36 protein-coding genes and 1 rRNA gene (2 of these 37 cut by a window edge) are annotated in these 41,129 nt (G+C 49.3%); 30 read left to right on the top strand and 7 right to left on the bottom strand.

Going from position 1 to position 41,129, the window contains the following annotated elements; genetic code table 11:
* A 23S ribosomal RNA gene (locus ACKKE8_RS24430) occupies positions 1-274 on the top strand (it extends 2,655 nt beyond the left edge of the window).
* A 99-nt stretch (positions 275-373) separates the two neighbouring features.
* Positions 374-1,159 (top strand): DUF2161 domain-containing phosphodiesterase, encoded by a 786-nt coding sequence (locus ACKKE8_RS24425; protein ID WP_409175297.1) that lies wholly within the window; start codon positions 374-376, stop codon positions 1,157-1,159.
* 30 nt (positions 1,160-1,189) lie between these two features.
* Here ACKKE8_RS24425 and ACKKE8_RS24420 read toward each other — a convergent pair whose 3' ends face one another.
* Genes ACKKE8_RS24420 through ACKKE8_RS24410 form a run of 3 tightly spaced genes read right to left on the bottom strand, consistent with a single transcriptional unit; the run spans position 1,190 to position 2,996 of the window.
* The gene (locus ACKKE8_RS24420; RefSeq protein ID WP_409175296.1) at positions 1,190-2,395 is read right to left on the bottom strand and encodes an NAD(P)/FAD-dependent oxidoreductase; all 1,206 of its coding nucleotides are present in this window, start codon (positions 2,393-2,395) and stop codon (positions 1,190-1,192) included.
* Entirely contained in the window at positions 2,392-2,727 is a 336-nt protein-coding gene (locus ACKKE8_RS24415) for a (2Fe-2S)-binding protein (RefSeq protein WP_409175295.1), read from the bottom strand. Before ACKKE8_RS24415 ends, ACKKE8_RS24420 begins: the two co-directional genes overlap by 4 nt.
* The gene (locus ACKKE8_RS24410; RefSeq protein WP_409175294.1) at positions 2,724-2,996 is read right to left on the bottom strand and encodes a (2Fe-2S)-binding protein; all 273 of its coding nucleotides are present in this window, start codon (positions 2,994-2,996) and stop codon (positions 2,724-2,726) included. Before ACKKE8_RS24410 ends, ACKKE8_RS24415 begins: the two co-directional genes overlap by 4 nt.
* A gap of 148 nt (positions 2,997-3,144) precedes the next feature.
* On the opposite strand from ACKKE8_RS24410, the gene ACKKE8_RS24405 reads away from it, so the two are divergent.
* Together ACKKE8_RS24405 and ACKKE8_RS24400 are read left to right on the top strand one after the other, a co-directional pair.
* Positions 3,145-4,212 (top strand): M24 family metallopeptidase, encoded by a 1,068-nt coding sequence (locus ACKKE8_RS24405; RefSeq protein ID WP_409175293.1) that lies wholly within the window; start codon positions 3,145-3,147, stop codon positions 4,210-4,212.
* Between the two features lie 221 nt (positions 4,213-4,433).
* Complete coding sequence (locus ACKKE8_RS24400) at positions 4,434-6,101, top strand: peptide ABC transporter substrate-binding protein (RefSeq protein ID WP_409175292.1); 1,668 nt, start codon at positions 4,434-4,436, stop codon at positions 6,099-6,101.
* An 840-nt stretch (positions 6,102-6,941) separates the two neighbouring features.
* Here the strand turns inward: ACKKE8_RS24400 and ACKKE8_RS24395 are convergent.
* Positions 6,942-8,702, bottom strand: a complete 1,761-nt coding sequence (locus ACKKE8_RS24395; protein WP_409175291.1) for a sigma-54 interaction domain-containing protein — start codon at positions 8,700-8,702, stop codon at positions 6,942-6,944.
* Positions 8,703-8,836: 134 nt separating this feature from the next.
* Between ACKKE8_RS24395 and ACKKE8_RS24390 the strand changes: the two genes are divergently transcribed.
* The 17 genes from ACKKE8_RS24390 to ACKKE8_RS24310 all read left to right on the top strand — a co-directional run bounded on the left by ACKKE8_RS24390 (position 8,837) and on the right by ACKKE8_RS24310 (position 33,147).
* Positions 8,837-10,030, top strand: a complete 1,194-nt coding sequence (locus tag ACKKE8_RS24390) for an NAD(P)/FAD-dependent oxidoreductase (RefSeq protein WP_409175290.1) — start codon at positions 8,837-8,839, stop codon at positions 10,028-10,030.
* On the top strand, positions 10,027-11,052 hold the full coding sequence (locus ACKKE8_RS24385) for a 4-hydroxyproline epimerase (protein ID WP_409175289.1): 1,026 nt from the start codon (positions 10,027-10,029) through the stop codon (positions 11,050-11,052). Before ACKKE8_RS24390 ends, ACKKE8_RS24385 begins: the two co-directional genes overlap by 4 nt.
* A 32-nt stretch (positions 11,053-11,084) precedes the next feature.
* Entirely contained in the window at positions 11,085-11,969 is an 885-nt protein-coding gene (locus ACKKE8_RS24380) for a dihydrodipicolinate synthase family protein (protein WP_409175288.1), read from the top strand.
* Positions 11,970-11,983: 14 nt separating this feature from the next.
* The gene (locus ACKKE8_RS24375) at positions 11,984-13,423 is read left to right on the top strand and encodes an aldehyde dehydrogenase family protein (protein ID WP_409175287.1); all 1,440 of its coding nucleotides are present in this window, start codon (positions 11,984-11,986) and stop codon (positions 13,421-13,423) included.
* A gap of 43 nt (positions 13,424-13,466) precedes the next feature.
* Positions 13,467-14,471, top strand: a complete 1,005-nt coding sequence (locus tag ACKKE8_RS24370) for a proline racemase family protein (protein ID WP_409175286.1) — start codon at positions 13,467-13,469, stop codon at positions 14,469-14,471.
* 153 nt (positions 14,472-14,624) lie between these two features.
* On the top strand, positions 14,625-14,990 hold the full coding sequence (locus tag ACKKE8_RS24365) for a YisL family protein (protein ID WP_007715853.1): 366 nt from the start codon (positions 14,625-14,627) through the stop codon (positions 14,988-14,990).
* A gap of 159 nt (positions 14,991-15,149) precedes the next feature.
* The gene (locus ACKKE8_RS24360; RefSeq protein ID WP_409175285.1) at positions 15,150-21,704 is read left to right on the top strand and encodes a carboxypeptidase regulatory-like domain-containing protein; all 6,555 of its coding nucleotides are present in this window, start codon (positions 15,150-15,152) and stop codon (positions 21,702-21,704) included.
* A gap of 144 nt (positions 21,705-21,848) precedes the next feature.
* A complete protein-coding gene (locus ACKKE8_RS24355; RefSeq protein ID WP_409175284.1) occupies positions 21,849-22,742 on the top strand; it encodes a MurR/RpiR family transcriptional regulator in 894 nt (297 codons plus the stop codon).
* A gap of 38 nt (positions 22,743-22,780) precedes the next feature.
* The gene (gene nagB / locus ACKKE8_RS24350; RefSeq protein ID WP_409175283.1) at positions 22,781-23,545 is read left to right on the top strand and encodes a glucosamine-6-phosphate deaminase; all 765 of its coding nucleotides are present in this window, start codon (positions 22,781-22,783) and stop codon (positions 23,543-23,545) included.
* A gap of 121 nt (positions 23,546-23,666) precedes the next feature.
* A complete protein-coding gene (gene hemQ, locus ACKKE8_RS24345; protein ID WP_007715842.1) occupies positions 23,667-24,419 on the top strand; it encodes a hydrogen peroxide-dependent heme synthase in 753 nt (250 codons plus the stop codon).
* A gap of 129 nt (positions 24,420-24,548) precedes the next feature.
* Positions 24,549-26,780 (top strand): S-layer homology domain-containing protein, encoded by a 2,232-nt coding sequence (locus tag ACKKE8_RS24340; protein ID WP_409175282.1) that lies wholly within the window; start codon positions 24,549-24,551, stop codon positions 26,778-26,780.
* 122 nt (positions 26,781-26,902) lie between these two features.
* Positions 26,903-27,892, top strand: coding sequence for an aromatic acid exporter family protein (locus ACKKE8_RS24335; protein WP_409179192.1), 990 nt, complete (start codon positions 26,903-26,905; stop codon positions 27,890-27,892).
* A 221-nt stretch (positions 27,893-28,113) separates the two neighbouring features.
* Complete coding sequence (locus ACKKE8_RS24330) at positions 28,114-28,488, top strand: DUF2642 domain-containing protein (protein WP_409175281.1); 375 nt, start codon at positions 28,114-28,116, stop codon at positions 28,486-28,488.
* A gap of 14 nt (positions 28,489-28,502) precedes the next feature.
* Positions 28,503-28,700, top strand: a complete 198-nt coding sequence (locus ACKKE8_RS24325; protein ID WP_409175280.1) for a hypothetical protein — start codon at positions 28,503-28,505, stop codon at positions 28,698-28,700.
* A gap of 29 nt (positions 28,701-28,729) precedes the next feature.
* Positions 28,730-30,205 (top strand): glycosyltransferase, encoded by a 1,476-nt coding sequence (locus ACKKE8_RS24320; protein ID WP_409175279.1) that lies wholly within the window; start codon positions 28,730-28,732, stop codon positions 30,203-30,205.
* Between the two features lie 46 nt (positions 30,206-30,251).
* Positions 30,252-30,959, top strand: a complete 708-nt coding sequence (locus tag ACKKE8_RS24315; RefSeq protein ID WP_409179191.1) for a glycosyltransferase family 2 protein — start codon at positions 30,252-30,254, stop codon at positions 30,957-30,959.
* Positions 30,960-30,963: 4 nt separating this feature from the next.
* Positions 30,964-33,147 carry a glycosyltransferase gene (locus ACKKE8_RS24310; RefSeq protein WP_409175278.1) on the top strand — a complete coding sequence of 728 codons (2,184 nt, stop codon included), beginning with the start codon at positions 30,964-30,966 and terminating at the stop codon, positions 33,145-33,147.
* Positions 33,148-33,227: 80 nt separating this feature from the next.
* On the opposite strand, the gene ACKKE8_RS24305 is transcribed toward ACKKE8_RS24310, so the two are convergent.
* Entirely contained in the window at positions 33,228-33,416 is a 189-nt protein-coding gene (locus tag ACKKE8_RS24305) for an H-type small acid-soluble spore protein (RefSeq protein WP_017252179.1), read from the bottom strand.
* A gap of 145 nt (positions 33,417-33,561) precedes the next feature.
* Here ACKKE8_RS24305 and ACKKE8_RS24300 point away from each other — a divergent pair, with 145 nt between their 5' ends.
* From ACKKE8_RS24300 to ACKKE8_RS24275, 6 genes are all read left to right on the top strand, one after another.
* Positions 33,562-34,038: a MarR family winged helix-turn-helix transcriptional regulator gene (locus ACKKE8_RS24300; RefSeq protein ID WP_409175277.1), complete on the top strand. Its 477-nt coding sequence runs from the start codon at positions 33,562-33,564 to the stop codon at positions 34,036-34,038.
* A 76-nt stretch (positions 34,039-34,114) separates the two neighbouring features.
* Positions 34,115-35,299 (top strand): ArsA family ATPase, encoded by a 1,185-nt coding sequence (locus tag ACKKE8_RS24295; protein ID WP_409175276.1) that lies wholly within the window; start codon positions 34,115-34,117, stop codon positions 35,297-35,299.
* An 11-nt stretch (positions 35,300-35,310) separates the two neighbouring features.
* Positions 35,311-35,490, top strand: a complete 180-nt coding sequence (locus ACKKE8_RS24290; RefSeq protein WP_409175275.1) for a hypothetical protein — start codon at positions 35,311-35,313, stop codon at positions 35,488-35,490.
* 25 nt (positions 35,491-35,515) lie between these two features.
* Complete coding sequence (locus tag ACKKE8_RS24285) at positions 35,516-35,866, top strand: DUF6463 family protein (protein ID WP_409175274.1); 351 nt, start codon at positions 35,516-35,518, stop codon at positions 35,864-35,866.
* Between the two features lie 38 nt (positions 35,867-35,904).
* Complete coding sequence (locus tag ACKKE8_RS24280; RefSeq protein WP_409175273.1) at positions 35,905-36,642, top strand: YwqG family protein; 738 nt, start codon at positions 35,905-35,907, stop codon at positions 36,640-36,642.
* A gap of 21 nt (positions 36,643-36,663) precedes the next feature.
* Positions 36,664-37,215, top strand: a complete 552-nt coding sequence (locus ACKKE8_RS24275; protein WP_409175272.1) for an NADAR family protein — start codon at positions 36,664-36,666, stop codon at positions 37,213-37,215.
* 312 nt (positions 37,216-37,527) lie between these two features.
* Here ACKKE8_RS24275 and ACKKE8_RS24270 read toward each other — a convergent pair whose 3' ends face one another.
* Positions 37,528-38,685, bottom strand: coding sequence for a serine hydrolase domain-containing protein (locus ACKKE8_RS24270; RefSeq protein ID WP_409175271.1), 1,158 nt, complete (start codon positions 38,683-38,685; stop codon positions 37,528-37,530).
* Between the two features lie 210 nt (positions 38,686-38,895).
* On the opposite strand from ACKKE8_RS24270, the gene ACKKE8_RS24265 reads away from it, so the two are divergent.
* Positions 38,896-39,099, top strand: coding sequence for a hypothetical protein (locus ACKKE8_RS24265; RefSeq protein WP_409175270.1), 204 nt, complete (start codon positions 38,896-38,898; stop codon positions 39,097-39,099).
* A 114-nt stretch (positions 39,100-39,213) separates the two neighbouring features.
* Here the strand turns inward: ACKKE8_RS24265 and ACKKE8_RS24260 are convergent, their stop codons facing one another.
* Positions 39,214-39,732, bottom strand: coding sequence for a hypothetical protein (locus ACKKE8_RS24260; RefSeq protein ID WP_409175269.1), 519 nt, complete (start codon positions 39,730-39,732; stop codon positions 39,214-39,216).
* A gap of 213 nt (positions 39,733-39,945) precedes the next feature.
* Between ACKKE8_RS24260 and ACKKE8_RS24255 the strand changes: the two genes are divergently transcribed.
* Positions 39,946-40,668: an amino acid ABC transporter ATP-binding protein gene (locus tag ACKKE8_RS24255; protein ID WP_409175268.1), complete on the top strand. Its 723-nt coding sequence runs from the start codon at positions 39,946-39,948 to the stop codon at positions 40,666-40,668.
* A gap of 209 nt (positions 40,669-40,877) precedes the next feature.
* Positions 40,878-41,129, top strand: the 5' portion of a protein-coding gene (locus ACKKE8_RS24250) for an ABC transporter substrate-binding protein (RefSeq protein ID WP_409175267.1). Its footprint extends 561 nt past the window's final position; only the first 252 of its 813 coding nucleotides appear in the window; it begins with the start codon at positions 40,878-40,880; its stop codon lies beyond the right edge, outside the window.

Genomic DNA, 41,129 nt, shown 5'->3' with positions numbered 1-41,129 from the left:
CGTAGGAAGTTTGAGGAGAGCTGTCCTTAGTACGAGAGGACCGGGATGGACGCACCGCTGGTGCACCAGTTGTCACGCCAGTGGCACAGCTGGGTAGCTATGTGCGGACGGGATAAGCGCTGAAAGCATCTAAGCGTGAAGCCCCCTCCAAGATGAGACTTCCCACAGCGCAAGCTGGTAAGACCCCTCATAGACGATGAGGTTGATAGGTTCGGTGTGGAAGCGCGGTAACGCGTGGAGCTGACGAATACTAATCGGTCGAGGACTTATCCACACACTCTTAGCAATCATGCGTATTCAGTTTTGAAGGAATAACGAAGAGAGGAGTCAATCCACTGGATTGGCTCTTTTTCCTATAAGAGAAGGGGAGCACATGGAATCAAAAGCAGAGAAGAAATATGAAGCTGACATGTACGAACCGATTCGGAATTATTTTGTCGCACAAGGATATGACGTTTTTGGCGAGGTCAAGCATTGCGATTTAACGGCCATCAAAGGCGAGGAACTGATCATTGTTGAGTTTAAGCGCAACTTAAGTGTGGAATTGCTCATACAGGCAACCAAGCGACAACGCTATACCAATTTTGTTTATATGGCAATCCCGAAGCCCAAATACAAATTGTTTTCGAAAAAATGGCAAGATATATGCTACTTGGTTAGACGTCTTGAGCTCGGTCTCATTCTCGTGTCCTTTCCAAAAAGAGGGCCAGCAGTCATGGAAGTGAATATTTCACCAGGACCGTTTGATCGGGTAAAAAGCAAGCAATTCAATCAAAAAAAGCGAAGCCGCATCATTGAAGAGATGCGGGGAAGATACGGCGATTACAATGTTGGCGGCAGCTATCAAACCAAGCTCATGACGGCCTACAAGCAGAGCTGCATTCAAATTGCGACGTTGCTTCAGCAGTATGGGCCGTTATCGCCTAAATTACTCAAGAGCAAAGGGGCGGGGGAGAAAACCTCGTCGATTCTTATCCAAAATCATTATGGGTGGTTTACCCGTGTGCAACGAGGGCTGTATGCGATCACTCCGACAGGAGAGAGAGAAATCGCGGAATATCCTGAACTCATTGCTCACTATCGAGAACAGGGAGAGGAAATACACGATACGCTTACTCTGGACTCAGAAAAACAAAGGCAGCCTGCCGTGAAAGAATAACAGGCTGCCTTTGCCTATTAAAGGAATGAATTAGTTCGCGGTCCATTCTGCTGTCATTTGCCCCACCAGTACACGCCCAGCCACAATGTCTGGATCGAACTGGATCGTTGCGTTTTGGCGGACGATTTTCACCTGTTGAATGGCATCCGATAACGGCTGTTCATTCGTCAGCTTCCCCCGAGCTTTTGCGATAGAAAGTCCAGCGACAGTACCTTGAGCCATTGCCACTTTGGCACTTTCAATTCCCGTGATATTGCCGGCAACATAGAGTCCTGGGACTGGTGTTCCCATGCTTTCATTGTGTAAGGGGACATGCCCGCCCAGGGAGGGAACATAGGCAAAAGGGCACCCGGCAATCGCTGCCAATTCAGCGAGTGGACTTAATCCGCCTGCGATACAGACGTAATCAGCTGGAATGACTTGTTCGGTTCCAGCTATGGGTGAACCATCGGCTGCAACTAGGGCGATACGGACACCCTCGACTTGAGAGGTTCCGACGATCTCCAGAGCTGCTGTTCGCAGTTGAATCGGGATGTCCCACATAGAAAACCCGTTTGAGGGATAAAGGGACACTGCCAGCTTTTGCATCCATGAACTTCCCATCAGTTTGCTCCCCAGCCGAATCATCAGAGAAGGGGCAAGATGGGCGACGCGCAATAAGGATTGCATCACGGCTTGTGGTTGCCCCGCAGTGCCACTGACAGTCGTACTAGGTGGGAGAATCATTCGATCCACCGTAACTCCAGCCAACTGCAATTCCCGGGATATCGCCACTGATAAGATATTGATGCCAATGACTACCCCGCGTTGTCCTACTCGCACGCGCTGCACATTCGTCATGACTTGAGCAGCTCCGATGGACATCACGCCGGGTAACGTCCACCCTGGCACGGGTACGGCTGCTTCAGAAGCCCCCGTTGCGATCAGGAGCAATGGGATTATCATTTCCCCCTGTGTCGTAGAGACGACCCAGCCATTCTGGGATTGCGACAAATGGAAAACGGAGACGCCGCAACAGATCTCTACACCGAGATGTTTCGCTTCCTCCGTGAGCCGGGCTGCCTCATCCAGTCCATTCCACCACACACCGTTCGGCTCTTCGTGAAGCTGTCCGAGCAAACGTCCCCCAGGGCGATAAAACTCATCGACTACACGAACAGCCAATCCCTGTTTGGCACTTGCAATTGCTGCAGATAAACCTGCAGGTCCGGCCCCGATGATGAGAAGGTCGATCATGCACCATGCCCTCCTTTTTTCAAAGGAGTAGGAAGGATTGAACCCGCGTTCACTTGCATGCCTTCCTGCACAAGCGTCATACAAGCACGCACGGTAGGAACACCGTCTACATGGACGCGACATTCATAGCAGTGACCGATATTGCAGTAAATTCCTCGAGGTGTTCCTTTTTCCTCATGCACCCGAAGCGTGCGGACCCCTGCGGCCAATAGGGCTCCCGCAATCGTCTCGCCTTCGTAAGCCGTATAGACAGAGCCGTTATAATAAAAAGGAAGCTGCTTCCTGTTGCCGAGTGAACCGAGGACCGGATGGTGATCAATTCGTTGACTCATGCCCGTTGCCCCCCAAGCATTTGAAATGAGACAGGACGGATGGGCGGTTGGTATCCAAGAGGTACAGTATGAGAAGGCACTTGGCTAGTTACTTGCTGAATGATTTGATCGATCAATATACGGCAGGTTCTCCCACCGCAGCAGCCCATTCCGGCTCTGGTCCGTAGTTTCAGCTCGCGTGCGGTACATTGATAGGTTTGGGCGGTCTCTACTAATTCAGCGAGAGTTACTTCTTCACAACGGCAGATAATCAATGGATGCGATTCCATGATGAAGCCTCCTTTCATTCTTGCTTGATGAAAAATGCAAGTGTCGTGCCATGGGGAAGCGAGTGAGATCGTCCTGGTTGGCACAATACTTGCTTAATATTCGCAAAGAACGAGCCCAATCACGACAAACAAAAGAGGGATGACAGAGATGGAAAAAGTAAAAAGACTGCGTGAGCAATTCGATTCACTTGGGATTGACGGGATTTTGATCACCAATGGACAAAACCGCCGATACCTCACAGGCTTTACAGGTACATACGGAGTTGTTCTTATTTCAAGGGACCAGGCCAAGCTCTTCACAGATTTCCGTTACACAGCCCAAGCGCAAGCACAAGCAACAGGCTTTGAGATCGTATATTTGCCGACAAAAGAATCGGTATACAGTGAAGTAGCGCGCCAGGCGGAAGCGATGGGGATCAACCATCTCGGCTTTGAGGAGGAGAATGTCTCGTTTGCCTTGCATCGCAAATACAGCGAGACCGTCCAAACAGCATTCATTCCGACGTCAGGTGTCATTGAGAGATTGCGGATGATTAAGACAAAGGAAGAACTGGCGATCATCCGAACGGCTGCGCAAATCGCCGATGCGGCATTCTCCCATATTACTTCTTTTCTGCGTCCTGGTATCACAGAGCTTGCGGTGTCTAATGAATTGGAAATGTTCATGCGAAAGGAAGGGGCGTCGGGCTCTGCTTTTGACATCATTGTTGCTTCTGGTTATCGTTCCGCGCTTCCGCATGGCGTAGCGAGTGAAAAGGTTATTGAAGCAGGAGATATGGTTACGATGGACTTTGGTGCATTGTATCAAGGGTATCGCTCTGATATTACCCGTACGGTTGCTGTTGGCACTCCTGATAAACAGCTCAAAGCCATCTACGAGATCGTATTGGAAGCACGCAATCGGGCTGTTGCAGGCATTCGTCCTGGCATTACCGGGAAAGAGGCAGACGCCTTCGCACGGGACTACATCACGGAGCACGGCTATGGCGAGCGATTTGGACATGGGATGGGGCATGGAGTTGGCCTCGATATTCATGAGGAGCCATTTGTGTCCACACGTTGCACCGCTGTTCTCCAAGAAGGCATGATTTTGACCGTGGAGCCGGGGATTTATATCCCAGAGCTAGGTGGGGTTCGTATCGAAGACGATCTGGTTGTCACAGAGAGTGGCAACGAGGTGCTGACACATTCACCGCGCGAATTGATCATTTTGTGAATAAGAGAGACAAAAGTCTTGGCCGAGTAAGTGGGCTGAGGCTTTTTTGTCTAACAGCGGTGTCTAAGATTTGAAACACAACAAGGTATACAGTGTACAAAAATATTTACAACAATCAACGCTAGAACGAAGCCACTGCCGCCTTCATTTTTGGCATATCTCTTGCATTCTGATAATTCTGAAAACCAACACATAACGACTGAACAATGGGGGTTGATCAAATGAAAAAAAGTATGTTCGTGGTAATGAGTAGCGTAGCAGTCATGGGATTAGCGTTGGCAGGATGTGGAGGAGGACAGCCTGCAGCGAAGCCAGCCGAGCAAGCATCACAGAGTGGACAGTCGAGCACACAGCCAGCACCTACCACCACGGCGAAAGAACCAGCAAAAGCACAAGTTCTCCGCTGGAATCTTCACTCCGAACCACCTACGGGTGATCCAGGACTTGCGGAAGATACGACCTCTGCTGCCATCGTCAAAGCAGTTTTTGATGGACTGACACGCATCGGGCCTTCGGGCAAGCCAGAGGAAGCAGTAGCCGAGAAGATTGAAGTATCGAGTGATATGAAAACATACACCTTCAAGCTGAGAGACTCCAAGTGGAGCAACGGAGAGCCGGTAACAGCCCACGATTTCGAATACGCGTGGAAGCGGGCTCTCGATCCGAAGACAGCGTCCAATTACGCCTACCAGCTCTATTACATCAAGAATGCGGAGAAGGCCAACAAAGGGACTAGCAGCTTGGATGATGTCGGCGTAAAAGCATTGGATGACAAGACCCTCCATGTAGAGTTAACGAATCCAACCCCGTTTTTTCTGGAGCTAACCGCCTTCCAAACTTATTTCCCGGTAAATAAAAAGGTAGTCGAGGCAGATGAAAAATGGTCTGGAGAGGCCAAAACACATGTAGGAAATGGTCCATTCAAAATGGAGTCTTGGGAACACAAAAGCAAAATGGTACTCGTGAAAAACGACAACTACTGGGACAAAGATAGTGTCAAGCTGGACAAGATCGAGTTCTCGATGGTGGAGGATGAAAACACAGAGCTGTCCATGTTCGAAAATGGCGAGATTGACTGGGCAGGCAGTCCGTTAAGCTCGCTGCCAACAGATGCGATGCCAGCGCTTAAAGACAGCGGAAAGCTGCAAGTGAAGCCTGTCGGTGCTACCTACTGGTACAAGTTCAATACAGAGAATCCTCCGTTCAATAACGTGAAGATTCGTAAAGCTTTTGCCTACGCGATTAACCGTCAAATCTTGATCGATAACGTACTCCAAGCGAATCAGCAGCCAGCGATGGCAGCAGTTCCTCCGACAATGGGACTCAATACGGGCGGTTATTTCAAAGACAATGATCAAGAAACGGCCAAAAAGCTGTTAGAAGAAGGAATGAAAGAGCTGGGTGTCTCTAAACTGCCGCCGATCAAGCTCAGCTACAACACCTCCGAAGGGCATAAAAAGATTGCAGAAGCGATTCAGGACCAATGGCGCCAAAACCTTGGAGCAGAAGTGAAGCTGGAAAATCAAGAATGGAAGGTGTACCTCGAGACTATGCACGAGGGCAACTACCAGGTCGGGCGTCTTGGCTGGTCGGGTGACTTCAACGATCCGATCAACTTCCTGGAGCTGTTCAAGGAAAAGGACGGAGGAAACAATGATACGCGTTGGGAGAATCCGAAATTCAAAGAGCTGCTGAATCAGTCAGCCACAGAGAGTGATCCGGAAAAGCGTAAGACGATTCTGCGTGAAGCCGAGCAAATCATGATGGATGAAATGCCGATTATGCCGATCTACTTCTATACGCATACATGGGTGAAGAATGACAAGGTAAAAGGAATCTTCCAGGATGGTCTAGGCGCAATCGACTGGAAATGGGCATCAATCGAATAATATTCGAATGGGGGATGGGCTCTGAAAAAATGGGGAAGCGTGATAGTCACGGCGATGTGCCAATCAAGGATCTTATACTGGAGGTGCAGACGCTAGAGAGATACTCGTCGTTGTATTTTTACCAGTAACTGGTAAAAATACAACGGATGGAAAAGACATGCAAAACGCAATCGAAATGGCTGTCAAAAAATAAACGACAGCGGTGGAGTTGTTAGAAAAAAATTGAAGATTGAAGTGGCTGATGATGGCTGTGATCCACAAATGGCGACGCAGGACACATCGTCATGGAAAATAAGGCAGACGTTCTCAGGGCCGGCGATTCGATCGTCAAGGCGTATTTGGGTGCGTAGGCCGCGTGCACTTCTTACGTGCCCAACGACAAAGGAGGAATCAACTATGGAATTGATCCGTATTTTGTCTGAGGTGTTGCCGCCTAAAGAGGGGCGATGTTTTCCTGATTTTTGTTTGAGGTGGCGTGCGGTTTTTAGTTGTAAAAAGAGGCTGTAGTGGAGGGAAGAAGCATATTTCCAGTCTACGCTGGGGCGGGCTCCAGAGGCGCTTGGACTGGAAATCCGCTTCTTCTACGCGGCTTTTGTAAAACATTATTCTAGTCGATTCAAGAAGGAAGGAAAATTGGCTGTTCGCAAGCATTGACTTTAAAAACGAACCACAAGTTCTTCACAGTCGTATTTCGATAACGCAAGAAGATCAGTTAGTACAAAGAATCTCCCTTGAGCTGACCCAAAAAAGAGCTGAAAAGCAGGATGAACATCTACCGCTCGAAAACATGTGGCAGGGCTTCCCCATGCACAACCGTTGAAGGACAACGTTTTTTCTTTTTTACTTACCCAATTTGTTATAGAGCGTGGCCCGCGATATGCCAAGTCTTTTCGCAGCGGCTTGCTTGTTGCCGTTTTCCAGCTCGATGGCTCGCAAAATGACACGGCGCTCATGGGCTTCGATTTCTTCTTGCAGAGAAAAGAGATCGGGAGAGAGCTCAATCGGTACCTGTTTCGTCTGACCTTGCAACGAATACGGCAAATCTTCTTCTTTGATAATACCGTCTGTCGCAAATACCACCAATCGTTCAATGGCATTTCGCAGCTCGCGAATGTTGCCTGGCCAGTCGTATTGGAGCAGGTTTTGCATCACATTTTGCGAGATGGCATGAATGGGACGGTTGTAACGTAAAGAGAATTCATAGAGAAAAAAGTGGGCGAGTTCAATCGTATCTTCAATGCGTTCTCGAAGTGGAGGAATTTTCAGCGTCACGACATTGAGCCGATAGAACAGATCTTGGCGAAACTTTCCTTCCTTTATTAAATCCTCCAAATTTTTATTCGTGGCGGCAACCACGCGGAAGTCCGCTTCAATCTGCTTGGTCCCTCCGACTGAATAATACTTTTTCTCTTGAAGCACGCGAAGCAGCTTCACTTGCATATCGAGCGGCATTTCTCCTACCTCGTCGAGAAACAGCGTTCCTCCACGTGCCAGCTCAATCATTCCTTTTTTCCCTTTTTGATCCGCACCAGAAAAGGCACCTTTTTCGTACCCGAACAGCTCGCTTTCAAACAAAGTAGGCGAAATCGCACCGCAGTTGATGGCGATAAAGGGCGCATTGGAGCCTTCCCGCACATCATGCACGGCTTTGGCGAAAAGCTCCTTGCCGACGCCGCTTTCTCCTGTGATCAAGACGGTTGCTTGTGTAGCACTGAGCTTTTGGATCATGGACTTGATATGGCGAATGGGGAGACTCGTTCCCTTGATCTGTGCAAATGGATCAGGGGTCGGACTGAGCTTTGCCATTTCCTGCTGCAAGTGGTTCACTTTTTTATTGGCGTTCAACAGCTCCTGGTTCAGTCGAACCTGGCTTGTGATATCGGTTTCCGCCGCGACAGCACCGATGATTTTGTCATGCAAATAGATCGGGTTGGTATTGATGAGCACGACGAGATCCTCCCGCGGCTGATGCTGATGACGGTAGAGAGACTGTCCGCTTTGCAGAGATTTGAGTGTTTCGAGCATTTCAAGCGGGAAAAATTCGGTGATCGGGCGACCAATCGTTTCTTTTGCTTTCAAGGAAAAGATTCGTTCAGCGCCTTCTGTCCAAACCATCACACGTGCTTTTTCGTCGATGACGGATATGGAAGCATCCATGGTCTTAATCATCGTCTCGAAATACGCTTCCAAGATCTCGTACGAGGAAAAAATGGCTTGTATGACTGCACCTCGATGAAGGTAGCCGACAGGGACTCCGGGCTGTTTTTCGATCAGGAGATAGTTGTGAGTAGCTAGCAGGTGGATGGCGTCGGCCAATGTTGAATCTAGTGTCGTCACAGCAGCTGGTTCCCAAGGGGCTTGTGTGCAATCGATCGTCAAATTGGCGGTTAAATGGGAGGAATTGGCCACATACCAGCTGGTTTGACGCTGGGTAAATACAGGTATGGTTTCGTCCAACGGAGGAGGGAGAAGCTCTTGGTCGTTGAAAATCCGCATGTTTGTCTGCATCAACTCGGTTAAGGCAGGAAGTTTGTGATTCAACTCGATCATCCCTTTTAAAAGAGGTAGTTCAAGTGTATAAAATTTTGAACATTTTCTCATTTATTATACATTCGCTCTTTCGGTTGTCAAAGAATTTAGACGAAATATTTTGGGAATCTCGTTTGGAACGATTGGCATGGCTTTTGCAAAAAAGAGTAAGCGAGTAGCAGAATACGCATTTGAGGAGAATCAGCATGACAGTACAAACCCATGCGCAGATTGCGGTAATCGGCGGTGGCATCATCGGTGCGGCGATTGCGTATTACGCAGCGAAGGCTGGATTGGATGTCGTTGTCCTGGAAAAAGGCGAGCTGGCATCCGGGACGTCCTCGCGCTGTGACGGGAATATTTTGGCGATCGACAAGGACCCCGGCTTTGACAGTCAGATGTCCCTGAAAAGCCAGATGCTCGTTGACCAGCTTAGCCGGGAGCTGGACCATACGTTTGAATATCGGGCACCGGGGAGCATTCTCGTCTGCGAATCAGAGGCTGAGATGGAAGCCGCTCATGAATGGGTGCGACGGCAAAAGGAAGCTGGACTGCCGTTTCGAATGTTGGACCGAGCGGATATTCGGCAGGAGTCACCTTACTTTGCCGACGACTTGCTGGGAGGCTTGGAGTGCGCCACCGATTCTACCGTCAATCCGTACATGCTGACCTTTGCCCTGTTTGAAGGCGCGAAAAAGCACGGAGCGAGGATCATGCGCCGTACAGAGGTCAAGTCGCTCAGACGTGATCAGGCGACGGGAACGTTTCACATCGGGCTTGGTACAGGCAGCATGACAGCCAAGCAGGTCGTCAACGCCGCGGGGGTGTGGGCGCCAGTCATTGGCAAAATGGTCGGGGTGGACATTCCGATCGTTCCGCGCAAAGGGCATTTGATCGTCGCCTCGAGACAGTTGCCTGTCGGTGTGCGAAAGGTGATGGAGTTCGGCTATCTCATCTCGAAGTTTGGCGGAGTGCGACAAGTAGACGAGGAGACAGAGAAGTATGGAGTCGCGCTCGTATTTGAACCGACAGAAAGCCAGAACTTCTTGATCGGCTCCAGTCGTCAGTTTGTAGGCTTGGATACGCGGATTGATCTGAATGTCGTCAGGTGCATGGCGAGAAGGGCGCTTCGCTTTTATCCGAAGATCACCGATTTCGCTATCATCCGTACGTATTGCGGTTTGCGCCCGTGGACAGAGGATCACTTGCCGATTATTTCTCGCGTAGAAGAAGTTCCCGGTTACTTTATCGCGGCTGGTCATGAAGGAGATGGAATCAGTCTGGCTGCCGTCACTGGCAAGCTGGTGTCCGAGATGCTGGTCGATCAGACAGATACCATCATTCCGACAGAGCCGCTGCGCTTGGACCGGTTTACGAAAAAAGGAGTGTTGCATCCATGAAAGCAACGAGGGTGTTCACCACCATTGACACGCATACCGGGGGAAACCCTACCCGCACGGTAATCAGTGGTCTGCCAAAGCTTACCGGAACCACGATGGGAGAAAAAATGCTCCAGATGAAGGCCGAGTACGACTGGATTCGCACGTTTTTGATGTATGAGCCGCGCGGGCATGATGTGATGTCCGGGGCCTTGATCGTTGATCCATGCCATCCGGAGGCGGATGTAGGAGTGATCTATATCGAGACAGGCGGATACTTGCCGATGTGCGGCCACGATACGATCGGTCTATGTACCGCGCTGGTGGAGACAGGCATGATCCCCGTGACTGAGCCGGTGACAAAGCTTACGCTCGATACGCCAGCAGGATTGGTCGAGGTAGACATACAGGTAGAGGGAGGAAAAGCCAAGGAAGTATCGTTTGTGAACATTCCAGCCTTCCTTTATCAGCAAGATGTGACGGTAGAAGTAGAAGGGATTGGAGCGGTGACCTGCGATATTGCGTACGGTGGAAACTTTTATGCCATCACAGATGCACGCAAGCTCCATCTCGAACTGACGCCAGCCCATGCATCCACCATTGTCGATACGGCCGTCACGATTCGAAAAGCAATTAATCAGGCCATGGAGATCGTTCATCCAGAGAAGCCGTTTATTCGCGGACTGACCCATGTGGAGTTCTATACGGCCCCTGACAATCCGGGAGCGGATGTGAAAAATACCGTCGTCGTACCGCCGGGCGGAATAGACCGATCGCCATGTGGAACGGGCACTTCTGCCAAGCTGGCGACTTTGTTTGCCAAAGGGGAGATCGGGATAGACGAACCGTTTGTGCATGAGAGCATCGTCGGTTCTCTGTTTACAGGAAGAGTGCTGCAGGTGACGGAGGAAGGGGGGCTGCCTGCTGTCATCACCCGAATTGCAGGCTCGGCCTGGCTGATGGGTAAGCATACGATTTTTTACAATCCGGAAGACGAGCTGGCGAATGGCTTTTTGCTCATCCCAGCCGCAACGGATCATTAAAACAAATTCCAACCGTGAGAGGAGAATGAAAAATGGCAAGATTTGAAGGAGTATACGTGGCGATTGTCACGCCGTTTACAAACGATTACGAGGTAGATTACAAGCGTTTGGCGGAATTGTGTGACTGGCTGATTCAGGAGGGCGTAGACGGGCTGGTTCCGTCCGGTTCGCTGGGAGAATACGCGACAATGACAGGAGAAGAGCGGGCAAAAGTCATTCAGACCGTGATCGCTGCCGCAAAAGGTCGAGTTCCGGTGGTCGTAGGCTCTGCTGCTCCGTCCACCCGTCAAGCAGTGGAATGGGTGCAATTCTCCAAGGATGCGGGAGCAGCAGGCGTGATGGCCTTGCCTCCGATTAACTACAAGCCATTGGAAAATGAAGTGTTTGCCCACTACGAGGCACTGAACACTGTCGGGTTGCCGATTATTGCCTATAACAATCCTCACGATTACAAAATCGACCTGACGCCGGACATTTTGGCGAGATTGGCAAAGTTTGAAAATATCGTCGCTGTGAAAGAATTCTCCGGTGACGTGCGCCGCATGCAGGACATTCTCGCCCAGACGGACTTGGAAGTCATGGTCGGTGTAGACGATCTCGTCATGGAGGGCGGCTTGATCGGGGCGACAGGCTGGATCTCAGGTGTACCGAATGCACTGCCAAAAGAAGGCGTGGAGCTGTTCCGTCTGGCACGGGCAGGCAAGCTAGCCGAGGCACAGGCGCTTTATCGTCGATTGTTGCCGTTGTTCCACTACGACGCGAGTCCACAATTGGTGCAGTCGATCAAATACATGATGGAGCTGGCCGACTTCCCAGTAGGACCAACTCGTCCGCCGCGTCTGCCGCTGTCTGAAGAATACTACGCAGGCATTAAAAAGGCGTTTGACTACGCTGTCGGCGCTGCAAGTGGAAGATAAGGGGGACGGGCAGGATGCACAGTAAAAACTGGATTGGCGGCGAATGGATGACGCCGTCAGGGAAGGAACTAACGGTCAAGAACCCATCGTGTATCACAGAAGAAGTCGGCGTTCTGCATCTGTCTGATCGGTCACATGTTTTTGCTGCTGAACAGGCAGCTCGTGCGGCACAGATCGGCTGGGCAAAACAAACGGGTGCGGCTCGTGGCGAAATCCTTTTTCAAATGGCTTCCGCATTAGAGGCAAATGCCGACAGTTTGGCACAGCTGGCAAGCCGGGAAATGGGCAAGCAGCTTGGAGAGATGCGCGGTGAAGTGGCGCGCGGGGTCAGTCTGTTGCGCTATTATGCCGGAGAAGGGATGCGTTCCAACGGCAACCTGATTCCTTCTTCCGATACGAACGTTCTGCAATACAGCCGTCGTGTCCCGCTCGGAGTCGTGGCTGTCATCACACCATGGAACTTCCCCGTTGCGATCCCCATTTGGAAGATCGCCCCTGCACTCATTTGCGGGAACACGGTCATCTGGAAGCCGGCGGAAAATGGTTCGCTCACAGCGACACGACTAGCTGAAATATTTGCGGAAACAAAGCTGCCTGCGGGTGTGCTGAATCTGGTGATTGGCAAGGGCCGAGAGATCGGCCATACACTCACGAATGAAGCCGAAGTCGATGCAGTCAGCTTTACTGGCTCATCGGAAACAGGCAGACAGATTGCCATCGCGTGCGCGGGTCGCAATATTAAATATCAAACCGAGATGGGCGGGAAAAATGCGGCAGTGGTTTTGGCTGATGCTGATCTGGATAAAACGGTTCCGATTTTGCTCAGCGGCGCGTTTCGGTCGGCTGGTCAAAAATGTACGGCTACCAGCAGGATCATTGTAGAAAAAGCGATCTATCAGCCACTGGTCGAGCGATTGCAATCGGCTATGGAGACGTGCCGAGTAGGAGATGCCAGCGATCTGGAAGCGTATTTGGGGCCAGTTGCCTCGACTGCACAGTATGAGACGGTTGGGCAATACATCGGCTTGGCTAATGATGAGGCAACAGTCATTGCCCAAAGCCCTGCTTATGCAAAAGAGGAGCAAGGCTATTACATCCGTCCCCAAATTGTCGAGGGTGTCGCTGCCAATCATCGCCTCGTCCAGGAGGAAGTGTTTGGACCATTGGCTGTGCTTTTGACAGCAGACGGTTTTGACGAGGCGGTGGAGCTGTGCAACCAGTCTGTATATGGACTGAGCGCTTCGTTGTTCACCCGAGATTTGGCGAGCGCCCATCGCTTCTTGGATGTGGCGCAGGCAGGGATGGTTCGGGTCAATCAGGAGACGGCAGGTGTGGAATACCAGGCTCCATTTGGCGGCATGAAGCTGTCCAGCTCACATACACGGGAGCAGGGTCAGGCGGCACTTGATTTCTACAGTACGACGAAAACATGCGCGATCAAATACGCGTGGTGATCCATCGAGCAAATCGCCAATCGCATAAAAAGGTGAGGATGTCATGCACATCAATCAGTTGTTTACGACGATCGAGGCCCATACTGGAGGGGAGCCGCTGCGCATTATAACAGGCGGCATCCCACCGATCGCAGGCGAGACGATTCTGGAGAAGCGACGATACTTTCGGGAGGAGCTGGACCATATCCGGCGAGTACTCATGTATGAACCGCGCGGGCATCATGGTATGTACGGTTGTGTCATGACAGAGCCCGTCAGCCCAGATGCGGCATTTGGAGTGCTGTTCATGCATAACGAGGGCTACAGTACAATGTGCGGGCATGGAATTATTGCGGTAGTAACGGCTGCCATTGAGACTGGACTACTCCGGCTGGAAGATCCAACAGAGCGTATCGTGATTGATAGTCCGGCAGGAAGAATCATTGCACACGCCACTGTGGAAGAATCGCTGGTCCATTCCGTCTCGTTTGAAAATGTCCCCTCCTTTGTTTTGGCACAAGATGTCCCTATTGAGTGGGGAGGACGTGCTTTTTCAGTGGACATTTCTTTTGGCGGAGCATTCTATGCAGTAGTACAGGCGGAAGATCTCGGGGTTCAGGTAGAAATTGAGCAATTGGCCGAGCTGCAAGAGTGGGGCCAGCGAATCAAGGAACAAATCGAGGCGAAAATGGAGGTTGTTCATCCGCTGGAGCCTGAACTCAAAGGAATTTACGGGGTGATTATCTCGGATAAGTCGAGAGTGGAAGGATCAGACCTGCGCAACGTGACGATTTTTGCCGACAAGCAAGTCGATCGCTCCCCATGCGGTACAGGTACTGCGGCTCGCGTCGCCACCTTGCATGCGCGAGGCAAGCTGTCTCTTGGAGAATCGTTTGTCCATGAAGGAATTGTCGGGAGCCAGTTTATCGGCAAGGTGGTAGCAACCACACAGGTGGGGAGTTATCCGGCTGTCATTCCGAGCATAGAAGGCAAGGCGTTCATCACAGGTCTGCATCAATTTGTCGTTGACCCTACGGACCCACTGAAAGACGGATTCTTACTGCGATAGGATCGTTTGTTAGAAAAAAGAGGTTGCCGATCACAGGCAGCCTCTTTTTCATCCCCCAAAAAGCCTGGTCACAATACTGCCACGCATTGGGACATCAACATTTTTTCCCTTCTTCTGGTATAATGGACAAGATTGAATTCAGGAGTAAAGGGGTTGAATTTTTTGCCGTACAAAGCGTTAATTGAAGCGCATGTGGGTAGCTGGGAAGTTGCATTCGTGCTTTTGATCGTTGCCTATATCCTGTATCGCGTGGGTAAAGCAAAAGCAGGCAAGATCGTACATATGCTGCTCAGACTCATGATGGTCATCATTCTTGTATCGGGAGCTTGGATGCTTTTCGTGGGTCACGCAACAGATTTCTATTACTACGTGAAGGGCATCATCGCGGTTATCGCCTTTGGTTTGATGGAAATGTCCCTGGGCAAAGCAAAGCGACAAGAAGGCAGCATCGGCTTCTTTATCGGCTGTATTGTCGTTTTGGTGCTGGTTATTCTGCTTGGCTATCGCGTATTTATGTAAGATAGGCAATACGGGAAGGGAAAGGGTTTCCTCGCAAGAAGTATTTGCGGGTGAAAGCCCTTTTTTTGTTTGGACGGGCACGAATAAGCCAATTAGCAAAGGGAAGGCGGGGGCCATCTCACTCTATGTACATATGTTAGAGGGAAGAGGTGAGGAAAAATGGCCTATCCTTCTGACAGTCAATTCATCCCGTTTATGCTCGGGGGAAGTCCATTCGGAGACGTCCCGAACGATGAAAGTCCCGGCTCTGCCGATTTGGTAGGAAACGCCACGTTTCCCGTTGCCTTTTTAGCGTATGATGGAACGTACCTCTATTTTCGGATGAGAGTCAACGAAGATCCAAGAAATTCGCAGAAAACAGGCTTTCAAAATTTTTCCTGGGGATATTTAATCAATACAACCGGAGTGGCTGGCACATACCAATGGATGTTGGGCGTGCAAGGCTTGCGCAACCGCATTGCCTTGATTCAAAACACCGTTGTTGAATTTAACTCCTGGAACGATCCGGCAGAGGGCACAAACGGCAGTGGAGCGCCTAACTGGCAAGCCCCGATTATCAATTTTGACACGGCTCGTGTGCGGCTGACGAATGACGGTTCTAATTTCAGCGGCAATCCAGATTACTTCATTGATCTCGTCATGCCGGCTGCTACGTTTTTTTCAACAATTGGTGTTACCTCTCTTACCTCCCTTCGTTTCCTTCCGTTTACTTCCGCGAATGAAAATAACTACAACAAGGACTCTCTGCGAGTCAGTGAAGGCTACACTTTTGAAAATTCCCAGAGTAATATCACCACGGTATCTGTGGGAGATGTACGGGCAAAACTCGCGATTGACAAGCAGGTAACAGCAGGACCAGCCGTCGTTACCACAGGACAAGTATCACAATGGACGGGATCAATCAGTGTCACCAATACCGGGAAGAGCCAGGCAACAACAGTCGTTGTCAACGATTTGATCGAGCTGGATCAGGTAACGGCTTTTACGGTAAACGCAACAAGTATCGGCTCTGTCATCTACAATCCTCTCACGAAGGTGCTCAGCTGGACGATCGGCAATTTGGCCGCTGGTTCCACTGCTAGTTTGTCATTTACGGTTAGTGGGGTTTTCGCGGTCTCTCCAGGCGGAACGCGGCGGTTAAACACTGCGACAGTCACTGGCGTAGACAGCTTTTCTGGCGGGACACTTTCTCCTGTTCAGGATCATATTGTCATCACGGTTAACTTGGCTGGAAGTGTTGCTGGCGTGGTACTTGACCAGTCCACGAACTTGCCTGTAGCAGGTGCGCAGGTCGAGCTGTATGATTCGATTCCCGTTCTAATCGGAACAACGACAACAGACACAGATGGTGCCTATTCGTTTACTGGATTGGCTCCTGGTCTGTACTCAGTGTCGGTGACCGCGCCGACTTATGACCTCAAAATCCAATTCGTGAGCGTTTTAGCAGGGCAAACCACAAGATCAGACATTTTGCTTCCTCCGAGCCCAGGCCAGGTGAATGGGACGGTAACAGATACCGGATTGGTACCGATCTCAGGTGCGGTGGTAAAGCTCATTAATACAACAGGCGTGACGGTAAACCAGACAGTGACAGGGGGAGGAGGGACTTATCAGTTCACCAATGTCGTACCGGGGGCATACACCCTTGCAGTCAGTGCGGATACATTCCAGCCAGCAACAGTCGCAATCAATGTCATTCGAGCCCAGACGACTACACAAAATGTAGTGCTCCAGACATCCGTTGCCCAGCTATCTGGTCTGGTGACAGGTCCGGGTGGCATACCGATTGCCGGGGCATTGGTGGAAGTGCTGAATCAGACAGGTATTACGCTGACGGAAACGACAACAGATGGAGCCGGTACGTATCTGCTGACCAAGCTCGCAGAAGGGGTTTATCAAATCCGTGTCAGTGCCGCGGGCTTTTCTACACAATTAGCTGGAATCAGTCTGCAAGCGGGAGATGCCAAGGTACTTGATTTTTCTTTGTCGACTGCATTTGGAACGGTAAGTGGAACCATTTCCGATACGCAAACGGGTGAGGGAATCCCAAATGCGAGCATTAAGGTGGTAACTCGTTCAGGAATTGCTGTAGGAGAGACGTTAACCGACGCGAATGGAGACTACTCCTTATCCTTGATAGGTCCGGAAACCTATGTCCTTACGGCTGCTGCAGATGGGTATGCGGGCCAAACAGTTGGGGTAGAGATTAATGCTGGAGCTACTACACCGGTTGACCTCCAATTGGAAAAACAGGCAGGGGTATTGAATGGGACTGTCACGGACACAGGCATGAATCCGCTTGCTGATGCAACAGTCATTGTTTTAAAGGGAACTATTCCTGTGGCACAGGCCATTACCGACAGCGCTGGCACCTTTTCCTTTCCGCACTTGGCCCCGGATACTTATACCGTAGCAGCATCAGCTTCTGGTTATTCCACCGTTGTGTTGGGGGCGACTGTGCTGCCTCAGGAAATATCGTCCCTTGCCTTTGTTCTGCAAGCTTCTCCGGGAACAATCGCAGGACAGGTGGTTGATAGCGGCAATCAGCCGATTCAGGGTGCCACTGTTGTCATTCGAGAAAATACGGCAGCAGGTGCTGTTGTCGCTACTGTATTAACTGATGGGAACGGACAGTATGTGGTACCTGATCTGCTGCCACAGGCGTACGTCGTCATTGTATCTGCTCCGGATAAAACGACAGTGATCACAGGGGCAACCGTCACCTCATTGACGACAACAACGGTGAATGTACAGCTGGCAGATTTGCCGGGGAGCATTTCAGGTTCAATTTTCGATGCTACGTCGGGTCTGCCGATAACAGGTGCTTCGGTAGAGGTTAGCGTGTTGAACCAAGCAGGGGCAATCGTCGCAGAAGCAAATAGCGATCTGTCTGGCAATTACGAGATCACAGGGCTTGCACCCGGAGTTTATACCATTACTGCACATGCAACCAATTATGAAACGAACAGTGCTTCCGCCACTGTACTTGCTAATACGAATACGCCTGTCAGCTTGGCGTTGTTTGCGAGTCCGGGTGAGATCCAAGGGCAGGTGCTTGCTGCAGGGACGTTACAGCCGATTGCCGGTGCACAAGTAAATGCACTCGATTTCAATGGCTCCGTCGTTCATTCAGTATACAGCGATAGTCAAGGGAGCTTTGTTATCACGGGCTTGGCTGCAGGCCAATATGTCATCGCTGCTTCAGCGGGTGGCTTTCAGTCCAATCATGTCGGGGCCATTGTACTCGCGAATACAACTACTCCTGTGCAGCTTCAGCTCAATCAGGATTTCGGTTTTATTAGCGGCACAGCAGCACCTGTCGTACCGGGAACCACCATTCAATTGTTTGATATCAATAACCTGTTGATCGGTACTGTCGTCGCAGATGGGAATGGGGCCTTTTCATTTTCAGGGGTCGCACCAGGCTCTTATGTCCTTACAGCTACCACTCCCGGCTACGCTGTTCAATCTGTTGGGGCGATCGTACAGCCTGGGCAGACGGCCAACGTTTCCTTTACGCTTACCCCGAGTCCGGCCAGTATTTCTGGAACCGTGCGAGACACGGGGATGCAGCCGATTGCTAATGCCGTTGTCCGTATTCTGGATTTGAATGAGACGACAATAGGCTTTGGCTACACGGATTCAAACGGGTTCTATTCAATTGGCAACCTGCCTGCTGGCTCATTTGTCGTGGTCGCAAGTGCCCCTGAATATGTGACAGGATCGGTTGGTGTTACACTTGGACCCGGTGAAAATAAACCCGGAGTAGACTTTACCCTGGGGTCGAATGCAGGCGGGATTAGTGGACAGGTGACGGACGCGACGAATCCCGCGATATTCATTGCAGGGGCAGTTGTACTGATTCGTTCCATCAGTGACGGAAATGTAGTAGCTACAGCAAGTACCGACCAGACGGGCAGCTATTTGATTCAACATCTGTTGCCGGGTGCTTATACCGTCACGGTAAGCGCGCCTAGCTATGCTGATCAATCAGTAGGGGCCAATGTAGTTAGCGGAGAAACGACGGGAGCCAGTGTGGCGCTCTTGCCTTTGCCTGGGTCCATCGTGGGAAGTGTCATTAACAGCTTGGGTATACCTGTTACGGGAAGCGAAATCAACGTCAAGCTGATGGATAGCAATCAAGCCGTCATACAAAGCTTGCTCGCGAATGAATCGGGTGTATTTTTCTTTGCGGGTGTCGCTCCCGGCCTATACACCGTTATCGCGTCTGCGCCGGGCTATGCCGTAGGAAGTATCGGCGTGATCGTGGCGGCCAATACCGCAACTTCAACGACTGTCACGTTACCTGACTTGCCGGCGGCTATCTCGGGTGTGGTGACGAATCAAATGACGGGATTCGGGATTCCGGGAAGCACCGTGCTCATTACGGATGACCATGGTGTCGTGCTTGCTCAATTATTGACAGACGATCAAGGCAATTTTTTGGCAGAGAAGCTTCCACCGGGTGTCGTAAATGTAACTGTTTCTGCGCCGAATTTTGTATCTGTCTCACAGGCTGTTATTTTGCAAGGGGGGGTTACCACCAGCTTTCAGCAGGAATTGACTCCCAATCCCGGCAGTTTATCCGGTGTTGTGACAGACCTGGAGACAGGCCTTCCGATCAGTGGAGCAACGGTAATCGTCTACGACAATACCCGTGCCGCTGTGGGCTCCGTACTGACAGATGCCGCTGGTAACTTTTCACTTGATAGGCTGGCTCCCGGAGGGTACACCGTCAATGTCAATGCAGCTGGATATGCAAGCGATGTAGCTGGCGCACAGATACAAGCAGGGGCGGCGTCTGTATTAAGCTTTGCGTTAAACCAGTTGCCCGGTGGAATAGCTGGTACAGTGCGAGAGGAAGGTACAGCCTCGCCGATTGCTGGTGCGGTCATTACTGTTCGACAGGGAAGTCCGTCTGGAACGATACTGGCTATTGTCCTGACGAATGCGCAGGGGCAGTATATGGTGAGTGGACTTTCACCGGGGAGCTATACATTGATCGCAAGTGCTACGGGATTCGCTGCTGAGGCTTCAACAGCTATGGTTGGATTGGGAGCGACTACCGGTCTAGATTTTTCTTTGCAGAGTCTGCCTGCAAGTGTTACAGGGGAAGTTAGTGATGTCCTTCTCAGCACGCCATTGCCGAATACGCTCGTCCGCTTGTTGGGCAACAATAACACGATTCTCTTTTCAACGCAGACAGACGCTCAGGGGATCTACTTTATTGATGGATTTGTGGCTGGGAATTACACCATTTTGGCGAGGAACGAAAGCTATCAGAGGGAGAGTGTATCCTTTGATGTAGCTCCTGGGGGAACAGCTACAGTCAATATCCCATTGGACCCGAATCCTGGTGTTTTGCAGGGCACTGTCAGGGATGCGCTTGATGGTACGCCGCTGGTAGGGGCAGAAGTATTGATCTTTTTCCCTGGCACAAACAACTTGTTGTCTCGGACGATCACGGACGGTCTCGGTCAGTTTAAAATCGATGGATTGGCTCCGTTAACCTATACACTCGCGATAAGCGCTCAAAACTACACCACCCAGCCTGTTGGTGCGACGATCTTTTCCGGACAGACTACTACGATTGATGTGGGGCTTCCCCCATTTCCAGCTGCTGTAACAGGTCAGGTACAGGTTGCTGGTGGAGGCGTTGTTCCCAATGCATTGATACAGGTGAAGGATTCACACGGGACATTGTTCGGCAGTGCGATTACTGATGACCTGGGTAACTTCGCTGTTGGCAATCTGCCGCCAGGAACGTATTTGATAAGCGCAAGTGAAGACAGCTACGCAGCGGCAACGCAAAGCATAACCGTGCCTGCTGGGCAGACAATTAGCGGAGTCATTCTCACGATGTCTCCTCTACCAGGGAATATCTCCGGACAGGTGACCAATCAGTTGACGGGACTTCCGATCACAGGGGCGGCTGTTGCGATTCAGCTGTTTTCTAGCGGCTTGTTTGTTGCCAACACTGTTACGGACCAGAGTGGACAATTCCAGGTGAATGGCTTGACGGCTGGAGAGTACAATGTCATCGCAAGCGCAGATGGCTTCGGTACACATTACCGTACAGTTACGGTCGCAGGTGGACAGACGACCGTAACGACAGTCGAGCTATTGCCAATCGTAGGAACAATATCCGGGATTGTTCTCTTGCCGGACGGAACCCAAGCCAGCGGAAACAATATTCAATTGTCGCTATTCAATTCAGCTCAGATTCGCCTGCAAAATATCCTGGCTGAACCGGATGGAACATTCCATTTTGTCAATGTGGCTCCGGGGACGTATACCGTTATCGGGACCATCCCGGGCATTGGTACCGGTCAGGCAGAAGCGGTCGTTTTGCCGAACCAAACAACCTTTATCATCATCCGCCTTTCTCAAACGGGTACGATACAAGGAACGATTCGATCTGGTTTGACTGGGTTGCCAGTTGCTGGAGCGACCGTGTATGTGCAAACGGTGAATCAACCAATTAGAAGAACTGTGGTGGTCCAAACAGACAGCTTCGGCAGGTACAAGGTGACTGATCTTGATCCTGGCACCTACTTGGTTGTTGCCAATGCGATGGGAAGCGGAGAAGCGAGAGGGACAGTGACGCTAGGGGCAGGGGAAATCGTGACGCTCGATCTGGTTCTGCTTCCAGCAGCAATGAGCGGATCTTTGCGGGTCGCAACATGTCCGACCATTTTGTTTACCCCATTTTGACATTTTGGAGAATTCCTCCACTAAAAATAAAAAACATGGCGGATAACTCCTTTTTTGTTATAATAGCTGTAGAAATACAGCTATTTTGTTTTGGGTAAAAACAACTGTGAAAATCTGAATTTTATTCAAGGGGGAGCGAGCCATATGGTGAAACAGCAGGAGGAGCTGTCCCATCCATTGACAGCTACCATCACGAAGACGAATACGCTTTTGCATATTCAGAGTCTCCTTCCCTCCTTTACGAAATCGGAGCAAAAGGTTGCCCATATCGTCTTACAGCAGACAGACAGCGTGATTTATTCATCGGTGATTGATCTTGCCGAAAAGGCGGGAGTGGGTGAGACGACCGTTTTGCGATTTTGCAGGAAAATAGGCTTTCATGGCTATCAGGAATTCAAACTGGCATTGGCGCAGGAATTGGTCAATCCAGTCAAAAACTTGCATGGCGAAGTAGGAGAAGACGATTCGCTGGACATCATTACGCACAAAGTAACCGCAACTAATCAACAAGCGATTGGGGATACCACGGCCCTGTTTCAGATCGAACAGCTGGAGCGCTGTGTTGACCTTTTACAAAAAGCAAACACGATCCATTTTTACGGGGTAGGTACGTCAGCGGTAACAGCCCAGGATGCCAAGTATACGTTCTTGCGGATCGGGCTTCGAGTGGATGCTTTTAATGAATCGCATCTGCAAGCGATGGCTGCAGCGACTCTGGGACCGGGGGATGTCGCGATCGGCTTGTCTGTATCAGGCAGTACGAAAGACACTATCGATTCATTGAAAGTCGCCAAGCAGGCAGGCGCAACTTGCATTTGCCTGACGCACTATCGACGCTCACCGATTACGAATGTAGCAGACATTACGCTTCTGACCGCAGCGCAAGAAGGTCCGTTGCAGGGAGGCTCTCTCGCAGCGAAAATTGCACAGTTGCATGTACTGGATGTCATTAGTACGACCATAACGATGCGCAACAAGGAAAAGGCCCTTTTATATAAAGAGAGAACAGCGAAGGCTGTACTGGAGAGAAAATACTAAAAGCATTCTGAACTTATATTGGATAGGAGTGGTTGGAAATGAAGCTCGTGATCGTGAAAGATTACGCGGAGCTCAGCAGAAAAGCTGCTGAAATGCTCGTAAGCGAAGTAAAAGCAAATCCGAAGACCGTCTTTGGCCTTGCAACCGGAGGTACGCCAGTAGGGATGTACCGTGAGCTGATCAAGCTGTCGCAAGCACAGAACATCGATTTTTCGCAAGCGAGCAGCTTTAATCTGGATGAATACGTCGGACTTTCCTCGACGCACCCGCAAAGCTATCGCTCGTATATGCAAGAAAACTTGTTCAATCACATCAACATTCCTGCGGAGAAAACACATGTGCCAGTTGGGAATACGACAGATCATTTGGCAGAGTGTGCACGCTATGAGGAAGCGATTCGTTTGGCAGGCGGGATCGACATCCAGGTGCTGGGGATCGGCAATAACGGCCATATTGGCTTCAACGAGCCTGGCTCCCCTGCCGAATCATTGACACGCGTGGTTCAGCTCACCGACAGTACGATGGAAGCAAATGCCCGCTATTTTGATAGTGTGGAACAGGTTCCGACTCAGGCCGTTTCCATGGGGATCAAGACGATTCTTGGCGCTAAAAAAGTAGTACTTCTCGCAAGTGGAGAGGCAAAGGCAGAGGCATTGCGATTGATGCTGGAGGGTGAGCCTACTGCAGAAGTACCAGCTTCCTTATTGCAATTGCATCCGGATGTAACAGTTATTGTGGATCAGGGAGCCGCCAGCAAGCTGACAACCTCCGTGCTGGCAGGAACGAAACCAAGTGGCAGCTAATGCACCGCTTGGTTTTCATTTTTCTTGTTCACCAATCTGTTCCGAATACGCACTTGTTCCTTATGCTATACTGGGAATGTTGCAAGAAGGTAACCAGATTTTTCAAAGGAGCTGATTTAGAATGAGCGCAAACGAAGCGTTGCTTACATTAGAAGGTTGGTATACGTATCATAATTTCCGCACCATCAATTGGGAAAAGTGGAAAGCAGCGTCCGCAGCAGAACGCCAAGAAGCGTTGGACGAGCTGAATGCATTGATCCGTACATGGGAAGCGAATGAGGGCGAGAACCAAGGAAGCACGGCTGTCTACTCCATCCTCGGACACAAAGCAGACCTCGTGTTCATGTTCCTGCGTCCAACCATGCAAGAACTCGATGAGATCAAAACAGCGTTCAACAAAACCCGCTTTGCTGCCTATACAGAAGCTCCTTATTCGTATGTATCCGTAGTAGAGCTGAGCAACTATGTACATAACCCAGGTGAAGATCCAAAAGCGAATCCGCACGTGCGTGACCGCCTCTATCCGATCCTCCCAAAATGGGAGCACATCTGCTTCTATCCAATGAACAAAAAGCGTGATCTGCAAGACAACTGGTACATGCTCTCCATGCAGGAGCGCCAAGAAATGATGCGCTCCCACGGCTTGATCGGCCGCTCCTACGCGGGCCGCGTGAAGCAAATCATTGGTGGCTCCGTTGGTTTCGACGATTGGGAGTGGGGCGTTACCCTGTTTGCCAACGATCCGCTGGAATTCAAGCATATCGTTTACGAAATGCGCTTTGACGAAGTGAGTGCGCGCTTCGGTGAATTCGGCAACTTCCTCGTAGGAAACGTATTGAACGTAGAAACACTGGCGAAAAAGCTGGAAGTATAATCAATAAGCTTAAGAGATCCGCTGTGCGAAAAAGTCGCATGGGCGGATCTTTTTTTGGACTACATATCCTTTCTTTAATGGTAAAATAAGGGTGTTTGTATTTGGATACAAGAAAGGAGAGATTGATCCGTGTTGAGACGTACAACATCGTGGGGGCTCTCGCTCGGCGTGTCATCGTCTATTCTGATGACGTCAGTATTCGCAACAGCAGGTGTCGAGGGGCTTGCCCCCATCGTGCGTGCAGACGAAAAAGCGCTTTCGCAGGAAGAGGCAATCAAGCAAGCACAAGAGTGGGTGACAATTCCGGGGGACTACAAGCTGAGAAGTGCCAGAATGACAAATTCAGATGATGATTACAATAATACAGGAAGAACATACTGGAACCTCACTTGGGAAAAAAGTAAGGTCGGACGCATCTATGTGACGATCGACGCTGCTTCGGGTAAACTGTCTAGTTATTCTAACTATTTGGAGGACGATCAACTAGGAACCACAAAAAATAAGCTTACAGAAGACCAGGCAATGGAAGCAGCAAAGCAGTTTCTGGAAGAAGTGACCACCGAAGAAGAGAGGAATCGTTTATCCAAGCCAAATGAATATGTGGACCCGGACGCCTATTATTTCAGAAATCAGGGACAACTTGTAAAATTTACTCGCATGGTCAACGAAATTCCCTTTCTGGGAAATGGCTTTCAAATCATCGTGGACAGGAACGGGGACGTCATGAGCTTTCACCGGGAATGGTATGACGGCAAGTTCCCTGAAACTACGAAAGTGATTGAATTAGCCGAGGCAGAGAAAAAATGGGAAGAGGAAGCAAGCTTATCCCTTTTGTACAAGGATTTGACAGGGATGACGAATAACTATCAGCAGGGACCTGGCACTTACGAACTCGTCTACGAGTTCCAGAATGAGGACCCGCAACTGGTCGAGGCTACGACTGGAGAAGTCATCAATTTATTTGGAAAAGCAGCGAGTGAAAAAACAATCAAACCGTTGGGGAATACGATCTCCAAAGAAACGTCAGAAAAGCGGTTGATAACAAAAGAAGAGGCAGAAAAAATTGCGGAGCAATACGTGAAAAGGCTGCCCGGCAACTATCGTTTTGAAGGCAGCGGCGGCGGGGGATCGAGCTCAGGAAGAGGCGGTATCTCCGTACACCACTGGAGTTTTGATTTCACACCTCAAAATGGAGGACGCAAAAAGACAGATGAGGTGGAAGTGGATATTAACGATCGGGGAGAATTGGTCAGTTATGAAGTGAATCCAAACAGTCGATTTGAAGAAACCCCCAAAAAGATGCTCATCACGTGGGAGCAAGCCGAAGAAAGTGCTACGAAGCTCGTCAAAACTCTTCTGGCCGATCAGTTGGGAGAAATTTATCTGATAGAAGAGGAGCCTGCGAAGGAGACTCTGCAAAGCTATGCGGATAAGGGTGAACATTTCGATATTCAATTCGGCATGTTGATCAATGGTATCCCGGTTGAAGATGAAACCTTCCGTGTCGAGGTCAATCCGGAGACAGGGGTAGCTGAGTCGCTGAACAAAAGGTCACGGTCGGAAACACGCTTGCTGCCCAAGGCAAGAGAAAAGCATATGGAACAGCAAAGCGCGAAAGAAGTAATCAAGGAGCAGCAAAAGCTTCAGCTTGTCTACCTCCAGCCTGTTCCAGAGGGGAGACCAGCGAAGCCGTCCGAACCGCTTCTCGTCTATCGTTACGTTGGAGATAACGGGGTTGTGAAAGCAGACAACGGTGAATGGTACAGCTTTGTTGAGGCACAAAAAAAGCAAGAACCGGGCGACATTGATGAGCATCCTCAGCAGGCCGTGCTTGATTTTGCGGTCCGTAGGGGATGGATGGCGGTCATAGACGGCCAGTTAGGACCTGAAAAAGAGGTTACACGTGGGGAAATGGCCATGATAATGGCACAGATGGTAGATGAGAGTGAATTCCGAAATCTGCGTCCTTCCTTTGACAGCGATGAAGATCGGCTCATTCATGATTTTGTTGACGTACCTTCCTCACATCCAAGCTACGCTGCTATTCAAAAAAGCGTCGAGTACGCACTGATTCCAAAGTCAGGCAAGAATTTTGAGCCAGACCGAATGATTACACGCGCAGAAGTTGCGGATATGGTAGCGAGGTTGTTGGGATACAATGACCTTTTAGACAAGCCTGAACTATTCAAGTCGCCTTACCAGGACTTGCAACCGAAGCATATACCAGCCGTTACTCTTCTCTCTGCTCACGGTCTCCTTAAAGGTAAATCAGCAACGAATTTCGAACCGGATGCAACTGTTACCCGCGCGCAAATCGCTGGGCTTCTCAAAATGATCTACGACCAGCGAGAGTCGGAATAAGACAACCAAAGTCATTCCGGCGAAAAATTTACCAAACCTTGGCTTTGGTTCCCGGACACTTTTTGTTACAGTATAGTGTAGATGAAACAACAATGCATTTTTGACAGCGGAGGGGAACAAGACTGGGCTTTCTCAAGTTTAAAATTGGTTATCGTACGTTAAAAACTGCCATTGGAACGGCTATCTCGATTCTGATCGCCCAGCAGCTAGGCTTGATGTATGCTTCTTCTGCGGGGATCATTACGATCTTGTGTATTCAGGTAACAGTCAAGCAATCGTTTCAGACAGCGTGGAATCGGATTCTGGCCAGTTTATTGGGGCTGGGAATCGGTGTCTGCCTGTTTTCCCTTTTGGGCTATACGCCGATTGCCATTCTCCTTTTCATTTTGCTTTTCTTGCCGCTTGCGGTGCGTTTTGGCATTCAGGAAGGCTTTGTGAACAGCATGGTTGTGCTTATGCATCTGTATTCTTCAAAGAGAATCGACGGGATGCTATTGCTGAATGAGGTCGCTTTGCTCGTCATTGGTGTGGGCGTAGCCCTACTGGTCAATCTGTACATGCCGAGTCTCGATAAAGAGCTAAAAGGGATGCAAGTAAAGGTGGAGAAGCTGTTCAGCAAAATCTTGCGGGAGTTCTGCTACTACTTGCGTCACGGGGAAAGTGATTGGGACGGGAAAGAATTGATTGAAACAACTGGTGTCTTGGAAACGGCGATTCGCTTAGCCTCACGAGATGTTGGCAATCGTTTGGGACGTCGTAACGATTCGTACTACGAGTATTTTGTGATGCGGCAAAAGCAGTTTGAGCTATTGGAACGCATGATGCCGATCGTCTCTTCCTTGGATCATCAGGTAACAGAGAGCCTTCGGATCGCAGATTTTCTCGAGAAAATTAGTGACTCGGTACATCCGGGCAATACCGCCTACCGTTTTATCGACCAACTGCGTGTGATGCAAGAGGAGATCAAGGCAGCAGATTTGCCGCGAACGCGGGAGGAATTTGAGACGCGTGCCTCGCTGTTCTACCTCCTTCGGGAAATTGAGAGCTATTTGTTCATCAAGCATGAGCTAGGCAAGAACAGGGACGAAAAGGCACAGGTGGCAAAGAGTTAGACAAAACAGTACGTAACAATGAAAGAGTTGTAGAATACGAAGGAAGGCTGCGAATACTTTTCGCAGTCTTTTTTTGTTTTTCGGTAAAAACTCCGTGAACTTTTCATTAAAACCAAAAAATTACACAGTTGTCCTAGTACGTTTTTTAGCTTACTTGTATACCGTGTACAAGCGGCGAAAATAAATCAAAAGAATAGGTTTAAGGAGATGAGAGTGACCAGATGAAATTAATTGTGAATGAAAAAGAGTTGAAAGAGTATTTTCGAGGGCTGTGTAGTCTCATTTGGGGAAAAGACCAAAGAGACGAAGAAGTCGAAAATGACAAGGAAGAAGCTGTTCGTTGTTCGCCTCGCAAAGAGCTGTCTGCAGAAGAACTCGCCGCATTTCTGCAAGAGAACCACAGCGATTTGCTACACAATTCATTTCGCAAAGTGCTGCTACGCTATTTGCATGAAACCGTTGAGCTGGGAACAGATGCAGGGAGTGTCACAGGCGTCCTGAATGAAGTTGGCTGGGACTATGCTGAAATCATAGAACCAAGTGGTACACGTGTGCTGATCCGTTTTGCGCAAATAAATTATGTTCATGAGGTGTAAGGAGGAGAAGACAAATGAACTATGTACAGAAATTGAGAACGTTTATAGGCGATAGTGTACAGGTCGTAACCGGGTTGAATGTGATTACTGGTGAGTTGCTCGGCGTGACCAATTCGACACTAACAGTGCTTGCAGCAAGTGAGCCAGGCTATGGCGGTGGCGAAACAGTGGTATTTCAACTCGATCGCATCACGTATGTGCGCGTTCTCTAATGGCAGAGCAGCAAGGGAGAAGGGGCCCAGTGCCCCTCTCCATTCTCATTCCTGCCATGCATGGGACAGCTCATCTGCCAAAGCTGATTGCCGTCTGTAAACAGCTTGCACCTCTGGAGATCATTGTGATTTCGAAAAGGGCCCTGGAGCTTGACTCTGGTATTCGCATCGTTCCTGCAGAGGATGCTGAGATGTTTTCATGGAGGAGAGAGGCTGCGAAGCATGCGAGAGGGAGTGTCCTGCTTTTTCTCGGCGAAGAGCAAATCAATTCGCTGTCTGGATTACAGCGTTTCTTGTTCCCTATTTTATATGGAAAAGCACAGGTCGTTTTGCCACAGTATGATACTCGGAACAGGAAGATGACAAAACCACGGCCCATCCACAGTTTTTCCCTGCTGGTAAATAACCTCTTTGGTCGCTCTGACCTGCGTGAAGCTTCCTTGCTAGACACACCTCACGCGATGACCAGAGAGGCACTTTCCAAAATCGGACTGGAACAGTTGGCACAGCCTGCCCAAGCGCACAAGCGGGCAGTTGTGAGCGGACTGTCCATTACGACACAAGCTATTGGAACGGGAACGGAAGAACGAATGTTTTTACCACAGCTTCACGGTTCGTTGCTCAAAGAGCTCTCTTTGTATGAAAAGCTGGTGATTGCCGAACAGCTTGATCTCGTCTCGCGTCTTCCCTTTCGCGGCGGACTGTCCGATGGAGGCAGGCGAAGAGATATAGCAGAGAATGTGAGCGGTAAAAACAGTGGTATGCCTGTTACGCAGGTAGGGAAATGGCCCTTGCGACGAACAACTCTTTACGGTGGGAAAACGGTATCCGTGATCATTCCAGCCCTTAACGAGGCAGCGACGATCCAGCAAGTGATCCGGGAAGTTCTTCGACTGGAGCCGGTTGAAATTATCGTGGTTGTCAATGGCTCGGTTGATCAAACAGCACAGCTTGCCCGTGAATGCGGCGTGACGACCGTAGAGTTCCCACATGCATTGGGCGTAGATATAGGACGGGCGATTGGTGCAAGTCTGTCGAAAGGCGACATCCTGTTGTTTGTCGATGCGGATATGATTATGACCGTCCATGATCTGTACCCATTTGTTCTCGCTTGCGAGGGCGGCGTGGATGTAGCCCTGAATGATGTTTCTGTATTTTTGAATCAACCTTATGCAGACAATGTCTTTGTGGCTTGCCGCCAAGCGCTCAACTTGGCTTTGAATCGTAAGGATTTGGGGATCGGGTCTATGGTGACCGTCCCCTTTGCCTTACGCAGGGAAGCGGTTGCTTCGCTCGGGTGGCCCATACTGCTTTGCCCGCCAAAAGCACAAGCAGCATACGCACAGGCAGGTGTAAAGATGGAGTTGGTTCATCAGGTGAACAGCTTCACCTCCAACCGAATCCGGCCAGAAAAACACTTCGCCAGCTCTGGAATGCCCCCTGCCGTCGAACAGATTGCGGGTGACCACGTGGAAGCCTTGCAGTTTCTGGCGAAAGGACGGTAGCGAGGATGCGATGTGAAAACAAGAAGACTGGGAGGAGGAAATGAAATTGGCAAGAGAGCGAATAGAAGGTCTGGTAAGTGTTGTCATTACCAATTTCAACAGGGCTGCTTATATACGTGAATGCTTGGACAGCATCCTCCAGCAAACCTATGAGAATTGGGAGATTGTCCTGATCGATGATGCATCGACAGATCATTCCGTAGAAGTGGCCAGAGAATGGCTGGAAGAGAGTAAAGGATTTTTTCCAAGAGAGAATCAGGTGCTGATTCATGAGCTTCCTCGCAATATTGGCTTTTCGGGTGCCATCAACGTCGGGCATTATCTGAGCAGAGGCGAGTTCATCGCGATTCAGGACTCGGATGATTTCTCCCATATCCTGCGTTTTTCACGGCAGGTTGAATACTTGAAAAATCATCCCCAGGTTGATTTGGTCGGTACGAATTACTATGCGTTTTCGTCCGATAATCCGGAAAAAAAGCAGCTCGCTGGATGGATCAAGTACGGCGATGACATTCGCAAAGTATACGGAAACGGGGGACACTGCGTCTGTCACGGAACCTGCATGTTTCGAGGGCGATTGTTTGACCAGATTGGTGGCCCGACACGCCGGATTGAGGGTGCAGAAGACTACGAATTTATCGCCAAAGCTTTGAATGCGAGAGCAGGCGTGAACAATATAGCAGAAGCATTGTATTATTACCGCACCCACGCTGAGCAGCGTTCGGCCCACTATTATCGGAAGAAGGGAGGGTAAAAAGTTGACTAGCAGTAATGATCGGATATTGATGGTGCTGGACAGTTTGAGGACAGGCGGAACGGAGACACATGTTCTTAGCATGGGTAAAGCATTGAGGAAAAAAGGCGTCCAACTGTTTTATGCAGGTGGCAACGGCCCCTTCTATCAAGAATTTGTCGATGCAGGCTTTTTGGTTGAACCAATAGAATCCGCACGTGAACCGCTCTCGGCACGCAGACAGCATCTGATCGAGTGTTACCGTGCATTCATGAAAAAGCATCGTATTACCATCGTTCATGTGCATCAGACCCCTTCAGGCTTTCTTGCCGCTACGGCAGCCAATGAGCTCGGCATTCCTGTGGTATTCACCATGCATGGAACGTACTACCCAAAGGATGAGGCGATAAAAGTAGCCCAGCTCTGCTCTGCCGTTATCAGTGTGAGCAAACCTGTCCAACTATTCTGGCAAAAACGAGGAGTAAAAAGCACCCTCATTTCCAATGGGATTGATGTAGAAGAGTTCAAGTCTGGCTCTGTAAGTAAAGCAGATGTGCCGACATTGCCGCCTGACGCTATGGTGGTTACGTACGTGAGCCGGCTGGCTTGGCAAAAAGCGGCGGTATGCAACATGGTGTTGCGGGCAACCAAAACGTTGCGTAGTGAAATCCCCAACCTGCATATCGTGGTGGTGGGTTCGGGTGCCCAGTCCATTCATGTCCATGAGCTGGCAAAAGCACTGAATAAAGCCGCAGGGCAGCCCTATATTCACATTGTGGGGGAGCAAACGGATGTCCGGCCGTATTACGCAATCAGTGATTTGGTGATCGGAACAGGCAGGGTCGCACTCGAAGCGATGGCGTGCGGAAAGCCTGTACTTGCGATCGGTAATCATGGCTACGTCGGTTTGGTCGAACCTTCGTCTTACGAGTTGGCTTGGGACTGTTACTTCGGTGACCACTCCTCTGTGCAGAAGCCGTCTCCTCCGTTGATCGACAGTGCTCTGCGTCAAGCATGCCGCGACCGGAGTCAATTGAAGGAAATAGGAGGTCAAGGAAGAGCGTGGGTACAAAACCATTTTCATATCACGCAAAAATGTGCCTCCTTGCTTACCGTTTATGGGCAAATAAACAATGGAGGGGAGGCGACAAGTATGAAAAAAATTTTGTACGTTGGCTGGATAGGATTCAACAATTTGGGCGACGAGCTGATGTGGCATGCCTTTTACGATTTGTCATGCAAATATCTCGACCCTACACAATACAAGGTAATACCTTCCCTGCCCGGGGTTGACCTGAAGGATTTAAGCGCATATGACACCGTCGTTTTGGGGGGAGGATCGCTTCTCATCCCAGGGTATGTGGATGTAGCCTATCGTGCTGTTGAACAGAAGAAAAATTTATGGGTCTGGGGAAGCGGATTTGACTCGCAAGATCAAGTCAATCTGGATTCTTCCGGCAGATTGACGAACAAGCTGATAACTGGCCAAGATAAATTGAGCCACATGCTGCAAAAAATCGCCGAGCACGCCACGTTTTTTGGTGTACGCGGACCCATTACACTTCAATACCTCCAGCAAGCGGGAGTGGGAGAAAGGGCAGCGATTAGCGGAGACCCGGGGATGCTGCTTCTCCCTGCATCATTGCCAACAGTGTCAGACAAAAGCAAGCGATTCACGATTGGCATCAACTGGGGTACGTCCTATAACCGGATTTATGGGAAAAACGAGAACGCAGTAGAAGATGCGCTGGTACATGCAGCCAGGACGCTGATCAAGGCAGGCTACGATATCCACTTGCTCACCATGTGGGGACCGGATCGGGAAGCCATAAAAAGACTGTACAAAAAAATCGACGATCCAGCTCATACGATCCTCGACCTAGAACTGCACGATCATACGCGAATGCTGCAGCTGATGAAAGGCTTTCAGGCGACGATCAATTTTAAGCTGCATGCCAATGTGCTAAGTGCCGCTGCCGGTATTCCGTTCGTTTGCTTGGCGTATCGCGTTAAGGGCATCGACTTCGCTTATTCACTGGATCTGCCGGAGCTCCTCGTGCCAACAGACGAGCCACAATTAGGTGAACGAATTGTTTCTTGCACTTGGGAGGCCATCGCGCGTAGGGAGCAGATCGCAGCAAAATTGGCGGCGAGTCAGAAAAAAATGATCGAGAATTTGGAGCAGCCGTTCATCCAAGGCTTGCTGTAAGTCCATTTGTACAATGAAAAAGAAGACAAGGGGACCTGTGGATTTGCTACAGGTCCCCTTATACGTTGGCGTGGCAAAAATCAGTACTCACCGTGCTCTCGCAAGCTTGCTACAGGAACACTCATCTCTTGATCCGGCTGGTTGAGTGGGTAAATCCTCGCCATGTCGTTGTCATCATCGATGTGCTGGATGTATACGGGTATTCCATCGCAGGTAACATTCGCCATAACGGGTGATGCGGCGATTTCTTTCGCGCGTTGTTTATTCATTTTGACTCCTCCTGTCATTCGTAACAGCTTTAATATGTACGTCAGTCCAACAGGGTATACTTTTTGCGCCTGTTGACATTCCCTAAAATATGTAATAAATTGAAGGGGAAATTACTACGAAATCGTACTAAAAGGAGTCACCGGTATGCAGCAACTATACGACCTCTTTCTGAAAACCGGTTTGCGTCCGTTTGCCTTTATGTCCGATACGATGCAGCTGGAAGAAAAACTGACTCGCTCTGATTTGTCGACACTCCTTATTTTGTTGTTCCGCGGAGATTTGACCATGTCAGAGCTGGCGCAAGAGATGGGGGCGCCGCTTAGTTCAATGACCAGCATCGCGAAACGGCTTGAACGCAAAGGATACATCGCGAGGGCGACTTCTGTCGAGGATCAACGGGTAAAGCTCGTCACACTGACACAACCAGGCAAGCAGCTCGCAAAAGAATCAGAACAGATGATGCTGGCGATGCTGGGCAGGCTTCAGGAGGCATTTACGCCGGAAGAAATGGAGCAATTCACCACCCTCTTACTCAAGGCAGCCAAGGTATTTCAGGATGGAGGACCTGTCAAGCCTCGTGAAACAAAGGTTCGTTCCGTCAAGATCAACATTGACGAATAGTCCGTTCGAGCCCGTTTCTTTTTTTATCTAATTACTACGAAATCGTACTAAATGGATCGTGAAGGAGAGATTCGAGATGAGAATCATCATTTACACCGGAAAAGGCGGAGTTGGGAAGACGAGTATTGCAGCGGCAACGGCAGTAAAGCTGGCAAAGCAGGGAAAGAGGACGCTCGTACTCAGCACGGATGCCGCACACAGTTTGGCAGATTCATTGGGGACTGTGATCGGACCAGACCCCGTACCAATCAGTGAAAATTTATGGGGGCAGGAAGTAAACAGCTTGCGGGAAACCGAGCGCAACTGGGGAGCAGTTCAGGGATGGCTGACAACACTGCTCGACAAAGCACAGCTGACTGATATTACAACGGAGGAGATGCTCGTTTTTCCTGGCATGGAGGAAATGTTCAGTTTGCTGAAGATCAAGGAACACGCCATGAGTGGGCAGTTTGACGTCCTGGTAGTAGATTGTGCCCCCACTGGGGAAACACTGAGGCTACTCAGTTATCCGAACGTATTGAATTGGTGGTTGGAGAAAATTTTTCCAACGGAGCGCAAGCTGATCAAACTCGTTCGCCCAGTGGCCAAGATCGTCAACAAAGTAGAGCTTCCTTCTGATGATGTGCTAGACAGTGTCGAGCAGCTCGCTCGGGGGCTGGAGGAAATGCAACGCATTGTTTTGGACCCCGAGATTACATCAGTGAGGATCGTCATAAACCCAGAAAAAATGGTGCTTGCGGAAGCAAAGCGCTCGTTCACGTACTTGAATCTGTTCGGGTTCAATACAGATGCCATCATCGTGAATCGGGTGCTTCCGGATGAAGCGGGAGAAGGATTTTTTGCCCACTGGCGAGAGCTGCAACGGAAGTATGAGAGCGAAATCGTGGAAAACTTTCAGCCGCTCCCGATATTGAAAGCACCGATGATGCCAAAAGAAGTGATTGGCCTTCCCGTTCTAGAAGAATTGGCTGATATCGTTTTTGGAACAGAAGATCCATCCGCCAAGCTTTATCAGGGCAGAACGGAACTGATTCGAGAAGTGGACGGTGAGCTACATTTGGAGCTGATGATTCCTTTTGTGGATAAAGCAGCCTTGGATTTAACGCAAACAGGGGATGAATTGACCGTAAATGCGGGTGCCTACAAGCGAAAAGTCATCTTGCCACGAGTATTAATGGGACGACAGGTTACGGGAGCGAAATATGCGGAAGATCGGTTGATCATTCGTTTTAGCGCAAGGGAAGGGGCTGCCCAGCATTGAGAGGAACTGATTTGAATCGGTTACTAACGATTCTCGGGAACATGGAACAGCATGGGACCGAGCGACATGTGAAAAATGCCTGCAAAGAATGGCTGCTCGCATCGCGGTCAGTAATAGACAGCGTGATTGATGCGTTACAGGATGAACAGGAACGTCCGAGAGCTCACAAAATCAACATTTCCAAGGAATAGGCCAATTTGAGAGGAGAGAAATGACATGGTAAGTGGGATCAAGCGCCAAATGGGTTTCACTCTCATCCTGACAGGACTGCTGCATACGGTTGTCGGTCTCTTTTTATACGCGGAGCCGCTCCAGCAGATCGTCGCAAACAGCTTTTGGAATGCGGTAGGGAAAGAAGAAGTTGCTGCCTTCTGGTTTCTGATGTTTGGCTTTTTGCTGATTTTGCTCGGATATATGGCGGATTGGCTGATGAAAAAGAAGGGAATGGAGCCGCCGGCTGCCTTCGGGTGGACGATTCTTGCGATATGCGCGGTCGGGGCGATTGCTATGCCTGTATCGGGCTTCTGGCTTGTCTTACCACAGGCTGGCATCCTGCTGCGCAAGTGATGTAAGAAATTTGCGGATAGGTAGATGGTTCAGATAAAATGAATGTAACCATTTTCCATATGCCAGAATTTTTGCAACACATCCAAAAATCCGCAAAGTCATCCATCAAGCTCACACTGACGAAAGAAGCGGCTACCGTAACGGATAGCAAGGTGGGCGGAAAGCCTTGGCTGCCGCCAGAAATGCTGTATCCTCAGGATGAAGACAGGAACGACTACTTGTTTATCGCACAAATCAACTGGGTGCAAATGCCGCGACTCGATGGCTACCCTGCTAGTGGATTGACCAGTTTTTTTGTCAAGGAGGATGATACGTTCGGATTGATGGACCAGTCCTTTCAAGTGCTTCATTTTGAAGAGGTCATGGACACACAGGAAATAGACCCCTTTCAACCAGAGGACCCTGGCGTGTACAGTCCGGTTCTAGGTGGGCCATACAAACTGACAGGAAAACTAGAGTCGCAGTACGTCCCTCATCGAGATCCACAGGCGGTGAATTTTCAGCTTCCTACCGACGAGGATAATCAAGTGGCCTATTCGAAATATTGGGACCTCGCCGATGCAAGCGGATCACGGATCGGTGGATATCCTTACTTTACCCAAGCGTATTTGGATCAGGATGGTTGGGAGTTGCTCCTTCAACTGGATATGGAGGGCGACAACTACGATTACTATGTGTCGTGGGGAGATAGCGGAGTGGGCAACTTCTTCATTCGCAGGGAGGATCTGCTTCGTCGGGATTTTTCGAAGGTTTTGTATACATGGGATTGTTTATAAAAGAAAGACGGGGATAACGAAATGGAGCCAATACAAGACTTACAAACCTTAATCAAAGAATCTCAGAGGACCAGAGTGAAATACCTGTTCTTTTGGGGGCATACACAGAAGGAGTCAGGTACTATCGATAAATCTTGCTTTAGCCAATGGTATCCGGCCGCTTTTGTAGAGGATGGCATCACGTACCTGACCGCAGAACATTACATGATGGCGAAAAAGGCTGAACTGTTTGGTGATCTTTCCATACGTGATGAAATACTCAGGAAAAACCATCCCAAACAAGCGAAGGAATTGGGACGAAAGGTTCATTCCTTTGACGAGGCTGTGTGGAATGAGAACAAGACCGTGATCGTTCGCCAGGCAAACCTATTAAAATTCAGCCAGCATGCTGATTTGAAAGCCTACCTCTTGGACACAGGTGACCGCGTTATTGTGGAAGCGAGTCCTTATGATCGGATATGGGGAATCGGGATGGCCCAAGATCATCCGCATGCGGAACAGCCTGAAAAGTGGCGGGGAGAAAATTTACTCGGTTTTGCATTGATGGCAGTCAGGGAGCAGTTACGTTCGTGATCAGGATTATCAAAATCGGCGAAGAGCCTGTCGAGCAGGTTGCCCATCTTTTTTTGGGGGAGCAAATAGTTGTAATTCATCAGATACAGAAATAGACGTACAAATACGCCATTCTTTCCTATGATTCTTCAGAAAGAATAGCGTATTTTTTCATTTTAGGGAGGATTTTGTTTTATTAGCTTACTAGCATTGGTTGCCACCAAAATTCCAAAAACACCCAAATTTATTCTTTAGAGTAAGTTAGGGGTTTTTGGACCGGAAAGGTATTAACTATAAAAACTATGACAAAATTTATCGGGTTTTCCTTTTTGCCTACTTGCTAAATTCTGCAAGTAAAATATTTTTAAAGTTAGCTTTACCCATACTGTTCAAATTGACGGTCAACATATGCTTGCCTCCAAGTGTACCCCCAACAAGAGTAATAAACCCTGGAATGCTACCTGTATGTCCCCATATCGAGACACCGTTTGGAAGCTTAGTTTCATAGATTCCAAGACCATATCCGCTGATTTCAGCACTTCCTGTAGGAACTGTAGTAAGCATTTGTTTTAATTGCTGTTCCTTCAGTAATTTGCCACTGAGTAAGTAAGAGAAGAATTTATTTAAGTCGTCAGCAGTAGAAATCATATCTCCAGCCGAGCTAGCTATACTTGGGTTATAATAAGTAACGTCTTTTAGCTCACTTGCTCCGTCTGGTTGGAAATATCCACGGGCATGCTTGGTGCCTGGAATAACGCTTGAATTGCCAGGTAGGAATGTATTCGACAATTCAAGCGGTTCAATAATCCGATTTTCAATCTCTTCCGCATAGCTGTTTCCGGTTATTTTTTCAATAAGGATACCCAGTAATACGTATCCTGTGTCTGAATAAGACCAGCCCTTTCCTGGGGCAAAGTCTGGAGGCAGAGAAAGCCCAATCTTTACTAATTCTTCAGCGGTATATGATTTTTGGGGATTCATCATATCAGCGTCTTTTGACCTTAAGTATTCAGCGATACCACTTGTATGGTTCAATATCTGCCGGATAGTAATCTGGTTACCATCATATCCGTTTCCTTGAATGACACCAGGCAACCATTTTTCGATGGAGTCGTCTAGATTCAGCCGGTTCTCTCCAGCTAATTGAAGTACAACTGTTGCGGTGAACGTCTTCGTCACGCTGCCAATGCGAAAGCGAAAATCTGTTTCCATTGGTTTCTTAGTGCTCAGATTCGATACCCCAGCGGCGTAACCCCATGTTTTTCCATCCTCGGAAGTTTTAGCGAGTATCCCCGGGATTCCAAGTTGCAATGTATCCCGCATTGCTTGCTTGACGGAATTACGATCTCGTTGAGTGCTTGTTTGTAACGAACTAGATACATTTTGAGTGGGCTCTGCTTTTACAATTGAGGTTGGCGTTGTGTATAACAGGGAACTTCCTGCTATTAAAAGGGCCAGACTTGCAAATGTAATTTGACTACGTCTTTTCATAAGGCATTTCTCTCCTCTATTCATATTGTATAGGTGGTTGCTTGCTGTAAGTTAACTGGTTTGTTTTTCATATATAAGACATATCTGTTCCGCCTTTCACGCCTCGTTATTTTTTTATCATACACAATGAAAACCTCTTTTTTTCTTACGCATTCCTTACAAATTACTTACGTTTAAAATAGCTTCTATAATAGGGTAGAAGGAGCATCTGTGCCGGAAAGTTCAAAGTGGCCGGGGGTGTTGGCAATCACGATCTGTTTAAAGCAAGTTCATATGTACAGCTTCAGGACATGGCCGGAATCGGCGTATGGAATGATCCTGACCTGGGACCAGTCCTTGATCGAGTTAGCCCAAGGGACACAAGTGTTGAACACAGATGGGAAGCTATTTGTCTTTACACGAAAAAGTGGTTGAGCAGACATCGTGCTGCTCAACCACTTTTTTCTTTATTGCACAGAAAACGCAGCTTTGACCTGCTCCAAAGACATAACCATCTGCCCATATAGCTTCCCGTCTGGAGTTGCTGGATCATAGGGATTGGACTGAGGCAAGGAAACGACGTATACCAGCCCATGTGTTTTTGCCAGTACATCTCCCAGTGGCGGTCCCTTCATTTTGGACAGGTGATTCCAATGTGGTACCGTCATGACAAAAATGGTGAGGAGCGAGGATTGCCCTTCCTTTCGCTGATTTGGGAGCGAACATAAAATGCGCTTCGTATTTCGTAGGCACATCCAGCTTGCCCGCCAGTGGCTGTTGGCGAGGGGGACGCTTAGTCGTCGAGGAGAACTCCTCCACGATGTAATTTCCCGTCCAAGAGGGAGGAATGGTAAACGTAAATGTCTCGGTGATCGGGATCGGCACCGTGAACTGATTGTTTATGGTTCGACTTTTGATCTCATCGGTTGTCGGTCTTTTGACTTCCGGCTCAGGGTCAGATGGAGTCGCTTGCTGTGGCGGAGGTGCTGCTTGTGGACCTGGCAGCGAACAGGCGGAGAGCAGAAAAATGATGATGAGTCCTACATAGAAGTACGTTGCTACTTTCATCACGGTCCTGCTTGATGTATAAAACACTCCCGTTTATTCATTCCACGCAAGGTGGAAAACTATCCCATATTCCGATCGTGAATATTTATTCAATAAAACATATTTTTCTTGAATATCAGAAAATATATAATTATAATTTAAATCAGAAATCATTTCCGATATTCGGAAAAACTATTACGCAATTCATCCGGGATATAAATGGGGGATAGCAGGATGATTGAGGTTAAGCAGCTTGTCAAATCTTTTGGCCCGTTAACCGTGTTGAAGGGCGTTACGCTCACGGTGGAAGAAAAGGAAGTTGTCGTCTTGCTTGGAGCCAGTGGTTCAGGCAAAAGTACTTTGCTTCGATGTTTGAATTTTCTGGAATTTTATGACAGCGGAGAAATTCGAATCGGTGGTCAGCAGATTGATCCACACAAGACGAATCTGAATCAGTTCCGCGCCGAGGTCGGCATGGTTTTTCAGCACTTTAATTTGTTTCCGCACAAGACCGTTTTGGAAAACTTGATCGAGGCGCCTGTTCACGTCAAAGGGATGAATGCAGCAGAGGCCAAACAATTAGCGTACGAACTCCTGAAAAAAGTGAATATGCAGGATAAGGCCGATGCCTACCCGGACATGCTCTCCGGTGGACAAAAGCAGCGGGTTGCCATCGCCCGGGCACTTGCCATGAAACCGAAGATCATGCTTTTTGATGAGCCTACCTCTGCACTCGACCCCGAGCTCGTCGGTGAAGTGCTACAGGTCATGAAGCAGCTCGCCAAAGAAGGAATGACGATGATCGTCGTGACGCATGAAATGGGGTTCGCTCGTGAAGTAGCAGATCGGGCGGTGTTCATGCACGATGGACAAATTCTGGAGCAGGGACCGCCGAGTGAATTCTTTGAAAATCCGCAGCATGAACGTACCAAGCAGTTTTTGGGCAGCATCCGTTAAAAAGGTAGTTCAAAAAGTAGACTTTTGATCACGAAGTAGTCCTGAAAGCTGATTCGACATCGAAAGAGGTGTTCACCTTCGAAGTCCGGTGCTCATGTAGGTCCGCTACATTCCGCTCCTCCTTCTTCAGGTTCTCACCACTTTCTCGGTGCTGAAAAGCCGACTTTTTGAACACGAATATTAGAGATGAAAAACAGGGGGAATCACCAATGAAAAAACGTGCAAAATGGTCCGGAATTCTGTTGTCTACTTTTCTAGTGGGCTCGTTGTTGCTCTCGGCTTGTGGTTCACAGGAAAGTGCACCGGCAGCAGGTGGACAAGCTTCTGGAGATGGGGGAAAGAAAGATTTTACGTACGCGATGAGTGGCGTGTACAAGCCGTTTAGCTTCAAGGAAAATGGGCAACTGACGGGCTTCGATGTAGAAATTGGACAAGCGCTGGCAGAAAAAATGGGCATGAAC

The sequence above is a fragment of the Brevibacillus fortis genome (assembly GCF_046196545.1).
Classification (GTDB): Bacteria; Bacillota; Bacilli; order Brevibacillales; family Brevibacillaceae; genus Brevibacillus; species Brevibacillus fortis_A.
This window is presented reverse-complemented; position numbering and strand designations above follow the sequence as displayed.

Coding starts and splice junctions, on each gene's coding strand:
- ACKKE8_RS24275 (WP_409175272.1), top strand. CDS start 36,664: ATGGAGCCAATACAAGACTTACAAACCTTAATCAAAGAATCTCAGAGG.
- ACKKE8_RS24375 (WP_409175287.1), top strand. CDS start 11,984: ATGCACAGTAAAAACTGGATTGGCGGCGAATGGATGACGCCGTCAGGG.
- ACKKE8_RS24330 (WP_409175281.1), top strand. CDS start 28,114: ATGAAATTAATTGTGAATGAAAAAGAGTTGAAAGAGTATTTTCGAGGG.
- ACKKE8_RS24400 (WP_409175292.1), top strand. CDS start 4,434: ATGAAAAAAAGTATGTTCGTGGTAATGAGTAGCGTAGCAGTCATGGGA.
- ACKKE8_RS24270 (WP_409175271.1), bottom strand. CDS start 38,685: ATGAAAAGACGTAGTCAAATTACATTTGCAAGTCTGGCCCTTTTAATA.
- ACKKE8_RS24395 (WP_409175291.1), bottom strand. CDS start 8,702: ATGAGAAAATGTTCAAAATTTTATACACTTGAACTACCTCTTTTAAAA.
- ACKKE8_RS24285 (WP_409175274.1), top strand. CDS start 35,516: ATGGTAAGTGGGATCAAGCGCCAAATGGGTTTCACTCTCATCCTGACA.
- hemQ (WP_007715842.1), top strand. CDS start 23,667: ATGAGCGCAAACGAAGCGTTGCTTACATTAGAAGGTTGGTATACGTAT.
- ACKKE8_RS24370 (WP_409175286.1), top strand. CDS start 13,467: ATGCACATCAATCAGTTGTTTACGACGATCGAGGCCCATACTGGAGGG.
- nagB (WP_409175283.1), top strand. CDS start 22,781: ATGAAGCTCGTGATCGTGAAAGATTACGCGGAGCTCAGCAGAAAAGCT.
- ACKKE8_RS24380 (WP_409175288.1), top strand. CDS start 11,085: ATGGCAAGATTTGAAGGAGTATACGTGGCGATTGTCACGCCGTTTACA.
- ACKKE8_RS24385 (WP_409175289.1), top strand. CDS start 10,027: ATGAAAGCAACGAGGGTGTTCACCACCATTGACACGCATACCGGGGGA.
- ACKKE8_RS24410 (WP_409175294.1), bottom strand. CDS start 2,996: ATGGAATCGCATCCATTGATTATCTGCCGTTGTGAAGAAGTAACTCTC.
- ACKKE8_RS24325 (WP_409175280.1), top strand. CDS start 28,503: ATGAACTATGTACAGAAATTGAGAACGTTTATAGGCGATAGTGTACAG.
- ACKKE8_RS24425 (WP_409175297.1), top strand. CDS start 374: ATGGAATCAAAAGCAGAGAAGAAATATGAAGCTGACATGTACGAACCG.
- ACKKE8_RS24260 (WP_409175269.1), bottom strand. CDS start 39,732: ATGAAAGTAGCAACGTACTTCTATGTAGGACTCATCATCATTTTTCTG.
- ACKKE8_RS24415 (WP_409175295.1), bottom strand. CDS start 2,727: ATGAGTCAACGAATTGATCACCATCCGGTCCTCGGTTCACTCGGCAAC.
- ACKKE8_RS24405 (WP_409175293.1), top strand. CDS start 3,145: ATGGAAAAAGTAAAAAGACTGCGTGAGCAATTCGATTCACTTGGGATT.
- ACKKE8_RS24355 (WP_409175284.1), top strand. CDS start 21,849: ATGGTGAAACAGCAGGAGGAGCTGTCCCATCCATTGACAGCTACCATC.
- ACKKE8_RS24420 (WP_409175296.1), bottom strand. CDS start 2,395: ATGATCGACCTTCTCATCATCGGGGCCGGACCTGCAGGTTTATCTGCA.
- ACKKE8_RS24305 (WP_017252179.1), bottom strand. CDS start 33,416: ATGAATAAACAACGCGCGAAAGAAATCGCCGCATCACCCGTTATGGCG.
- ACKKE8_RS24295 (WP_409175276.1), top strand. CDS start 34,115: ATGAGAATCATCATTTACACCGGAAAAGGCGGAGTTGGGAAGACGAGT.
- ACKKE8_RS24300 (WP_409175277.1), top strand. CDS start 33,562: ATGCAGCAACTATACGACCTCTTTCTGAAAACCGGTTTGCGTCCGTTT.
- ACKKE8_RS24280 (WP_409175273.1), top strand. CDS start 35,905: ATGAATGTAACCATTTTCCATATGCCAGAATTTTTGCAACACATCCAA.
- ACKKE8_RS24255 (WP_409175268.1), top strand. CDS start 39,946: ATGATTGAGGTTAAGCAGCTTGTCAAATCTTTTGGCCCGTTAACCGTG.
- ACKKE8_RS24360 (WP_409175285.1), top strand. CDS start 15,150: ATGGCCTATCCTTCTGACAGTCAATTCATCCCGTTTATGCTCGGGGGA.
- ACKKE8_RS24390 (WP_409175290.1), top strand. CDS start 8,837: ATGACAGTACAAACCCATGCGCAGATTGCGGTAATCGGCGGTGGCATC.